The organism is Yoonia sp., assembly GCF_046292185.1.
Taxonomy (GTDB): Bacteria; Pseudomonadota; Alphaproteobacteria; order Rhodobacterales; family Rhodobacteraceae; genus Yoonia.
This window is the reverse complement of the sequence record NZ_JBKBQY010000004.1, coordinates 1-57,182: the sequence shown is the minus strand read 5'-3', so window position 1 is coordinate 57,182 and position 57,182 is coordinate 1. Positions and strand designations below refer to the sequence as shown.

The window sequence follows — 57,182 nt, the reverse complement described above, 5'->3', positions numbered from 1 at the left end:
CCACGCCGATCATGGGAATGCCGAACCGGCGTGTATAGCCGACAAGATCGGCCAGTTCCGGCGTTTCGCCTGAATTGGACAGAACCAGCACGACATCACCGCGAGTCATCATGCCAAGGTCGCCATGGCTCGCCTCGGCGGGATGGACGAAATGCGCGGGGGTTCCGGTACTGGCAAAGGTCGCGGCGATCTTGCGCGCGATATGACCCGATTTACCCATCCCTGAGACGATCACCCGCCCTTTGGCGTCCAGCAAAAGCGCGACTGCGTCAGCAAAGCTCTGGTTCAGGCTGGCGGATAGCGCATGAAGGGCGTCAGCCTCTTGCAGGATGACGCGGCGCGCGGTGGCTAGAAAGGGGACAGGATCACCCATCAATGTGCAAAAATGTCAATTTCGGGCCAGCCCTTCAGGTCCAGCTGCGCCCGAACAGGCAGAAAATCGAAACAGGCCTGCGCTATCTCTGTCCGGTCCTCGCGCGCCAGCAGCGTGTCGAAAGCGGATTTCAAACGGTGCAGATACAGCACGTCAGAGGCAGCGTAATCCAGTTGCGCCTCAGTCAGTTTCGGTGCGCCCCAGTCGCTTTGCTGTTGATGCTTGGAGATGTCGATGCCCAGCATGTCCTGCAACAACACCTTCAGCCCATGCCTGTCGGTATAGGTGCGCACCAGTTTCGACGCGATCTTGGTACAGTAAACCGGTGCGGTCACGACGCCAAAGGTATTCAGCAGGGCGGCGACATCAAAACGCCCGAAATGAAACAATTTCAGCACGTCCGGATTGGTGAGCATCGCGCAGAGATTTGGCGCGCCGGTCTGCCTCTTGCTGACCTGCACCAGATGGCAATTACCGTCGCCCCCCGACATCTGGATCAGGCACAATCTGTCGCGGTGCGGGTTCAGCCCCATCGTTTCGCAGTCGATAGCCACGACAGGTCCAAGGTCCAATCCGTCCGGCAGATCATTGTGATAAAGAATATTGGCCATCATGGCTCCCAGCGGTGGTTTTATCGTTCCCAAATAGGGGTTAAGCATGTCATGCTCAAGCCTGCTTGACCAATGGCATCGGGATATGGCCGGACAAGCCCGGGACGCTGGCATGCTTTCCGAGCCAAGCCTGAAATTCCTGCGCCGGCATCGGTCGTACGAAACCAAAACCTTGACCGATCTTGCATCCGGTTTGCACCAGATGGTTCGCTTGTTGAGCATCCTCAATCCCTTCGGCGACGACACGCAGTCCCAATTCTGCGGCCAGCGTCAAGATGGCGCGCACAATGCTGCCGGCCCCAGCCTCAGGTAACAGCGCCACCAGCGAGCGGTCCAGCTTGAGCCCCGTCAGGGGCAGCTGCGTCAGGCGACACAAAGAGGCATATCCGGTGCCGAAATCGTCCAGCTCTATCGCAATGCCGCATTCGGCCAGGCTGTCGATATTGAGGGTGACCATGTCACCCGCCCCGAAAATCACGGTGTTTTCAAGAACCTCCACGATGATCTGATCGGGGCTGAGACCGCATTTTCGCAAAACGATCAGGAACCGTTCAATCAAGTAAGGATCAGACAGGGTGTCTGGCCCTGCGTTGAGCGAGATGACAGGCCGCCAGAGCCCTAGGGACTGCCAGCTTTGTGCGTGGGTCATCGCGGATTTCCAGATCGCGTGGTCCATTTCGATCATCATGCCGGATCTTTCTGCCGCCAGCAGAAACACATCCGGGGTCAACACGCCGCGCGTCGGATGGTGCCAGCGCGCCAGAACCTCAACCCCGTGCAAGCTCCCGTCCGCCATTCGCAGCTGCGGCTGGAACCAAGGCTCCAGTTCGCCATTCCGGATCGCATCCGGCAATTCCAGTTGCAGTATCTGCTGCAGCCCGGCATTTTCGCGGAGTTCAGGGGTGAAAAGCTGCGCGCGATCCGCCCCTTTGCTCTTGGCGACCTGAAGAGCGATGCCCGCATCGCCAAGTATTCTAACAGGATCGATCCTGTTCCGATCCATAATCAGATAGCCGACGCTCGCATTGATCTTCAGCGTTCTGCCTTGCACTTTGAACGGTGTCTTGATCGCCGCGAACAGGCGCCGCAGCATGACATCGGCGGGTTCATTTGTTATGATGGCGAATTCATCACCACCCACGCGTGCGATGGTATCCTCATCATTAATGCACTTTTTCAGCGTGTCAGCGATGTCTATCAGAAGCGCGTCTGCTGTTTCATGCCCGATGGAATCGTTCAATGATTTGAACCTGTCCAGCCCAACGATCAGAAAGCTATGTTTGTCGGCGATCAGCTGGTTTACCTGATTTTTCATCAACGTGATGAGATGCCCCCGGTTGGGCAACCCGGTCAACCTGTCATGATTTGACAGATGCACCAGCCGGCAATTCATCTGCTGCAGCTGATGCTTTGCTTTGGTCAAGGATTTCGCCTGGTCACGTAGGGATTGCAGGTTGGATTGCACCACAAGATACGCAGGCAAAAAGATCAGCACCGCCTCTGCCAGCAGGACCGATACCGATAGCGCCAGTATCAACCATTGGATTTGCGCCAGATAGGCGATCATTGTCCCGTTTGGTTCGGATATGCTGTGCAGGATGATGCTGCGATTGATCGCATGTGTGGTAAAGATCAGACAAAGTGTGATCGCCAGTGCAAGGCAGTAATGCGCCCAAAGCCGGTCCGGACTGAGGCGCAGCAATCGCGCCCTGACGGCGTCTCGCATGGTTTGAAAAGCCATCTTTCGCTGATTCCCACAGGTTCGTCCTGCTACCATCAACGCTTTTGCTTAAGACTGCGTTTAGTCTGATCGCGATCAGAGCGAATTCATCAGTAAACGGCACTTTTCGGTGAAATCGTCACGGACATGCATCGGCGGGCGCAGCCGGATCGGCAGGCTGTCCAGCAGGGCCGGATCGTGTTTGCCAAAGAACTTATCCGCTTCTTGCCGCGTGAATCCCGCGATCTGAACGGCTTCCAGCCAGGCTGACAGCCTGTCCGCCTTCTTGATCTGCCGCTTGATCTGCACCGGCAATTGCGCGGGCAGACCGAACCGTAGGTGGATCGCGGCGGTCAGTCTTTCGTCCAACGCGCCATAGCTGGGGCCGACGGCCGATTTGACCGGGCTGATCATGTCGCCGATCACATACTCGGGCGCATCATGCAGCAAGGCGGCCAGATGCCATTTGACCGGGGCTCTGGGGTTCTGTTGAACGAAAATATCAGTCACCAGCAGCGAATGCTCGGCCACGGAATAGGCAAAATCTCCCTTCGTCTGCCCGTTCCACCGCGCCACAAAGGCCAGCCCGTGTGCGATATCGCTGATCTCGATATCCATCGGCGTGGGGTCAAGCAGGTCCAGCCTGCGCCCTGACAACATCCGCTGCCAGGCTCTTGGTTGCTTCATTGCTGTCTTGCCTTAACTGCTTGTTCAGGGTTCTGCATAATACGTGGCTTTGGATTGTGGCAAGCTGGTCGCGATGCTATGGACCGCCAACCTTTTGTTTAAGAGAGAAACCGCATGTCGCTGGATTACATCGTTAAGGATATCGCACTCGCCGCCTATGGCCGCAAGGAACTGGATATCGCCGAAACTGAAATGCCGGGCCTGATTGCCCTGCGCGAAGAATATGGTGCGTCCAAACCCTTGGCCGGTGCGCGGATCGTGGGATCGCTGCACATGACGATCCAGACGGCCGTGCTGATCGAAACGCTGAATGCGCTGGGCGCCGATGTGCGCTGGGCGTCGTGCAATATCTTCTCGACGCAGGACCATGCAGCTGCGGCGATTGCGGAAGGCGGCACGCCTGTGTTTGCGGTCAAGGGGCAAAGCCTTGAGGAACATTGGGATTATCTGGACCGGTCGTTCCAGTTCCCTGAAGGCGCGAACATGATCCTTGACGATGGCGGCGATGCCACACTTTACGTCCTGCTGGGCGCGCGGGCAGAGGCGGGCGAGGATATCATCCCGGTACCGGAATCCGAGGAAGAGGTCGTTATCAAGGCGCAGATCAAGAAACGCATGGCACAAAGCCCGGGCTGGTTCACCAAGACCCGTGACGCGATCAAGGGCGTATCCGAGGAAACGACGACCGGCGTGCATCGTCTGTATGACTTGCACAAAAAAGGCCTGCTGCCTTTCCCCGCGATCAACGTGAACGATTCTGTCACCAAGTCGAAGTTCGACAATAAATACGGCTGCAAGGAATCGCTGGTCGACGGTATCCGCCGAGCGACAGATACGATGATGGCCGGCAAGGTCGCCGTTGTCTGTGGCTATGGCGATGTGGGTAAAGGTTCGGCGGCGTCTCTGGCTGGGGCAGGTGCGCGTGTAAAAGTGACCGAGGTAGATCCGATCTGTGCGCTACAAGCCGCGATGGACGGGTTCGAGGTTGTGCTGCTGGAAGACGTGCTGGACAGCGCCGATATCTTCATCACCACCACCGGCAACCGCGACGTGATCCGGATCGAGCATATGCGCGAGATGAAGGATATGGCGATCGTGGGCAATATCGGCCATTTCGACAATGAAATTCAGGTCGCTGCGTTGAAAAATCACAAGTGGACCAACATCAAAGAACAGGTCGACATGATCGAGATGCCGTCCGGCAACCGCCTGATCCTGTTGTCCGAGGGCCGCCTGCTGAACCTTGGCAACGCCACTGGCCACCCGTCCTTTGTGATGTCGGCGTCCTTTACCAATCAGGTGCTGGCGCAGATCGAATTGTGGACCAAGGGCGAAGAATATCAACCCGGCGTCTATATCCTGCCCAAGGCGCTGGACGAAAAGGTCGCGCGTCTGCATCTGAAACGGATCGGCGTGAAACTGACCGAATTGCGCAAGGATCAGGCCGATTATATCGGTGTCACTGTGGATGGACCGTTCAAGCCGGAACATTACCGCTACTAGGTTGCGGGAATGGCGGAAGATGAGGTCAAGCGCGCGTTAGGAGGCGACAAGCGCCGCCGTCCGATCCTGCGTTGGGCGGTGGCACTGAGCTTTTTGGGCGCCTTGGGGTTGGGCGCGCATCAGGCGCTGCTGCATCCCCAAACCCCGCTGCCCGCCGCGTGGAACCCGACGCAGCCCCTGCGCGTGGCAGATTCCTTCACGCCGGTCACCGCGTGGAAACTGCGGCGCGCAGCATCGGATCTTGACGCATGTCTTGCCGCCCTTGATGGGGCGGCCGCATTCGCGCGGCGCGAAGATTTTGAACAAAGCGAGCAATGCCATATCCGGGGGCGGATCAATCTTTCGGGTGTGGGCGATGCCAGTATCGCGGCGCTGGATACGCGCTGCGCGATTGGCCTGCGGATGGCAATGTGGGAACGCCACAGCCTGCAACCTGCCGCCCGCGACCTGTTGGACGCAGATGTCAACCGGATTGCCCAGATCGGCAGCTACAATTGCCGCGCCTTGCGCACGACCGCAGGCAACACCAGCCGGATGAGCACGCACGCAACCGCCAACGCCATTGATATTGCAGGCTTTACCTTCTCTGACGGCCAACAGATCACGTTGCTGAACGACTGGGACACAGGCGGCGCAAAGGCGGAATTTCTGCGCAGGGCACGTGACGGGGCCTGTGACTGGTTCAATCTGACGCTGTCCCCGGATTACAACATATTGCACGCAGATCATTTCCACCTGCAATCAACCGGATGGGGTCTGTGCCGCTGAGGCGGAAAGACGAGAAACCCAGTGTTCGCCTTTCACCGATTGATCGGCGTCGTCATTCTTGTGCGTTTATTGCGAAATTTTGAATAGATTTCTTAGGGCTTTGTATTTGGTCCATGGCGTATTCTGCGGTATGAATAACCAAGGCTAGAATGGTCCGGACCTGTTATTTCGATTGCGTGTGGTGGCTTGGGGACACGCGGGGTGAAAGAGGGTTTGGCGCACGCCGGGCCCTCTTTTGCGATGCGCACCGTTTTTGTCGCCGGGTCTGAGTAGTTGATACCTCATGTTCTGGCTCGGACGATTGCGTCTGACCAGCAGGTCAGCTTTCCGTTGCGCCCAGATCGCAGATGATCTGCCATTCCTTGTCGGTCACTGGCTGCACCGACAGCCGCGCGCTTTTCACCAGCGCCATGTCTTTCAGCCGGGGATCATCCTTGATCTGCGACAAGGTCACCGGTTTCACAAAGGGGCGTACAGCCTTGACATCGACGCAATCCCAGCGGGGATCATCCGTGGTGCTGTCAGGGTGGCTTTCGGCGCAGACCTCGACAATGCCGACGATTTCCAGCCCGCTGCGCGAATGGTAAAAGAACCCCAGATCGCCCTTTTTCATCGCGCGCATATTATTGCGGGCCTGATAATTGCGCACGCCGTTCCATTCCTCGCCTGCGTCCCCTTTGGCGACCTGATCATCCCAGCCCCAGACATCGGGTTCGGATTTGAACACCCAACATGCCATCAGCCGATCACCTTTTTCCACGCACTCAGCGTCACATCGGCAAACAGGCCCGCCTTGGCATAGGGGTCGTTCGCGGCCCAGTCCTGCGCTGCGGCCAGATCGGGCAGTTCCAGCACGATCAGCGATCCGCACATCTGACCGTCCGCATTGATCAATGGCCCGGCAATTTCGACAACGCCGGTTTTGGCGACATAGGCCAGATGCGCCTCTCGGTTGTCCATGCGGATCTGCAGGGCACCGGGTTTGTCTTTGGCAAGCAGGGCAAAACGCATCTATTCTTCCTTTAATGGGCGCGACAACAGGGCGTGCAGCGCAGTTTTCACGTCACTTTGCCCTGTCGTAAGATCGGCCACAACCGTGCATATCGGCAAGTCTATGTCCAGATCCTGCCCGAGTTTCCGCAAGGCGCGCGCGGTCGCGGCACCTTCGACCGTGGTTGTCGTATCAAAAGGCTGATCCGCCCCCAAGGCAAAACCATACCGATAATTGCGTGACAGGTCCGAGGTGCAGGTCAGCACCAGATCGCCCAGACCGGACAATCCAGCCAGGGTATCCGCCCGCCCGCCAAGATGGGTGACCAGCCGCTGCATCTCAGTGAATCCGCGGGTGATCAGCGCGGCGCGTGCGCTGTCGCCCAAACCCGCGCCGATGGTCACACCAGCAGCAATCGCCATCACGTTCTTCAACGCGCCCCCCAGTTCCGCCCCGACGATGTCGGTCGTGCGATAGAGCCGCAGTGTCGGCGTGGAAAGGACCTGCTGCAGCGTCGCCCCGCAAAGGTCGTCAGCGCAGCCAAGGGTCAGCGCCGTGGGCAGGCCGCGCGCGATATCGGCGGCAAAGCTGGGTCCGGTCAGGATTGCCGCCTGCGCATTTGGCACCATCCTGTTGATCATGCTCGCCGGTCCGGTCATCTGATGCAGGTCGATCCCCTTGCAGCAGGCAACAAGCGCCTTGCCACCCAGCCGCGCATCGTGATCCGCCAGAAACGGCGCGAGTGCCTGCGCCGGGATGGTCAGCAGCAAAGTATCGCAGAGGAGCGCAGAGTTCATATCGGATGAAACCGCGATCTTCTCTGGCAGGGCGACCCCCGGCAGGCGCGGGTTTGTTCGCTTTTCACGCATCTGTTTCACCGCCGCCGGATCACGCGCCCAAAGCTGCACCTGCCTGCCATCCAGCGCCAATGCGACAGCCAAAGCCGTGCCGAAGGCGCCCCCGCCGATAATGCCGATTGTCATGCCTTGGCCCCTTTCTTGCCCGACCCCAGCATCGGTGCCGCTGATTTATCCAGTGGCCAGCGTGGGCGTGCCGACAGGGTTAGATCATCGCGCTGGCCGGCTGCCAGCAGTTCCGCACCCGCATAGGCGATCATCGCCGCGTTATCTGTGCAAAGCGCAAGCGGCGGCGCCACAAAATCTGTGTCCGACGCTGCGCAAAGCTGCATCAAACGTTCACGGATCACCCGGTTCGCCGCAACGCCGCCAGCGATGGCAAAGCAGGGTTTCGCCGGGTGCAGCGCCAGATAGATCGCCAAGGCGCGGCGGGTTTTCTCGACCAGCACGTCGGCGACGGCGGCCTGGAATGATGCGCTCAAATCCGCCTGATCCTGTCGGGTCAGTCCGCCGTTGGCCGCGACCACCGCATCGCGTGCCCGCAGCATCGCGGTTTTCAGCCCGGAAAACGACATGTCGCAGCCGGGTTGGTTCAACAAGGGGCGCGGCAAATCGAACGCTTTCGGATCCCCACCCGTTCCTGCAGTTTCAACCGCAGGTCCCCCTGGCTGCGGCAGACCCAGAATCCGGGCTGTCTTGTCAAAAGCTTCGCCGGGGGCGTCGTCGATCGTTCCGCCCAGTCGCTGATAATCATCCGGTCCCGCGACGATCAGAAACTGGCAGTGGCCGCCTGACACCAGCAGCATCAGATAGGGATAGGCGACCTGATCGGTCAACCGCGGCGTCAGCGCATGGCCTGCCAGATGGTTCACGCCGATCAGCGGCAGCCCCGTTGCGGCGGCCAGCCCCTTGGCGCACATGACGCCGGATAATACTCCGCCGATCAGACCCGGCCCGGCCGTGACGGCGATGGCATCAACATCGTTAAGGCGAAGTCTGGCAACCGCCAAAGCTTCCTCGATGCAATGATCCAGCTTTTCGGCATGGGCACGCGCCGCGACCTCTGGCACGACGCCGCCGAAATCGGCGTGCAATGCGGTCTGACCGTAGACAATTGAGGACAGCACGTCATGTCCGCGCACCACCGCGGCGGCGGTATCGTCACAACTGCTTTCGATGCCGAGGATGGTCAGTGCCATGCATTGATCCTGTTGCGTGTTTGTCAAACGCAGGTAACACTGCACCAGCCTGCAAACAATGGGATCCCGATGACACCAGTGCTGATCCTGACGCGCCCCGCCCCGCAGGCAGAGGCATTCGCCGCAGAGATCGCCGCGCGCTGGGCCGGTGCGGTGCGGATCATCCTCTCGCCGCTTTTGCGCATCATCCCCGAGCCGGTACTGGCTGACCTTGCGGGTGTGAGGGGCGTGATATTTACCTCTGGTCACGGTGTTGCGGCCTCTGGTACGACCAATCTGCCGCGCGGGTTGCCCGCCTGGTGCGTAGGCGAAAAGACCGCGCAACTGGCGTTGGAGGCCGGTTTTGACGCCATCGCAGGGCCGGGGGACGCGACCCGTCTGGCTGAGAAGATCATCAGCCGACGGCCTGAAGGACCACTTGCGCATCTGCGTGGCTACCATACTCGCGGCGGGATCGCCGAAAAACTGACGGCTGCCGCCATCCCATGCGTTGATGTCGTCGCCTATGATCAGGTCGCGCAAGCGTTGAGCGCTGAGGCCTTTGATGCCTTGCAGGGCAATGCCCCGGTCATCCTGCCCTTGTTTTCCCCGCGCACTGCGACCATCCTTGGCGAACAGGGTCCGTTCTCTGCGCCTGTCCATCTGATTGTGATCAGCACAGCGGTGCAAGGTGCTGCCGCTGCGATTGGCGTTAAAAGCCTGAGCGTCGCGGCGATGCCGGATGCCGATGCGATGATCGGCGCAACGTTAAAGCGGCTTGGCACCGTGGCGGAACGGCATATGTGAACACTGCCTGACTTGAGGGACAGGCGTGTGCAGGTTAACTTGACTGCAACCGATACGAACTAAGTGATTGGAAGGAAAGGGGCACAATTTGGCGAAACAACCTCCCAAACGGCCCCGTGCCACTGGCAAGAGCCCAAAAGCGGCGTCTGATCCTCGCCCTGCACCCGAATCGCGGGTGGCTTCTTCCGATGTAATCCCGCCGGAAGTGCATGCGAAAGCGGCTCCGCCAGCGGCCCCGCCGACCGATCCTGTCTCGCCGGACACCGTGGTGCAGGAGCCGGAACCCGCGCCGCCAAAGGCGCCACCGCCAGAACCCACACCTGCCAAATCGCTGGAGCCTCTACAGAAATCGGGACCGGGTTTTCTGCCTTTGTTGTTGGGCGGGGTTGTCGCTGGGGCCATCGGTTTTGCCGTGGCCAGCCTGACAATGCCGCCGGCGCAGGCCGATCTGGATGAAATCTTATCATCGCAGGATGCGCGCCTTACGTCCCTGCAGCAGCGGGTAGATGCGACGGAACCCGTAGATCTGACATCTGTGACAGAGGCGCAGGAAGATCTTGCCAGCCAACTTGCCGGTCTGCGCGATGACCTGAGCACCATGCGCGCGGAATTCGATGACAGGATCGCAGCGTTAGAGGATCAGCCCACTGGTGAGGGCGAGGCATTCGCGCCCAATACCGCGGCGTTTGAGGCTGAAATCGCCGCGCTGCGCGCCGAACTGACTGAACTGACCGACATCGCCCGGACAGAGCTTGATTCCGCCCGCGCGGAAGCCGCCGCGATCGAGGAAAACGCCGCCGCCGCCGCCCGCAATGCTGCTGGGCGAGCTGCCCTAGCGAGGGTGCAGACGGGTATCGAAAGCGGCGCGCCGATTACTGCAGCCCTGACGGATCTGGAACAGGTGCTTGGTGAACCCGTTTCTGACGCCTTGCTGGCTGTGCAGGACGGTGTGCCGACCTTGGCCGCGCTGCAAGACAGTTTCCCGGATTATGCCCGGGCCGCCCTGACCAGAGCCCGCACCCAAGGTGTTGCCGGCGAGGATACATCCGGGATCACGGCCTTTCTGCGCAACCAGTTCGAGGTTCGGTCCGTCGATCCGCGTGACGGCGACGATGTCGATGCAATCCTGTCGCGTGCGCAGGCGGCTTTGCGCAACGGCCGCTTGGGCGATACATTGAACGAAGTTAACAGCTTGCCAGAGGTTGCCCGGGCAGAATTGTCAGACTGGCTGGCCCTGGCAGAAGCGCGGGCCGATGCTGTCGCCGCTGCCGAAACCCTCGCGTCATCCCTGCGTGACAACTGAAAGCGATAAAAAATGATCTGGTCCCTGATTAAAATCACCGCTTTCATTCTGGGTGTCACCGCCCTGACCTATGGCGCCACGATGCTGTATGAGGTCGATGGCGGGGCGACGATTGCTGTGATGGGTATCGAATTTCGCCTGACCACGCTGGAAATGGTGTTCGGTCTGGTGGCCTTGGTCGCGGCCGTCTGGCTGGCCCTCAAACTGCTGGCGTTGCTGGTCGCCACTTACCATTTCCTGAACGGGGATGAGACGGCGATTTCGCGTTACTTTGACCGCAATCGCGAACGTAAAGGCTATCAGGCGCTGTCCGAAGGCATGATGGCGCTGGCGTCTGGCGAAGGGCATCTGGCCATGACCAAGGCGGCGCGGGCGGAAAAGTACCTGCGCCAGCCACAATTGACCAATCTGCTGACAGCGCAGGCGGCGGAAATGACCGGCGACCGGCGCAAGGCGGAAGAAACCTATAAAAAATTGCTGGCTGACGACCGTACCCGGTTTGTCGGTGTGCGCGGCATCCTGAAACAGAAACTGGCCGATGGGCAGACTGATCTGGCGCTGAAACTGGCGCAAAAGGCCTTTGCTTTGAAACCCAATCACGCGGAGACACAGGACGTCCTGCTGCAATTGCAGGCGGAAAAGGCGGATTGGAAAGGCGCGCGCAGCACATTGGGGGCCAAGCTGAAATCTGGCACCCTTCCGCGCGACGTGCACCGCCGCCGTGACGCAGTACTGGCCCTGTCCGAAGCACGCGATGTGCTGGATGAAGGTAAAACCATCGAGGCACGTGAGGCTGCGATAGAAGCCAACCGTCTGTCACCGGACCTGATCCCTGCCGCGATCATGGCGGCCCGGGGTTATATCGAGCAGGGTAGCGCCCGTTATGCGACCCGCGTGCTGACCAAGACTTGGACTGCGCAGCCGCATCCCGATCTGGCCACGGTTTTCGCCGAAATCGTCCCTGATGAAACATCAGAGGCGCGTCTGAAACGTTTCAAGACCCTGGTAAAGGCCACGCCGGACCATCCTGAAACCAAGATGCTGATGGCTGAATTGCATATCGCGGCAGAAGATTTTCCCGCCGCGAAACGCGACATCGCCGATCTGGTCGAAATTGACCCGACGGCGCGCAGTCTGACCCTGATGGCCGCCATAGAACGTGGGGCAGGGGAAGAGGATTCTATCGTCCGCGGCTGGCTGACACGGGCCGTGACAGCGCCGCGCGGCCCACAGTGGATTTGCGATAATTGCCAGCATATACACACACAGTGGGGCCCTACCTGTCAGAATTGCGGTGCGTTTGACACCTTGTCCTGGAAGCGCCCGCCCAGCGGCGAAACCCCGATGCCCGCGGGCACGGAGATGCTGCCGTTGATCGTCGGCCCGCAACCTGCTGACGAGGAACCCGACCTTGCAGAGGTCGAGGCCGAGGCAATCGCCAGCGATCTTGAAAAAAGCGCTTTTCGGTGACGCACCATGGTGATATCAGCCACGCCGGTAAGCCGCTGTAGCTCAGTCGGTAGAGCACGTCATTCGAAATTTGCGGGTCCCCCGCTAGATTGACTTGCGAAACCAGTAACTTCGCGGCACATGAGAAGAAATGGTAGGGCCATAGCAGGGTCCATAATGCCCCATTAGCTCAGCTGGTAGAGCAGGTCCTTCGTAAGGACAAGGTCGGCGGTTCGAGTCCGTCATGGGGCACCACTCTCTCTGAGCTAAATCTCTACTCAGCCCCCGTGCCGCGACCCCCTTTGATCCTGTTGACGAAAGGCCGATAACGAGACGCCTTGTCGACCTTGCCATCGATCGGACACGCCGGACGCGAAGGGCTCACTCCTGCGGGCGCACAGCCGTGACTTCGATCTCCACCAGCCAGGCGGGATTTGCGAGTCCTGCGACCTCAAAGACGGAGCGGACAGGAAGCTCGGGCTGTTCATCAGTGCCGAAAAACTGGGTATAGCCGTCCATGAACCCGGCAAAATCCATCCCACCCTCTTCCGGCGCAACAAGGAAGACCTGCATCTTGAAGACATCGGCCATGGTAAGATCCAGATCCGCCAGCGTGCCCTCAATCGCTTCCAGAACCGAGACGGTCTGCGCTTCGGTATCGCCATAAGCTCCGGCCGATCCTGGCTCTGCGGTGTCATCGATCACTGAAGGCACGGCGCCGCTCAGATAGACGACTGTCGCGTCGCCAGGAATTTCGACCGCGCGCGCAATCGGAAAGTTCGAGTTGGGAATCGGGTGCCGGATGACGTCCTGGGCCGAGGCCGGGGCCGCGAGCATGGCAACCGCAAGTGTCATGGGTGTCAGGATGGCCGTTTTCATGATGTTCACTTTCATTGCCGTGTCTGCGCTACTTCTTCTGCCGTTGCCTCACCCCATTCCTCGACAAAGTCATTGCCGAAATTTGAGCGAATATAATTGACCACATCCGCGACCTGCTGATCGTCGAGAATGCCACCGAATGGCGGCATTGCGCGCTGCCCTTCGAGGATCAGGTAGATCGGATAGGACGGGGCGGCCAGCAGCTCGTTATCTGCAAGCGCGGGGTAAATCCCGGCTCCCTCGGCACCTTCGCCAGCCGGCATGTGGCAGCCGCTGCAAACGGCGTTGTAAACGGCCTCACCGCCTTCATGCGTTATGGCACCGGGGGCGGCGAAAATCTGCAGTTCGCTTTCCACCGGCTCGAAGGTGCGGAACTCGGAGATATGCGAAGATTCCTGCAGGTCCTCCTCGCCGAGCGTGTCCTGCGCGTGAGACGCAAGAGCGATTAAAGTGAGCGTGGCACTTGCCAGCAGCCCCGCACGTCGTGCTGTGATTTTCGTGTTCATCTTACTCTCCTGATCTGTCGCTCGTGGCGCGTTCGTGCAGTTGCGTGATTGCATCCAGCGCCGAAAGTATTGCCCCCTCCATCCATGCAGGCAGATACGACAGGTGTTCGCCCGCGAGCACGATCCGGTCCTCGGGACCCATCACCACCGTCGGCTCGTAGTCGTTTTCCTTATCCTGCCAGATGCCATAGCAGCCCAGAACCCACGGGACCTTGTGCCAACTGACGCTGACGCCGCTGGAAAACTCCTCGGGATATTGCGGATGAATGCGTGCGCCATACTCAACGGCCCAGCGCAGGCTTTCTTCCGGCTGCATCGCATTGAACTGGTAGGCATTTGCGCCCCAGACATAGCCGCCTAGAAGAACGCCGCTGCCACCGGAAAGAAAGTCGTTCGACGGATAGCTGATAAGCGCGATAGGCAGATCAGTATAGGTAATGCCACCGTAGATATCCTCGTCTTCTTCCCAGAACCGGCGGTTGAACTCGAGTCCGAATTTGATCGCACCGGCGTAATACATCGTATCGATGGCCCGCGACTTTGCGGATGGAAGATTGTGTTCCATCTGACCAAGGATAGAGAACGGAATCGTGCAGATACACCAATCGGCAGTGACCTCGACAGGATCGCCGCCATTCTGGCGGTCTTCGTATTGGACGCTAACGCCGCCATCTTCCTGGATCATCGAAATGACCTTGGCATTATAGGTGATAAGATCACCCACTTCGCGCTCAAACGCCTGTGCGATCATATCCATGCCGCCGACCGGCTGGAAAATGGCACTTTGGTGGTTCACGCTTTCAGCGTCACTCAGCCAACGCCACAAGTCGGACTGGAGAATTTCGCTGAGTTCCATGGGTTCGGACGGCACCGGGGCACCATCTCTGCCGCCGCCTGCTTCGCGCGCGTAGCCACGAAAGCCGCTGGTCGCGTCGCTGCTGACATAGGCATCCTCGTCGTTCAGGTGGCCGAATCTACGCAAGGACTCGACCAGTTTCACGCGATCCTCTTCCGTCACTTCTGCATCAAGCATGCCTTGGTCGGTCGCCTTGGCGAGAAGTTCGGCAATATGGCCGCGATAATCCGTCGCAATGTGGCGGAACCGTTGCGGCTCGCCGCCAAAGGCATCGCTGCGGTGCAGATATGCGTTGTGGTTCTTCTGGATGAAAGGTTCGAGCCGCACCCCAAAGCGTTTGCAGTAATCAAGCACTGCATGATGATTGTAGGGAATGCGCCACGGGCCGGGATTGATGTAATTACCTTCTTCGAAATCCACAGTCTGAGTCGTCCCGCTGATGTCGGTATAAGTATCCCCACTGCGCAACGTCCAGCATCGGCCCCCGGCCTTTTCGCGGTATTCCAGCACCTGAACGTCGTAGCCTGCATTGCGCAGCTCAAGTGCTGCCGTCATGCCAGCCAGTCCGGCACCCAAGACAAGAACGCGGTTTCCCTCGCTGGGCGCGCCTTCGAGGTTAATCCGACCCTGATATGTTGATTCCTGTGCATGACCCAACGTGGCCATGGCGTGGTACATCGCTGCCGCCCCGGCGGTCGCGCCGACCGCCCCCAGCAGTTCGCGTCTTGTCATCGTCATTGTAAGCCCCTCGCTGCGGATCAGTGCATTTGTTCGAGGATCAATCGGGGGGCGCGGCGAAAGTTCCTGAAAAAGTGACCGTGTGCGTTGACGACCTGTTGATTTGCAGCGGCTTCAAACAGATTCAATCTCAAATCCTATTCGAATGCTAACTGCAGTTTGTCGGAGGTCGCGGTCGCAGTTATGGACCTACAAAAAAAATCCGTCCGTCGGTCGTCGCGTCTACTTTCACGATTTCGACGCTCCAGTCGTAACGCAGGTATAATCGGGGGATGGGCTCAAGCGACGACGCTCAGCGAACCATCAGTTTCAAGAACTACCAGCTTGACCGTTGAGATATTTTCCACGCCCTGTTGTCGCAGCGCGGCATAGATCTCATCCTGCGTGATCCGGGCCGTGCGCATGGCGTTGTCCAAGCATTTGCCGTCGCGGACCAGTAGACTCGGCTCACTCTTCACAAGGTCGCGCATGAAGGCTGACCGTACAGATCCCCAAGTGATCAGATATTGCAGAAAGACTAACAGCGCCAAGGCGCTCAGTCCTTCAACAAGTGGCACGGCATTGTCCAGAAGCACGGTTGCCAGGGTCGACCCGAGTGCAACAGTCACGATAAGATCGAACGCATTCATCTTGCTGAGCGTCCGCTTTCCGGTGATCCGAAGCAGGAAAATCAAGACGACATAGGCAGCGGTTCCGACAATCATAATGCGCAGCGGACCGGCCCAGCCGTTGAAAAGCATGGGGTCTGTCATATGACGATCCTGCTGTTCGCAACATCAGCCAATGTTCGCCAAACCATTATGGGGAAACCGCAAGTTCTGCCAGCTCGCTGCACAAAACCCACCATTGGTCCGGGGCCGCCACATCCCGCAAGCTGCTGATGAAATCGGCATCAGCTTGCGACAGGTCCAAAAGACACAGGTCCCGCCCGTCGCTTGTCAGTCTTGCAACGCTGATCAGGCGGCAATCATCGGGCATGATGCCGCCATCGCTTGACAACGCCTGCTCAATGCTTTGTTGGCTTTCGCATGCGACCAGCGTCGTCTCGGCGAAGGCCGGACCGGATATCAAAAAAATACCTGCCGCCAAGCTTGAAAAGGTGGTCCCACGAAAGGTGATCATGTCATCGCTCCCAATATTGTTCGAAGATTAACAATGACAGCCGCGGTTTGTTCCGCCTAGAGGAACGTCTCAGTGTCCCAGCACAGTGACTTTGAAAAGCATCCATACTGCCATTGCGATCATCATCAGGTTCTCGGTCAGTGAAACAAATCCCAGCGGCACGTTGCTATCGCCACCCACGCAGGCGCATTTCAATGCGCGCTTATCTATGTAAACGGCCTTGAACACCGACACGACGCCGATCGTGCCAATGAAAAGCGCGATTGGAATGGACAGCCACAACAGGGCACCAGCGATCATCAGGACTCCGGCAATCCCTTCTGCGAAAGGGTAGATATAGCCGTAGCGCACCCACCGCTGCGCCAAAAGGTCGTAATTCAGGAACATCGTCGAAAAGCTTTCGATATCCTTGAGCTTTTGCAAGGCCAGAAGGCACATGGCAAAGGCGATAAACCATTCGGCGGCAGCGATGGTGATAAGCTGCCCCATCGCGGCCCAGCTGGTAGCCAAAGCCATGGCTGCAGCCATTGCGAAAAGCGCCATCACCGGGACGTAGGTCGTTGCATCCTTATCTGGCACAGCTTTCCCGAAATGCACGAGAAGGTCATCGTAGCCGCCGATCCGCTGCCCATCTATGAAGGTTTGCGGGGTTGTTTTCACATCGTGCTCTTCCTTGAACGCGTCTGTTTGTGCGCGCGTCTTCAGATGATGATCCTCAACTGCGTAGTTATGCCGTTTCAACAGATCCAGCGACTTGAGCCCGTAAGGACAGGTATGCTCTGGCATGACCATCCGGTGAAGGGTAGCGGTCTTTTTGGGGGTCATTGCCATGGTAGCACCTCAATATGTTGCGAACTGCATTTCTGATCCAGTCCAGAGAACAACATCGTAGGAGTCAAGATGATCCCATTTTGAGAACCGGCGAGCCGAGGGTCATTACGGGAACAGCAAGAACCCGTGCAAGCATGCCACCGACAGATGTTAAGAGGAGGCGCCGATTGATCACAGCCCCGGTCCTTCTGTGGACGCATTTGGTTGATGCCACTTTTACGCACACCACATGGGGCCCTCAGCTGCCGGAAGGTCTATAGCGGCTCGACAAATTTATCCTTAAAGGCCTTGACCCTCCAGTAGCTGGAACACCCATGTCTAGCCCACGATGGGAGGTCCAACTGGAAGAAGCATGCCGTTCAAGGTTGAAAAATAGGTAGCGGCGGCTGTGCCAAGACGATCAACAAAGCGATCCAATCGATTGATCCGGCTGCGAAGGCTGACATCGATCTGGCCACGAAGCGGGTCGACGTGACCCAAACGGCTGATGTTGCGTGGGCGGTGCTGCCAATCCGGATTTCCACGCTATCCATAAAAACCAGGTGCAATAGAATGAAATACGCAAAGACAATTCTTACAGCCGCAGCCGCAACATTTGCGCTGTCCTTCGTAGCCGCAGCGCAGGATGCAGCCTTTGAGATGCCTGCAGAATGCAATGTTGAAACTGCCATGAATGCCATGGATCATTCTGCGATGGGTCACGGCGACATGCATGGCGAGCATGCGGGCATGATGGACATGATGCGGATGGACGACGTTGATCTGCGTACCATGCCCACACATGTGCAGGAAAACATGCGCCGGATGATGATCAGCATGCGTGCAATGCATGATGGGATGATGATTGAGGATGCCGATGTGGCTTTCGCCTGCGGCATGATTGCGCATCATCAAGGTGCCATCGACATGGCATCAGTGCTGATCGCGCATGGCCAGGACCCGCAGATGCTGGCGCTCGCACAGGAAATCATCGCAGCGCAGGCCGCAGAGATGGAACAGATGCGCGATTGGCTGGCTGAAAACGCCGACTGAAGCCGCACCCGCCGCGCGGTGCCATGCCGCGCGGCAAGCAAGGTGTCTTATGCGCCAACAAACAGAGATTGATCGAACCTTTCACGTCAGTCAGCTGATAGAAAGCTGCAACCTCGGTTCGTTTCTCTCACTGAAACTGACGACCGCCATGACGGACGCTGATTAAGATCGGCGTGATCGGTCACCCGGGACTACGTCAGGTAAAGGCGAGCGAGAAACCAAGAGCTTGTCGATCCGCCGTCCGTCCAGAGCGACAACTTCGATGGTCGCAGCTATCATGTTGCGAATTCTGCAAGCTGGGTCACAACTATGCTGAAAGCTTATCAACGCTCAGCGACAAAGTGACAATCAAGCCTTCGGGAGACCACTCATAACTTATCTCACCGCCGAACTGGGCTTCCATCGTCTGACGTATCAATTCACTTCCGTAGCCGTCACCTTTTGGCGGCGCGGCGACCTTCGGTCCGCCATGCTCTTTCCAGATGATGATGACCTCATCATTCTCCTGCGCACCCGATATGTCGAGCGTGCCTGCCTCGGCTGACAGCGCACCGTATTTCAGCGAATTTGTGGCGAGCTCATGAACGATCAGGGCCAGACCTGTGGCTCCTGCCTTGCCGATACCCATGCGCGGCACTGCCACCCTGATCCGGCCTGCGAAGGCACCATCATCGTCGTAAGGCGATAGCAACACTGTGAACAGATCACCCAGCAACGCCGCCGTGCCCTGATTGCCGGGCAAAGGGCGCACCAGATCATGCGCTCGTCCCAAGGCCATCAATCGGTTTGTCAGTTGCTTTGACATATCTTCTGTCGAGCTTGACGAGCGCGAGGTAATCTTTGTCAAAGCGGCTGCGATGGCCAGCAGGTTCTTCACCCGGTGGCTCATTTCACCCGCCATAAGCTCATGGCCTTCCTCGGCGTTTTTGCGACCGCTGATATCAATGAAGATCCCCGTCATCGCGCGTTCGACAATGCCAATTTCACCGCCATGGCCACGCGCGGATATCCAGCGCACGTCACCGTTCAGTTGTGTGCGAAAGTCGATTTCATAGGCGCCTTCGACAGATTTGGTAGCCTGGAAAGCTTCTCTGACGCGATCACGATCCGCCGGGTGGATCTTTTCCGACAGTAGCTCGAACGTCAGCGGCTGGTGCAGCGGCACATCCCATAGCGCATAGCCATGCGGATCCATGGCAAAATTGTTCGTGTCCAAATTCCATGACCACAGCGCCACGCCGGCCGCATCAACCGCTGCGCGAAGTTGTTTATGTCCCCACGCCGGGGTGCCGGATGCTTTGGATGTCATAGCGGTCCTCATCAGAGCGACTGCGCTCTCGGTCAATAAAATGTGGAGCAATCAGGCCGGGATCGAATCTGCCTTTATGGCCCTAAATGTGCGGGGTCGTCTGTCAGTCTTGGAAATACTGGAACTTTGAAACGACCAATATCACCTAGCTGCCAAGAAAGCCATTGATGACCTGCTTTCTTGAAAGCGTCTACGAAGACTGGCTGATGGCCGGGTTTCGCGCGCTGGCCAGTCACGGCCCGAGCGCGTTGCGGGCCGCAGCCTTGGCGCGCGATCTAGGCACGACCAAGGGATCGTTCTACTGGCATTTCAAGGATTTGCCCGACTATCTGTCCAACTGATCAAGCTTTGGGAAACGCGCGCTTTCACCGATATTCTGGCCGCGCTTGATCCTGACCTGCCGCCACGCGGGCGTCTGGAACAATTGTGCCTGCAGGCAGCGGGCTGTCGAGACCCTTCTTACGGCGGTGCCGGGCTGCAACCAGCCTTGCGCGCTTGGGCGCTTTCGGCACCTGACGTGGCCGATGCTTTGCATCGGATGGACGCACGAAGGCTTGATGCGCTGGCCGGTCTGTGCACGCAAGCCGGCGTCACCGATCCGGCCGCCCCCCGCGCGCTTTATGCGCTGGCGGTCGGGGTCGAAGCCTTGGGTGATGAGGATGGTGCCGAGGTGATGCGCCTTCTTTTGCGGGAGCTTGAGGATCGATAGTCCGCTCTGAGCGTTTAGACGGCTATCTCGCCGGTCTTCAGCGCCAGCCCAAGAGGCGACTTGCGGCGACGCAGCGAATTTTCATTGATGAAGCGTCGCCGGATGCACCCTGAAATGGCGCAACATCTCGGTGCGGTCGTTCCGGCTCACGCGGCACTGTCCCTTCAACCTTCGCTATTCAAAAGAGCTGCAAGTTGGATACGCGTGCTACCACGCGAGTGCCTGAGTTTCACTGTTTGAGGACACCGCCTCCGCGACAAGCCATCGGCTGGTTTCGTCAGATTCATCATAAGGGTGGTCAAGGCGGGCTTGGGCGCAGGTAGACGCGGCAGCGTTACAGCTCTCGCCGGACCCGGCCTGTCTTGGCTATCGCGCTGATAGGATCGTTTCGGCGCTGGTGCTTCTTAATGATGCTGCGCCGGAGTGCCGCTCGCTCCGGGCTGACATTGCTACTGGCTGGTCTGGGTGGATGCCGCGCTGCACGTGTCAGTAGCGTTTCTAGTTATCGCGGCATCGCTGCGCAATGCGCGCCCGCTGCCGCCTGACCCGATCCCAGCGCGAAAGCGGCGGGGGCCGCATAAGGGTTCAGCGTCGCTGTCGCCAGATCGAAGAACATCAGCCCTGCCAGCAGGACAATGGTCAGACCAAAGGTCAGTCTGCGGGTCATGACCGCGCCTCCAGCCCCAGCGCGGGGCGCAGGCGCACCCCGACCACGGCACCCAGAAAGGCCATCACGAACCAGGCCCAGCCATGCAGGCTGCCGGTGGAAATCCCCGAGAAGAACGCACCGACATTGCAGCCAAAGGCCAGCCGTGACGAATACCCCATCAGGAAACCCGCGACGATCACCGCTATCCACGCGCGCGCCGGCAGGCGCGGTAATTGCGCCGAAAGCCCTCCAACCCGCCAGACAGCAACCAGCCCGGCGCCCCCGATGATCCCGATATTGGTCAGCGATGTGACGTCGGTGAAAATGCTCTCACCCAATCGCAGGGCGTTGGCGTCGGCAGACCAGAAGCCAGACCCCGACAGGTCCGCACCGACTGCGACAGCACCTTTCGCCGCCCACAGACCCAGCCCGTAAACCACGCCCCAAGGCTGACCTGCGACAACCAGATTGCCGATCGCCAGCACCGCCACGGCAATCGCCGCCAGCCAAAGCCGCCCCGGCAGCCGCCGGCTGCCCGGTTCCGCGATGATCAGTAACACAACCGCCACTGCAGCCAACAGCGCCAAAGTCACGCCAAGCCCGCTTGTCCCGCTCAGCACGACAGGCGCCAGCGTACCTAGATCGGTCCACCAGAACAGATGAAAGGCACCGGCAAAACTGCCGATCGCAAAGAAGGGCAAGGCAAGCAACCCCACAGGATTACCAGATCCGGCGTTGACCAGCGTGCCCGACCCGCAGCCCAGAACCACCTGCATCGCAATACCAAAGACAAAGGCACCACCCAGCATCGCCCAGCCAACAGGCGCATGCGCCCCGATCAGAACCCCATCCTGCGCCGACAAAAGCGGGATCGCGACGAGCGCGACAATCCCGATGGCCAGCAATTGCGCCAGCACACCGGCCACCTCCCGACGCAGGATCAGTGCGCGCCATGGCCCAGCGAACCCGAACCGCAACCCTTCCAGCGCGATGCCAAAGCCAAGGCCGATCAACAGCAGCATGCCGAAACGCACGCCTGCCGCCACCGCCACGGCCATGACCAGTGCGGCGGCCAAGCCGACCAGCGCGGTGCGCCGCAGATAGGGTGTCTTTTCGACGGTCGGCTGCGCTTGGGCAAATGACATCTTGCTATCCTTGGTCAGGTTTAACGAAACTGGTTCAGCAGATTGCGGAACACACCGGGCACATTTGCCATCTGGTGACCGCCCTGCGAATAACCAACCATGGATTCAGGGTAAAGCTTCACATTCTCGACCCCGGCAAGCTCGGACAGGGCAAACCAGTTCGTTGCCGCCCAATGGCCGGTGTTGCAGAACGACACCAGCTCTTCCTGCCCGGTGAACCCCTGATCCGCCGCCAATTGACGGGCGGCGTCGGCGTTCACGATGCTTGGACCGCTGGAAAACCAGTTGGAATGCTCAAAATACTGCGATTGCGGCAAGGTGCCCGGACGCGCGGCAGAGGGGTGCGCATCCTCGCCTTCCCAGAAACTTTGCGGGCGCGCGTCAAGCAGCAGGGCGCTGCCGGAATCGACCAGCGCGACGACTTCATCCGTCGTCGCCAGCCATTGATCGGAAAAGTCCAGATCAAACGACGATGGCGTCGGTTCGGTCGCCACATCGGTGGTGGGAAGCTCGGCCAATGTCCACGCGCGCTGCCCGCCATTCAGAATGGCAAGATCGCTGACGCCGGACGATTTCAGCGTCCAGTATACCCGCGCAGCCGCGCCAAAATCGGTTTCGTCCGTGCCTTCGTGAACCACGACGATGGCTGTCTCGGTCGTGATCCCAAGGCTGCGCAAGGTTGCTTCCAGGTCGGCCACGGCCGGCAGCGCGCCGGGGTTGTCAGCCGGTCCGCGGAACAGCGCATAGGGGCCGCTGATCGCGCCGGGAATGTGCGCCTCGCCATAGGCATCGCCGCGAATGTCCAGAACGGTGACGTCACCCGCTTCGACGAGCGTGGAAAGAGCTTCTGCGCTCACCAGCGGGCCGAAATCGGTTTGCGCAATCGCTGGTGCTGCAAAAGCCAGCGTGGCAGTAAAGACAAGGGCGGAACGTATCATGGGACAATCCTTCAAGAATGATCATTGATCTCTCACATCGTCGCTCGGGCGTGTCGCTGCAAGGGCGGTTCCGCGTCCTGCCGATGGGAGCGAATTCCAGCATTCGTAAACCACAGGTGATAATGGCACATCTGTCTTGCAAAGTCCCGGGTTTAGAAACAGCGTTCCGCAAAACACCTACCGTTCACAATGGTCCGTTCTTATTTGTCTATGCGGTCGTTCGCATGGCTGCCGAAGTTCCATCCGCCCAGATAACCACCGTCGGCCTGAGCGGGAACGCCAAGTGCCCGCTCCGTGAAGGCATTGGCATGTCGGCCTGGTGGAAGAATTTATCATTGATATGGGTGGGCGCTTGGCGCGACGTTCGGCCGGTGTCGTGCCTATCGCGCGACCATACGCAGCTCAAAACCGCCTGCGCGGACAGTGATCAGCCGCAGCACGCCTTCACGGTAAAGCAGAGCCATATTCAGCCTCGTGAAGCGGAACGGCGACAGATGCCCAGGGCCGGCGATGACATGGTAATCCATGTCGCAAAGCGTACCTGCGGCGTCGGCGGATTGCGAAAGGGTGGCGATCTGCATCACTCGGCGCCCGTCGTACATGGTAAATGGCGCAGGACAGGTGTCAGCCATCGCAATTTTGGCAAAACCTTCATTTAAGACGATTGTTCCGGCCGGCACCGCCTCTGGCGCAGAGGCCGCCGTCGCTTCGTGCATCGGGGTGACATTGGTCGAAATCACCTGGCCCGCGCTGACGACAACTGAAATCTGCCGTTCGGCGCTTTGCGCGAGGTAATGCGTGACCGCATTTCCCTCGGCGGTGCGCGCGGGACGGGTTTGCGCCGTAAAATGTCCGTCCGCGACACCCAGCGGGGTATTGTCAAGATCCGACACCAGATCCAGCGTGACGGTATCAAAACCAAGGCCGCCAAGCTGCCGCTGCCCGAGCATAAGATCATAATGTTTGACCTCGGCCTTGATGGCGGAGCCAGCGAATACAAGAAAGAAAAGCGCAGGCAGAAAGCGAGTCATCATCCGACTCCATAAGGGCACATGGCGGCGGTCTAGGCCAAAGGTGAACCAAAAGCGATTCCCAAGATGCGCAGGTGGCGGTGCTGAGCCGTGTAGAGTTTCGAATTACGTCCGCGTCGTCTGACAAGGGGCTGGTTGCCAATCGTACGAAACGGCGGGCGAAGATGAGAAGCTGGCGGTCTGCGCATAACTGCAACCCATTTTCATGCGACACTCTCATAGTTGACCTTGCGTCACATAGGCAGAGGCAGGCATGATATTCAGGCCTGCTCAACTCCAGGAAGAATGTGGGCAAGACCGGGCGGTAGGGAACCAGTGAAAATGGCGGAACGATTGAAGTATCCAACACGGGCGCCGGAGTTTGACGATCTCGTCGATAAACTGGAGCATGTGATCAGCGGTGGCCTTGATATGGCCGATGTCGCGCGCACGATCCAAAGCCTGCCGTCTGCTGATGCGATTGTGCAAGACTATCCTGCACCGGACGCGCCCGTCGTGCTGGTCGTCAATTCCCAAGGCATCGTGGTCAGCCAGAATGCCGCCGCCGTGCGCCTGCTGCGTCTGGAGCCGGGCTGCTGCATTGCCGAAATCATGGAAACACCAGATTCCGCACGCCTGTTTCTGGCGCGCAGGGATTTTAGCAGCGATCCGGCCCCGATTGTCGTCGCCACACCCGACGGCGACACGATGTTGCTGCTGGGTGTGATGCATGAGGATGGCGGTCTGATCACCCTTTACGAAGTGCGCCGCGGACTTGATGATCGCGTGCAACAGCAGCTTGCCGAAACGATCGGTTTGTCTGCGGGGGAAAAGCGGGTCTATTTTCGCCTTCTGGAAGGCAAGACCGCCGATGTGATCGCGACCGAACTGACACGTACCGCAGGCACCGTGCGGCAGCAGATCAAGGCGATCTTGGCCAAGGCGGGCGTGCGTTCGCAGGTGCAGCTGGTGTCGCTGGCCTATGCATTGTCGCTGACGGCTGGCCGCACGACCCACGCGGAGGGCAGTGTGGCATGGCGTGGGTCGGCGACGACGGTACGCGTCAATGCCGTGGGTGAGGTGGGTTTCCACCGGCTGGGCCTGCCCGGTGCCATTCCCGTATTGTTGTTTCACGGGGCGCTGTTCGGTATCGCCGCCCTGCCGGAAATGCAGTCCGCAGCCCGTGCGTTGGGGCTTGATGTCATCGCGCTGGAACGGCCTGGTTATGGAAATACCCCCATGCCGGATGATGGCGACACCCTTGGGCGCGCGACAGAGCATGCGGTTCAGACACTGGATGCCTTGGGCATCACAAAAGTTGTCGTTGTGGCACATGATGTCGGCACGCGGTTCGCGGCCCGGTTTGCATTGACCCGGCCGGATATGGTCGCCGCGCTGATTGCCGCACCCGCGACCCCACCGATGCAGGATTGGGCGCAAACCGCAGAGATGCCGACGCGGCACCGCGTGAACGCCTGGGCCGCGCAAAACCTGCCGGGGCTGATGGACAGGATCGTCATGCTGGGCCTGACGCAGATTGCGCGCAAGGGGGTCGATCTGATCCCGCAATTCGTCTTTGGCGATTGCGCTTTTGACCGGGCTGTCATGTCACACCCCGAACGGGCGATTGCCCTGCAAGAGGTTTTCTCGTTGGTGTGGCGGCAACGGGGTGCCGGTTTCCGCCGCGATATGCTGATCACAAATGAAAACTGGCATGATGAACTGTCCCGGATCACCGTTCCGTTCATCGCGCTGCACGGCGCGAAAAGCCAGACAGTCGCGCAAAGCGCCGTCTTTGCGATGACGCAGACATTGCCCGACGGTCATTTTCGGCTGGTGGAGGATGCAGGTCACAGCCTGCCGTTCAGCCACGCTTCTTTGATCCTGCGATATGCGCTTGCGGCAGGCATGCGCGCCGGACTTGCAGGGTCTGAGCACGGTATCGTCTGAGCTTTGTGCAGGTTCGCTACCATCTGGTAGTTTTCTTTCGCTTAGGACACCGCGAAACAATCCTGCAAAACAAGCAGGAGTTTCCATGACCGATTTCAGCATTTCCCGTGCATTTGGCCTGATGGTGCGTACGGCCCCGTTTATTGTTTTTCGGATATTGGTCTATTTCGGCATCGCCTGCGCCTATGTGATCGTGACGGGCACCGGGGCGGGGATCGGCTGGGGCATAGGCGGTTTCGGCGATGATGAATTTCGCACCGGCGCGACCTTTTGGGGTGGCGCTGCCGGGTTCGGCCTGACAGCCGGTGTGATCTATTTCCTGCGTGAATATCTCCTTTATACCGTCAAGGCGGGGCATATCGCCGTGCTGGTCGAGCTGATCGATGGTCGCCCCCTGCCGCAAGGGCGTGGCCAGATCGCCCATGCGACCGCGGTGGTCAAGGAACGCTTTGTCGAAACCAGTGTGTTGTTTGGCATTGATCAACTGGTCAAAGGTGTGCTGCGCGCGATCACGGGGCTGGTACAGGGGATCGCCACTTTCCTGCCGATCCCCGGCGTGCAGCAGATCATGGGAATCGTCCGCGCCTTTCTGCGCATCGCCGTGGGGCTGGTGGATGAGGTGATCCTGGCGCATGCGATCCGCACCCGTAGCACGAACCCCTGGGCATCGGCCCGCACCGCGCTTGTGCTTTACGGCCAGAACGCGGGGCGGATGATGCGCAACGCCGCCGTGCTGACCGTGATCGTGTGGCTGTTGTCGCTGGTCGTCTTTCTGGTGATGCTCGCACCCGCCGCAGCGGTCGTCTATCTGATCCCCGGTGCATGGTCGGCAGGTGGCGTGGTATTCGCGCTGGTCTTTGCCTGGGCGGCCAAGGCCGCACTGATCGAACCCTTCGCCATCGCTTGTATGCTGCAGGCCTTTTTCAAGGTGACCGACGGGCAGCAGCCGGACCCCGTCTGGGAAAACAGGATCGAGGGCGCATCAGACAAATTTCGCAAGATGGGTGCACGCGCGGCGGCGTGGACCATGCCTATCTCCAAGGCGGCGCCCCCCGCACCACAGCAAGGCACCACCGCATGACGACCGCAGCGTCGTTCAGCCTTGTGCGCATGGTTGGGCGTTATTCTGCCTTCAGCCGCGGCATGCAGTTCGGTGAATCCTACCAGCAACGGCCTGTTGCGGCGGAGCTGCCGGATAATGATCTTGCCATGCTCAAGGCGCAGCTTGCACCGGTCATGGCAGGCCTTGACCGCGACCGCGCGGCGCATGTGACCCATGCGGATAACTTTCTTATCTACTGCGCGCTTCCGGGGGCGGCGCTGTTGGGGCTGGTGCTTGGTTGGGGGATCAGTGGCGATATCCGACTTGGCCTGTTTCTGGCAGCGCTCGGGGCCCTGGGCGCGCTGTTGTTTTTGTTCGGCAAGGCGGCCGAAGCGCCCCGCGCGGCCACCAGGAACGAGATTACCGATGCGCTGGCCCTCCATCTGATGGGCTTTCGCGTTGATCCTGATCCGGTGATCGGGCGCGAGGAAATCGACGCTCTCAAGCTGTTCAGCCGTGTGCGCAAGGTGACGGTGGATATGTGCCTGACCGGCCAGCGCGACGGTCGCATCGTCATTGTCAGCCGGATCGGCCTGACGTTCGGCAGCGACCGCAACTACAAGGAAGCGCAGGGCAAGGGCCTGACCTATGTGATGGTCGAGGTGGCAGTTCCCGAAACCGCCCAATCTGACAAGAAGACGACGATCATGGCGAAAGATGCGTCGAAAATCATCAAGGGTTCGCAAAAGCTAGCGCATCGGCAAAAAGCGATTCCGACCGGGGATGCGGATTTTGACGCCCGCTATACCGTCTTTGGCGATGTGTCTCGCATCACACCGGCCCTGCGCGCCGGTTTCACCCGGTTGGAGGCAGAGGCCCGCTGCGATGTGACCGGCCTGTCCGAAGTGTCCGCCGGCATGGGCTTGCGCCCATGGATGGTGATCGTGCCGGGCAAGCTGGTTGTCCTGACGCCTTTGTCCATGTTCGACGGCGCATTCGAACCGCCGCCTTACTGGAAACCGCTTGACCCTGACGTGTTGATCCCCGCCTTCGCCTCCGATCTTGCGATCCTGAACGGCTATATCAACGCGGCCCTTTCACTACCTCTTGGAGACATCACATGAAACGCCTCATCCCTGCCTTTGCCGCGCTGATGCTGTCTGCCGCCCCTGTCATGGCGGACCGCGTGGCCGTTCTTGTCTTCGATGCCTCAGGGTCAATGTGGAACCGGGTCGAGGGCGAAACGACCCGGATCGAGGTCGCGCGCGACGTGATGGCTGATTTTTTCGGCAGCCGCGACGCGGCGGTGCCATTGTCTGTCATCGCCTATGGTCACAACCGGCGCGGTGATTGCCGCGATATCGAGGTGATTAACTCCATGGGTCAGGGCGATGCCCAATCGCTGGAAAGCCGTTTGCGCGCGTTGATGCCGCGCGGGATGACGCCGCTGACCGACAGCCTCGCCATGGCGCGCGATCAGATTCCGCCATCGGCAGAGGCGGCGGATATCATTCTTGTCACCGATGGTCTGGAAAACTGCGAAGGCGACCCCTGCGCACTGGCCGCTAGCCTTGCCGCGGAAGGCATCGACATCCGCGCCCATGTCGTCGGCTTCGGGCTGAGTGCGGTCGAAGTCGAGGCTTTGTCCTGCATCACGGACCAGACCGGTGGCATGCTGTTCCAGACCAATTCTGGTGCGGAACTGGCTAATGCGTTGCAACAGGTCAGTGCGGTCATGCCGGAACCCGCGCCCGAACCTACGGCGGCCCCGGAAACCCCTGCCATGCTCGACCACCATTTCGTGTTTCGTGACACCGGCACTGGCACGCCGCGCGGCTTGATGGAATGGCGCGCGGAAGCGCCCGATGGCACGGTGATCCCGCTTGGAACGACGGAAGGTACGCAGCAAAGCCTTGAAGGGGTTTCACCCTCGCTGCCAGCGGGCGAATGGCTGATCGTGGCCGAAGGCTCCGAAGGTCGCGCAGAGCGGCAGATGAGCCTGACACAATGCTGTGGCAGTCATGGCATTCCCTTTGTCGGGTCAGAAATGGTTTCAGTCATTCCGCCGATCAGTCAGGTGCAGGCGGGTATGGCGGCGCGCCTTCCCTATGAAATCACCCACCCCGGCACCAGCCATCTGGGCGGCACACCGTACAAGATTATCGCAACCGGGCCCGAAGGGTCGCTGACCCGCGATCAGATCGTGCGGGATGACCTGATTACCAGCCGCGAACCGGGAATGCGCGGCGGTGCGACTGGTGAACTGGCGACCGGTACTTACCGCCTCGTTGTCGCGGTTGCCCGCAGCAATCGTTATGACATTATTGCAGAACAGAGCTTTGAAGTTGTGCGCGATCCGGCCGTCAACATTGTTGCCCCCGGCTATGCCCAGCCTTTTGAGGAAATACAGCTGTCAATGGATGGCGGCTATGCGACGAGCTATGTATTCAATCTGGTCGATGAAAATGACCGCGATCTGCTGGGCGGATATGCGCTTTATTATGGTCCCGGGGGGTCGCTGCACGCCAAGCTGAAAATGCCTGATGTGGAGGGCGTCCGTGATCTGGTAATCCGTCGCGCGGGCGAGATCATCGCCCGCAAGCCGATTACCATCGGCGATACGCCGCCCGCTCCTCTCGTACAGGATTCGTTGCCCACTGTCCCCGCCACCTTCCGCCTGCCGCCCGAGGTGCCGCAGTCGGATGTGAGATGGGACGCGGTGCCGCTGGATGCTGATATGTCGCCCGAGGCTTGGGCACCGATGGACACCGGTCCGGTCATTACCGGGACGTTCGAACCCGGCAACTGGCGTGTGACGGCCTATGCGCCGGGCGAAGTCACGTTATCCGCCGATGTTGCGATTTTTCCCGGGCAGGTGAATGATTTCACTGTCCAGATCAATGCGAGCGATGACGAGGATTCGGGTGCCTTTGGCCTTGAAGGCCAGTGGCGCGTGCTAGCCGTGCCGCCCCGTGATGCACCTGCCGGCACGCCGGAAGAGGCGATGACCATGCTCGATGTCACGCTGGAAACCAACAGCGCCGGCACCGCCTATACCGGTCGCTTTACCGCCTCTGCCATCATGACCGGTACGCAAGGCACCGAAAGCGCGCTTGACAGCGTGCAGGAGGAAGAAGGCACACTGATCATCCGCCTCACTGATCCGGGTGTGTCGCCAGAGCCTTTCGTGATCGCCGTGGCCCCTTATGGCGACGGCTTTTCCGGCAGGATGGCATCCGGCCCGAATGCTGTGCCGGTCATTTTCTGGCCAACTGCCATGCCGCTGCCCGATGTCGCGGATATGCAGGATCAGCTTTATGGCCCCGCGCCCGAAGATCACGGATCATTGCAGCCAGAAACTGTCTTTACCTGCGCTGAATTCATCTGTTCCTGGACCGATCCCGCCAGCGGTGTCACTGTTCCCTTGCCGCAAGGCTGGAGCGTGACCGCGCCAGAGTTCCAGACTGCCTCTGCCACGCCTGTGGAAATGGTCAACCCAAGCATGTCACTTTTCGGCCCGGACGGAGAGGCATTGTACCTCAACCCGCGTCAATGGCTGGAAAGCAACGGCAACTGCTATGACACCAATGATCTGGGCAGCCTGTGCCACTTTGCTGATGCGGATATCCCCACCGCGCTGACCGCCAGCATGATCGCGCCGCTGATGGAACGCGGCCAGCCGGTGACCGGGACGCAGGAACGCCCGGTCAGTCTGACGCTGCCGGGGGTGCCGGGTGATGCGGTTTATGAACTGGAAGTCACGCTGGTCAGCGGAGAAGATGAGCGCCACACCAGTGGTCAGCGTTTCCTGGGCGCGATGTCGATGGAAGATTATGCGCTGATCGTCGGCAATGTCTACGACATCCGCGCCACCATCAACGGTCGGGATTACCGCAACCGGAATGTCACGGTCACGCCCGGAAATATGGCGCAGACGGTGACGCTCGCCCCGGTCTATCAATGGGATGAGGTAACGATGGAATTGCCTGAGACACCGATTGTTGCAGGATCAGGCGGGTTTTTCCCTGTGACGATGACGGCACCTGACGGGTTTCAGGGCACGATCGCCGTGCATGGTGCCTATGACCGTGATGGTCCGGCGCTGTTTTCGGTCAGCGGAGCACGGTTGATGGGCGGGCAGGATCAGGTTCTGCCAGTGCCCGACCAGCCCGGTTTCTATGAAATCCGGTTTCTGGACATCAATGGTGATATGTTCGGCGGCACCGAATTCGAAGCGATCACCGCCGCCGCCGATGCCAATGTGATCGAAGTCATGCCCAGCGGCACCACGCAATTCGGGGCTGGCTGTTTTATCTCGGCATCTCTGACGGGGCCGGAGGGTGACAATTATACCATGATCGCCCCGGTCACAGCCAGCGCCAATGGCCGCGAATTGCGCAGCATTCTGGATGCAGATGCCCCCTTGGTCTTTGAAATCCATTCCTTTGGCAGCACGGGGCAAAGCATCGCCGATCTGATGCTCATGGCCCCCTGCGCCGATATCACGCTGGATTTTGAAACCCCAGAATGCCGTTTCAGCGTCGGAGACGGCATCCAGACCAGCGATTGCCCGGCAGAGGTCAATTTCCTGCCGATGACATTGGCAGAGGCCGGGTCTCATTTCACCGATGCCATCGTCGCCGAAGCGACCGAGGCCGCAAATGCCGAGGCAATTGAACCCGCCACGCCCGCCGACCCAACCTTCATCGAAATCACGCCAGGAGATATCAGCACAGACCAATTGCTGGATCTTCTGCTCGCCCCTGCACAGACGGAGTAACCCATGCGCCGATATCTGATTTCTGCAATCGCAGTGCTGCTTGCCGCGACATGCGGTGCGACGGCGCAGACTGGCCAGAAAATCCAGATCGCCAGTTGTACCGAGGGTGGCTGCAGCTGTCGCGTGAGCAAACTGACACTGGACGAAGTCGCTGCAACCGTGCCGGTCAATATTCCCGCTGGTGCCGAAGACATGGTGCTGGTGCGCACCCCGGACGGCAAGCTGGGGTGGAGCGCGATGGCCCCTGCGGATCTTGACCTGCTTTATGGCGGACAGGGCAGTTGCCCGCTGCAATTATTTGACGAACTGGCCCCGCAAGACGGTGTATGGCGGATAGCGGCCGGGGCGACAGATGCCTCCGCCTGTCCGCTTTTGGGCGGGGCGGGTGGCCCACCACCGATGAGCGGTGAGGCCCGCCAGATCAACTGGGGTGGCAGTTTTCACCCTGACAAGCTGATGTCAGAAGCCGCTGGCCTTGTGCGCTGGTCCAGCACCGGCGCGCGCACCTGGCGGGGTGTTCTGGCGGACGAGGCGATGAGCAGCAGCGATGGTGCGACCGCCGCCAGTGTGATCTGGACCCTGAGCCTTGTCAGCCCGACCGAAGTGCAGGGCAGCAGCGTCTTTGACTACAGCATTTCGTCCAATGCAGGCGACGCCATGGTCAATGCAATTCTTGGCGGCATGCAATGCAAGACACAGACGCCATTCGTTGCGCGACTGGTGCAATAGTCACGATGGCGGGCCGCCTGCTGGCCATGGCTGACACCAGCGATCCTGCGATCAGGGATGTCGTCGGGGCGGAAGGTTTCACCCCCGCCGATCCGGGTTACTTTCGGTCCGGACTGGCTGGTCAGGCGGCAAGGCGCCGGATTCTTTCCAGATATGACACCGCTGGGGTCAGCGCTGCGGCCTTTTCGTTTGCCGGGCTAGCAGGTCAAGCTTCTTGCTTAGTGGTTCAGTCTCGACGCAGGCGCGATCACGCGCTTAGCAGCGCCTTGCTCATGCGCAGGCTGACGCGCAAACCGTCATCGGTCCAATCGCGACTGATCGAGCCGTTTACCTACTGGATGATCCTTTCCATCATTTCACTGCCAAAGCCGTTGTATTCGGTCACTTCATTGGGTGGCGACGCGCTGTGTTCCTGCCAATCGACCTGCACTTGATCCTCGTTCTCCATGCAGGTCAGGACCAGTCGTCCGGTTTCCTGTGATAATGCGCCGTATTTTAGCGAATTTGTGGCCAATTCATGGATGAGCAAGGCAACAGATTTGATCGAGGTTTCCCCCACTGTCACCTTGGGTGCTGTGATGTGAACGGTCTTGCTGCTGGTATTCTTGTGCATATAGGACTTCAAAAGCGTCTCAAGTAGATCGTAGATGAAAACGGAATGTTTCTGATCATGAAAAGCTGGCAAAATAAGTTCGTGAGCAGCTGCAAGGCCACGCAGACGAAGCGTAAAATCCTTCAGCATTTCTTCTTTCGTATCCGAGCTTCTTGCCGCAATGGCCGCCAACGAGGATGACACACTGAACAGATTTTTAATCCGGTGAACCATCTCTCTTGAAATCAGATCACGCTCTTCTTCGGCCAACTTGCGGTATGACACGTCAAGGAACACGCCATACATGATCCCTTTCCGGATGCCCTCGTCGTCACCTCGGCCTCTTGCAGAGACCCAGCGAATTTTGTCGCCGTGCATAATTCGGAAATCAATCTCGTATTGCCCGGGACGTTCACGCGTGGCTTTGAAGGCAGCACCGACCTTTTCAAGGTCTACGGGGTGAATTCGTGTCGATAGTTCCTCAAAGGAAACGGCGCTTTTGGGTTGCATCCCCCAGATCTCAAATGCGCGCTCGTCCATCGTGAATTCATCTGTCTCGACGTGCCAGGACCATAGCGCTACACCTGCGGCCTCGGTGGCAAAGCGTAGACGTTGTTCTTCCCATATACCGTCATTAGTTGCCGCACCGGTATTATCTTTCATGGCTGTTTTCCGTTATCGCATTCTCTTGATGATTACCCGAACAGATGTTTGCCCGGGCGCATGTTTCCAACGCCCACGACCACAGCCATGTCCGCGTACCCAATGATACTGGGTGCGCCCTATGTGCATAGCGGACCAGCTTTCAATCTTTTGCGATCTTTGCATTTTATACGAGCATTAGAGCGAGGGAGTCAGTCCGCGTTGCGTGTAAACGTGGCACCGCTCAGGATGTTGCAGGACCCGTCGCCATCTTCAAAAGTAAATCCTTCGTCGTCAAACGTGACATCACAGGTGATGGGAAATTCGGTTTCACCCACGTCCCCCTCCACTTCGCTTAGCGTGATCATGCCCTCGGATAATGCGTAGGTGCCGGTGACGCTCTCGTCATTGAGCGTGTTGCGCATCTGGAATGTCCCGTCGGAACTGAACGTGGTGCTGGTTGATCGGTGTATGTACCGGGTATCCGGAATAATGCCAGCAGCGTCAGCACGAAGTTGTGCGCCTGTTTCTTCCTGTACGACGGTAATGCGTTGTTCGAGAATGGAGAGTTGTTCGCTGCGGTCCGAAAGCATCTGTGATAATTCGTTTGTCATCTCTTGCATCGCCCGGGTTTGCTGTTCAGCCGCAGATGCATCAGCGGCCAGCTCTTCGCGGCGCTGCGAAAGCGTGTCTACAGATCGCTGAAGCGCCTCGCGCGTTGCTTCGATGTCGTCCTGTTCCTGTCGCGCGGTCGCAAGGTTTTGTTCTGCGGACGCCTCTGCGTCGCGCGCGGCCTGAACACGCTCTTCGGCGTTTGCGGCTTGTTCTGCCAGTTGTGCAGCTTCGGAAGAAAGGTCAGCAATGCGTGATTGAAGATCGGCTTCTTGTTGCCGCGCTTCCTGCAGACGTTCACCGATATCGGAAAGTTCCTGTGTCGCCGTCGTGACGGCATCCTGTGTCTCGGTCAGGGTGGTTTCGATCTGGGCCGTTTCGTCGCGGCCTTGCACAAGTTCGGATTCCAGGGTTTCACGTTCTTGGCGCAGCGCCTGCAATTCATCATCAAGAGCCGCGACCTCGGACCGTGTTTCTTCCAGGCGCTGGGTCAGGGTTTCCAGTTCACCTGCGCTCGCGTCACGGGTCGTGGTGGCTTCGTCCGCTTCGGCACGCAGGGCAGCGATGCGCGTATCAAGCTCTGCGGCTGTGCCGTGCAGAGCGATCTGCCGTTCCAGATCATTCCGCGCTTCGGCAGATACAGACCAGAAATACAGGGCGAGGAGCCAGCCGAGAAGGGCGATACTTGCTACTGCGGTACCGATCCACCGATACCGCGTTTCTTTCCCAGCGTTCTGCGACATGCGTCACCCCCAAATAAAATGCTTGGCAGCAAAATGCACCTACCGCCGTTGTATGAACGTGAAGCATGACAAAAGGTTCCGTAGTGCGGGACATTTTTTGTCGGAAAATGGCCACGAAAATCTAGTGATCTGCCGCGGGCTTCTTTGGCTTGGGTGGCTTTGTGCCCGGCTTCATCACATCGAATTCATCGGGTGTATGCGCTGATCCTTCGTGATCTCCCTGATCATGTTCGCGGCGTTTGGTCGGGGGGCGCTTTTCGGCGGCGGGTTTGGGTTCGTTTGGCATTCGCTGCACCTTTTCCAGCTTTGATCGCGGTTTGATGCAACATCAACGGTCCGATCGCGTCAACGTTCCCAGCGCATACGAAAGAGGCCCTCTCATCGCTTTGAGCGCAGGTGGAACAATCGGTGGGGCGGGCAGTTGGCTCTGTGAGAGGAGTATGCAGAATGTCAGGTTTTCGCGCAAAAACACTCACCAAGCCCATCCATAAATGGGCGAAACGCGCATTGCCAAGTCTGTCACCGACAGAACGCGAGGCAACCGAAGCAGGGGAAGTCTGGTGGGAAGCAGAGCTGTTTTCCGGCAACCCCGACTGGACGAAACTGACCGACGTCAAAGCGCCGCTGCTGAGCGCGCGCGAACAGGCGTTTATCGACGGGCCCTGTCAGGAATTATGCGCGCTGATTGACGACTGGAAGATCAATCAGATCGACGCCGATCTGCCCGAAGAAGTCTGGACATTCCTGCGCGAGAACAGGTTTTTCGGCATCATCATATCGGAAAAATATGGTGGGCTTGGATTTTCAGCCTTAGCCCACTCCGAAATCGTGCGCTTCATCTCGACCCGGTCGGTGGCGGCCGCGGTGACTGTCATGGTGCCGAATTCCCTAGGCCCGGGCGAATTGCTGCATATGTTTGGCACCGATGCGCAACAAGATCACTGGATGCCACTTCTTGCCAGCGGCGAGGAATTGCCTGCCTTTGGCCTGACCAGCAACGAAGCCGGGTCCGACGCCAGCGCCATGATCGACGACGGTGTCGTCGAAGAAGGCATCTGGCAGGGCGAAAAGGTGCTCGGCATCCGCCTGAACTGGTCCAAGCGTTACATCACCCTTGCGCCTGTTTGCACGGTTCTGGGGCTTGCGTTCAAGCTGCGCGACCCGGACGGCCATCTCGGCAAGGGCGAAGATATCGGGATCACCTGCGCTTTGGTTCCCACCGACCTTCCCGGCGTGGAAACCGGTCGGCGTCATATTCCCTCAGCTACCATGTTCCTGAATGGCCCCACCACCGGCAAGGATGTGTTCATCCCGCTGGATCATATCATCGGCGGCACGGATTATGCTGGTCGCGGCTGGATGATGCTGATGAGCGCTTTGGCCGCCGGCCGGGGCATATCGCTGCCATCTATGGGCTGTGCTGCGACTGCGATGTCGGCGCACACGAGTGGCGCCTATGCGCGGATCCGCCAGCAATTCGGCCTGCCTATCGGGAAATTTGGCGGCATTCAGGAACCTTTGGGTCGTCTTGCCGCGAATGCCTATGCGATGGATGCCGCAAGGCGTCTGACCTGCGCCGGTCTTGATGAAGGACGGTCATTGTCAGTGATTTCCGCGATTATGAAGTGCCACGCGACCTATCGCATGCGTGACGCGGTCAATGACGCGCTGGACATCCATTCCGGCAAAGCCGTGATCGACGGCCCGTCTAATTATCTACAGGCCTGCTATCGCGCGGTGCCGATCGGCATCACCGTTGAAGGGGCCAATATCGTCACCCGGTCGCTGATCATCTTTGGTCAGGGGGCGATCCGGGCGCATCCGCATATCCTCGACGAAATGAAGGCGCTGACGCTGGAAGATGAGGCGGAAAGCCTTGACGCGTTTGACAAACATTTCTGGGCGCATGTGGGGCACAGCGTCAAAACCTTCTTCCGTGCTTTCGGGCGCGCATGGACGGGCGGGCGTATCGGCCCGGCCCCCGCTGCCGGGCCGGTTACTGACATCTATCGCCAGCTTGCGCGTTGGTCGGCTGCCTATGCCTTGACAGCGGACTTCGCCTTTCTGACCATCGGTGGCGCGCTGAAGCGTAAAGAGATGCTGTCAGCCCGCATGGGCGACGTGCTGTCCGAAATGTATATCCTCAGCGCCGTGCTCAAGCGGTGGGAAGATGAAGGGCGGCAAAAGGCCGACCTGCCCGTCGTTCGCTATAATGCGGAACGCGCTTTTCAGCGCATTCAGACCGCGATGGATGAAGTGTTGGTAAATTTCCCAAGCCGCTGGGCGGCAGGACTGTTGCGGCTGGTGACCCTGCCGGGTGGCAGCGCGCGCGCACCGGATGATGCGCTGACCGAAGCCTGTTCAGACCTGCTGTATGAACCATCCGCTTCACGCGACAGGATTGTGGGGCCGGTCTATGGCGGTTGCACCCGCGACGGGATCGCCACGTTGAATGCCTGTTTTGCCGCAGTGACCAAGGCAGCGCCCTTGATGAAAAAGCTGCGCAGCGCCGAACAATCCCCTGATGCCGCTTTGAAAGGGGGGATCATCACGCAAGTCGAGCATGACCAGATCAGCCATATGCAGGCGCTGACCGAACAGGTCGTCGCGGTGGATGATTTCAGTCCCGAGGAACTGGCGCAGCTTTATCCCGCTCTCAAAACCGGACGCATGCTGACGAAGGAGGCCGCAGAATGACCCGTCCCGTCTATCTTGTCGATGGTGCCCGGACACCGTTTTTAAAGGCTAGGTCCGGCCCTGGCCCGTTCACACCCGTCGATCTGGCGGTGCAATGCGGCCGACCGTTGCTTGCGCGCCAGAGATTCGACAGCCGTGCCCTTGATCTGGTGATACTTGGCTGTGTGAACGTGCTGCAGGATGAAATGAATCCGGCCCGCGTGGCTGCGCTGCGCCTTGGGCTGGGGGCGGACATGGTGGCGTTTACCACGCAGATCAATTGCGGTTCTGGAATGCAATCCATCGACACCGCCTATCGCTACATCCGCGAAGGATCACATGACATGATCCTCGCCGGCGGGGCAGAAGCGTTGAGCCATGCGCCGCTGGTGCTGCGTCGGTCTGCGGTGGAATGGTTCGGCCAGATGTCACAGGCCAAGGGACCTGCCGCGCGCGCAAAGGCAGTGGCAGGGCTACGGCCAGAATTCTTCAAACCAATCGTCGGGCTTGAACGTGGCCTGACAGACCCGATCACGACGCTGAACATGGGCCAGACCGCAGAAGTGCTTGCCCATCATTTCAACATCGACCGGGAGGCCGCGGATACCTATGCGATGCAAAGCCATCACCGGCTGGCGCGCGCGCAACAGGAAGGCTGGTTGGATGACGAGGTGATGCCAGCCTTCGACAGGGATGGCGGCGTGCACGATCATGACGACGGCGTGCGGCCCGACAGCGATCTGGCGGGGCTTTCCAAACCCAAACCGGCGTTTGAGCGGCCCTATGGCAAGGTCACTGCCGGAAATGCCAGCCAAATCACGGATGGTGCATCCTGGGTGATCGTCGCGTCCGAAGATGCCGTGGAAAAGCATGGTCTGACCCCGATGGCGCGGATCGTGGACAGCGCGTGGGCGGCGCTTGATCCGTCGGTTATGGGTCTTGGGCCGGTCCTGGCGTCAAATATGCTGACCCGCCGCCACGAACTCACGGTCGGCGATATCGACCTGTGGGAACTGAATGAGGCTTTCGCCGCCCAGGTGTTGTCCTGCGTCGCCGCATGGCAGGACCCGGATTTCTGTCGCGAGGTTCTGGGGCTTGATGATGCCTTTGGCCGTATCGAACGTGATCAGATGAACATCGACGGCGGCGCGATTTCGCTGGGCCATCCAGTCGGCACCAGCGGTAACCGTATCGTGCTGCACCTTGCCAATGCGCTGAAACGTCTGGGCAAGACACGCGGCATCGCGACCGAATGCATCGGCGGCGGTCTGGGCGGTGCAATGATGCTGGAGGCTGTATAATGTCACATTTATTGCATGGACGTGTGCTGCGCCATTTGGGTGAGACAAAACTGGAACTGGGACCGGTGGTTGCAGACGACAGCCCTTGGTCCCGCGGGGTGACCGAAGATGGCGTGGTCTGGCTGGTGCTGGATCACGGCAAAAGCTCTGTCAACACAGTGTCGCGCGAGGTGATCGAGGGGCTGTCTGCCGAACTGGACAAGCTGGAAAGCGAACGCCCGCGCGCTGTCGTCATCCGGTCTGGCAAGCCTGCAGGATTTGCTGCCGGGGCGGATATTTCCGGCTTTGACAAGATGGACGACGAAGGTGCGGTTGCACTGCTGCGGCAGGGTCATCATGTGCTTGACCGTCTTGCCGCACTGGATTGTCCAACGATTTGTGTCGTGCATGGGGCCGCGTTGGGGGCAGGGTTCGAGATCGCCTTGGCCTGTGATTGGCGCATCGCTGTCGATGGCGCGTCCTTTGGCTTTCCAGAGGTGCAGTTGGGGCTGCACCCGGGCCTTGGCGGCACGTTCCGCCTGCCTACGCTGATCGACCCAACCGAAGCAATGGCCCTGATGCTGGCCGGAAAGACCGCGCACACCAGCAAAGCCAAGAAGCTTGGCATCGCCGATATCGTGACCGAAGAACGCCATGTCGGCGCGGCTGTGATGGCCGTCGTGGATGGCAAGATCGACCGCGACGGTCCGGGGCTGAAGGCCCGCGCCTTTAATTTTGAAACCGCACGCAATCTGGCGGCGCGGCAGATGCGGGCGCAGACGGAAAAGAAAGCCCCGAAGGCCCACTATCCCGCGCCCCATGCCCTGATTGATCTTTGGGAGGCGCATGGCCATGACCCAAGGGCCATGCAGAAAGCCGAGATCGAAAGTTTCGCGCGATTGCTGGGCACTGAGACCAGCAAGAACCTACGCCGCGTGTTTTTTCTGCGGCAATCGCTGAAAGATGACGCGCGCGGCGATGACGGCATTTCGCATCTTCACGTCATCGGCGCGGGCGCGATGGGTGCCGAGATTGCAGCCTGGGCCGCATTAAAGGGCAAGATGGTCACGTTGGGTGATCTGGACCTTGACCCTTTGGGCAAGGCGGTCAGGCAGGCGCAGGACATCTGCAAGGACAAGCATCTGAGTGACCATGAAACCCGCGATGTGCTGGACCGGCTGATGCCCGACCCCAGAGGATACGGCATCGCGCGCGCAGATCTGGTGATCGAAGCGGGACCAGAAACGCCTGAGGTGAAATCCAAGATCTATGCCGGACTGAAAGGGCGGATGAAAGCCGGTGCGATCCTTGCTTCCAACACATCCAGTTTGAAATTGGCCGCACTGCGCGATGCCGCCCCAAATCCAGCGTATTTCGCCGGGCTGCATTTTTTCAACCCGGTCAGCAAAATGCAACTGGTGGAAGTGATCCATCACGACACGACTGACGATGCGGTGATCCGCCGTCTGGCTGCGTTCTGCGGCAGCCTTGACCGCTTGCCGGTGCGTATCGGTGATTATCCCGGTTTTCTGGTCAACCGCGCCCTGACCCCCTATCTGATGGAGGCGATGGTCCTGATGGACGAAGGTGTCCCGAAAGAGGTGATTGACAGCGCGGCAAGTGCCTTTGGCATGCCGCTGGGCCCTGTCGCGCTCAGCGATCAGGTCGGTCTGGATATCTGCCTGCATGTGGCCGAAAGCCTGAAAGACAATCTGGAAAAACCCATGCCCGAAATCAGCGCCCGCCTGCGCGACAAGGTCGAGGCAGGTGAAACCGGCAAGAAGACGGGGCAAGGTTTTTACAACTGGTCGCACGGCACCCCGCGCCCCGATGCCGAGGGTGGACCAGAAGACCTGACCGACCGCCTGATCCTGCCGATGCTGGACGCTTGCGTGGAATGTCTGCGCGAAGGTGTCGTGCGCGACTCCGACGCGGTTGACGGCGCGATGATCTTTGGCACCGGCTTTGCCCCGTTCAGGGGCGGTCCGATGCATTACGCCCGCGCGCGTGGCCCTGGCGCGATCCGTGACCGGCTGCAGCAACTGCAGGCAGACCATGGCCCGCGATTCCAACCCGATCCCGGGTGGAAGGACCTGTAACCGATGTTGCGCGAACAGAACGCAGACGCGATTGTCAGCGCCATCGTGGAAAGGACAGGCGGCGATATCCGGTTGGCGCTGCCGCTTGGGCTGGGCAAACCTGTCACACTCGTCAATGCGCTGGTGCAGAAAGCCTGCGATGACCGCGATATCCGCCTGACGATTTTTACCGCGCTGACATTGGAACGGCCGGAGCTTGACTCCGATGTGCGGCGGCGGTTTCTGGAACCCGCGATGGACCGGCTGTTCGGGGCGTACCCCGAGTTGCGTTATGCAAGGCTTCTGCGCGACGGGGCCTTGCCGCCCAACATTAAGGTGAATGAATTCTTTCTAATGGCCGGTCGCTGGCTGGATGTGAAAACTGTTCAGCAATCCTACATCTCGGCCAATTACACTCATGCCCGCGACGTACTGGTCGCGCAGCGCCCCAATGTGGTGATGCAGTTGGTGGCCGAACAGGACGATCGTTTCAGCCTGTCGTCGAACACGGATATTTCGACTGATCTGTTCCGCCTGCGCAAGCGGGGCGATCTGGATGCCATCGTGGTCTTTGAAACAAATCCGCAGATGCCATTCATGGACGGAGATGATGCCATTCTGCGGTCCGAGGATGTCGATATGGTGCTGGAACCCACAGAACCGTTCGAGCTGTTTTCCGCCCCACGCCGCCCTTTGAGCGAGGCTGATCACGCGATGGGTTTGCATATCTCTCGTCTGGTGCCGGACGGGGGCACATTGCAGATCGGGATCGGGGCCTTGGGCGATACGGTGGCGCATGCCCTGTTGCTGCGGGATCGCGGCGATGCGGGCCCGGTGCAGCGCGATTGCCCCTTTCCCATCAGCGCCGCGCCCATGGGCAAGTTTGATACAGGGCTTTACGCCGTCACCGAAATGCTGGTGAACGGCGTTCTGGCGCTGTTTGAGCAAGGCGTGATCCGGCGAGAGATTGACGGCATCGCGATCCATGCCGGTTTTTTCGTTGAAACGCGCGACTTCTATGCCCGCCTGCGGGATATGGACAGCAGCCAGCGCGCAAAGATCGCGATGATGCCCGTCAGCTTTACCAATGCGCTTTACGGGGACGAGGCGGAAAAGCGCGCCGCGCGTATCGGGGCGCGGTTCATCAACGGGGCGATGCAGGTTTCCGCCTTGGGCGACGTGATGTCCGACAGCCTGGATGACGGAAAGGTCGTCAGCGGTGTCGGTGGGCAGTTCAATTTCGTAGAACAGGCTTTTGCGTTGGAGGGCGCGCGCGCGATCATCGCGCTTTCCGCCACGCGGATGAGCGGCGGAAAGCTGCAAAGCAATATCCGCTGGAGCCTGCCAGAAACCACTGTGCCGCGCCACATGCGCGACATCGTGGTGACGGAATATGGCATTGCCGATCTGCGCGGTCTGTCCGATGCAGATGTCATCGCGGCGTTGTTGCAGATCACCGACAGTCGGTTTCAGGATGATCTGATGGCGCAGGCCAAGACGGCGGGCAAGCTGCCGGATGATTACAAGATTGCACCGCAATACTGCCGCAATCTGCCAGAGACGATTTCTGGGTGGCTGCGCCCGCATCGCGCGGTTTTGCCGGATTTTCCCTTCGGCTCGGACTTCGACGACATTGAACGCGTGCTTCTTCCTGCCTTGGCGGAATTGAAAAACCTGTCCCCGACTGTTGCGGGTAAGATGCGCCTGTTGGCGTCATCTGTTACTGGCGCGCCGCATCCGCAGGAAAAGGCGGCCATGGCGCGGATGGGGTATGACGACGAGAACAGCCTGACGGCGCGGGCGTTGCGCGGCGCACTTCGGCGGGTCGCGGACTAAGCGATCCCATCGGGCTTGCGGGGTATCATCAGTCGTCCTTCTTGTCCGGCAGATCGTCATGGTCGGTTGCGGCATAGTCTTCCAGCTCTTTCTCGGTCATTGAATCATACATGTCGCGTGATGCGCCTTGCAGGTCGCTGACCTTGGTGTCGCCCCGTTTAGCGGAAAGGGCCGCACCGGCGGCGCGTTGTTGTGCTTTGGATTTGGCAGGCATTGGTTTTCCTTTCGTTCAGAGTTTCAGTTTAGCCGCCGATCAGGTCGCCACCGTTGGGGTGAAGAACCTGACCCGTCATGTAAGAAGAATCCTCACAGGCCAGAAAAAGCATTGATGGCGCGACCTCATTTGGCTGGCCGCGACGTCCCAAGGGGGCAGAGTCTCCGAAGCTGTCCAGCTTTTCAGGGGGAAAGGACGCAGGGATCAGCGGGGTCCAGATCGGCCCCGGCGCGACCCCGTTCACCCGGATTCCGTCGCTGGCCAGTTTGCTGGACAAAGCGCGCACGAACGACACGATGGCACCTTTTGTGGATGAATAATCGATCAAAAGATCCTGCCCGCGATAGGCCGTCACCGATGTGGTGCAGATGACGGACGCGCCATGCGACAAATGCGGCATGGCCGCCTGCGTCATGAAGAAGTAGCCGCCGATATTGGTGCGAAAGGTGCGAAATAGCTGATCTTCTGAAATATCGGTGAAACTGTCCTGTGCGTGCTGTTCGGCCGCATTGTTGACTAAGACATCAAGCCGCCCGAACTCCTGCAAAGTACGCGCCACCGCATCTTCGCAAAAGCTTTTCTTGCCGACATCGCCACACAATAGCAGAGCCTGTCCGCCCTCTGCCTCGACCAGGTCGCGTGTCTCTTCGGCGTCGCTCGTTTCATCCAGATAGACGAGGGCAACTTTCGCGCCTTCGCGGGCAAACAGGATGGCCGTGGACCGCCCGATGCCTGAATCGCCGCCGGTGATAATCGCGACCTTGCCGGTCAACCGGCCTGATCCGGGAAAACGCGGCATGTGGTCCGCTGGCGGGTCCAGCCTGCTTTCCAGCCCGGGCTGGCGATCTTTCGTCTCCATCGTGTCAAGGTCGTTGGGTTTCATGGTCCGGCCCTTTCTTTCGCATAAGCCCGCTAACTGCCTGATGACAGCTTGACTAACCTGCGACTGCAGCAACCGTTCCAATCATAGCGGGCATCGGCCGGATCAGGGCCGGAAGGGATGATCGTGTTTGACGTTCGCTATCGTACACGGACAGGGAGGTAGAAAATGGCGTGGAACAAGCCACTTGATGACTTCAGGTAAAACCAGACGGTCATTCCACCTGCGCACTGCGCATGGCGAACAGCTGGTGCAGTAATCGCGTTTGCTGATCAAGCGGCAACGGCCTTGTCATACTGGACTGCAAAATGCGCGCGAAAAGATAGAAACTATCGGATACCAGCATCAGCGACCGGATTTTGTCGTGCCGCCATGCGACGCCGTCGTGATGCAGTTTGCTGATGACAGAATCGGACATCAGATCGGCGACGCCTTTGGCCGTCTCGGTGTCGTGTCGCAGGATTGAAGTATCCGTGACCTCGTTAAAGTTGCGGTCCAGCCAATAGGCCAGATCAATCGCATCGTCGGAATGATTAGGCTTTCCGCGCGCAACCTTGACGAGAAAGCTCTCGATCGATCCAAGCGCGTAATGATTGATCTGCGCCAGCCCGTAGCGTTGTTTCTGATGCAGGTTCACCGTGCCTCGCACCATATGCGCCGTTTCGCCGTTGTCATCCACCCAGCCAGGGTTCGCGCCTTCGGGGTGTTTCGGGCGATGTATCCCCAAAGTGACACCTGCGTCAGTGTTGCGGAACAGGGATTTGAACTGCACGGCGCGCCATGGCCACAACAACCTGTCGGGGGCGGCCGCGGTGAATTGCCGGGTGACAAGATCGTCGCGAAACTGAACCTGTCCGTTGGCGCCGAACATGCGCCAGGTGATCATGAACCCGTCAGCATCCGGCCTTGCGGCAAACAGATCGTCCAGCCGCCCGTCGCCTGCGTGTATGTTCAGAAATTCATCGACATCGGTCACGAAAACCCATTCGGCCCTTTTGACGGCAGGATGGTTTGCGGCCCGTTTCAGTGCTGTCCATTGCACAGGCTTTTTGCCGCGGCGTGGATTGGGCACATGATGCACAAACCCCATATCCTGCAATCTGTCCAGCATCAGGTCGGTGCCGTCTTCGCAATCGTTGGAATAGATAACAAAATCGGTGAACCCGATTGCACGGTGATACGAAAGCCATTCCAGAACAAAGGGTGCTTCGTTGCGCATTGTGGTCACGATGGTTCGCATGAATGTCCTGTGGCCTTTGGTCGGGTCGTGTCTGACGCAAATATCACGGCGCGGCAAGAAGGGCGACGGCTGGGCGAACAACCCTGTCCAGCCCCGGCTCTACACGTTATAGAGGCAATGGCCTGTGAGTAGATATTGTTATGACGCGTCTTCCATCCATTCTTTGCCGAACACTGCACGCCGTTCCCTGTGCGGTCGGGGCGGGTAGTGTCGATGTTCTTGCCGTACTGCCTTTGGGCGTGGATGGACAAATGGCGCGGGTCTATCTGGGCGACGTTCCCGCAGGTATCGCGCTTGCCGCCGAAGGGACGGGCGGTGTTGTCTGGTCGCGCGTCGTGAGCGATGCAGCGATAGTTGACGTGCTTTGCGCTCCCGATGGGCGCGTGCCGGTCCCGTTGCAGGGGGTAGATATCCGTCTGCCTGTGATCAGGGATGACACCGCGCTGTTTGCCGGGCGGGATGTGATCCTTGGCCACTGTAACATCGAAACTGCCGAAACCCTGCGCGATTGGGTGCTGTGGCACCGGCGCAAACACGGGGCGACCGGCGCGCTGATCGTGATGCGCGGCAAAGCCGAGACAGCGGTTCACACCGCCGCTGCGCTGTCGGACCTGCTGCAGGACGATGCCGAAGCTGCGGCAGAACTCGCCGATTGCCAGATCGTCATCGTCGATTGCGATATCCCGCTTGGCGATGCCGCCAAGGGCCATGAGGCGCATCCGATGAACGCGCCCGACGCCCCCGGCAAGGACAGGATGGACCCGCCACCGCCTGATCCATGGCACGCGCCCTTGGGCTACAAACTGCTGTTCGACATGATCAGGCACCGCTTTCTTGCCCGCGCCACTACCGTCGCCAATCTGGAGGTGATCGATCTTGTCGCCCCCGACCCGGCGGGGGAAACGATGTTTCACCAAGCGGCGCAGGCACCGATGGGCATCGTCGCCTTGCGCGGCACCAGAGTTTACCCGTGGAGCCTGCGCAAGAATACCAAAGCGGGTTTCGCCGACCATATCTGCAAAAGGTTCGACGCTGGATCATCCCCCTGGCGGTGGTGCGTGGCGTTGGACAGGTTGCCTGACGGCGCGATCTGGATGCGCGAACGTGTTCTGGGGGCCAAATCTGCGGCGCAGGCAATGGGTTTTGACCGTTTCATGGCGTTACGCTACGGGCGGCTGGACGACAGCAATATCGGGCAGATTGTGCCGAAAACCAGCCTGGTCGAGGATCCGGCCCTGCTGGCGCGCGCGCAGGCAACAGGTGCGGACCCGATGCGTCCGCCCAAAGACCTGCCCGCCGAGGCGCGGATTGATGATAGCGGCGCGCCCTTGGGCGACCGGGTCACGGTTGTCACGACGATGAAGAACGAGGGGCCGTACATTCTTGAATGGATCGCCTATCACCGCGCCATCGGGATCAGGGATTTCCTGATCTATACCAATGATTGCACCGACGGGACCGACACGTTCCTGCAATTGCTGGACCGCAAGGGCCTGTGCCAATGGCGCGAAAACCCCTATCGCGGTGTTGATATGAAACCGCAGCATGCCGCCCTTGATGCCGCCAATAGCGAAGAAATGGTCAAGACAGCGGATTGGGCAATATGCATGGATGTGGACGAATATATCGCGATCCACACCGGCGACGGCACGATGCGTGCCTTGTTCGATGCGATCGGGAGTGCCAATCTGATTTCGCTGACTTGGCGGTTGTTCGGCAACAACGATATCGACGCCTATCGTGACGGGTTCATCACGCAGGCTTTCACCCGCTGCGCGCGCGAATTCGCCAACAAGCCGCATCAGGCCTGGGGGTTCAAGACGCTTTACCGCAATATCGGCTTGTTCCGCAAAATGGGGGTGCACCGGCCTAAAGGGTTGCTGCCGACCGCCGTGGATCGGATCAATTGGGTGAATGGGTCAGGCGAGCCAATGCCAAGAAAAGAATGGCGCACCGCCTGGCGGTCGCATTCTGGGACCTATGGTTACGATCTTGTGTCGTTGAACCATTATGCCGTGCGGTCGGCCGAAAGCTTTCTTGTCAAGCGTGACCGCGGCAGGGTGAATCATGTCGACCGGGATCAGGGCATGGCCTATTGGTTCCGGATGAACCACAATGTCGTCCAAGACCGGCGGATGGAACGGATGCTGCCCGCTCTGCAGGCAGAGTATGACAGCCTTATGTCCGATCCCGAAATTCGCGCCGCGCATGATGCCTGTGTGCTGGCCCACAAGGCCAAGATCGCAGAGCTGAAGCAACAGCCCAAATATCAGGAATTCCATGCGGAACTGACCAGCGCGCGTTTGCGCAAACTATCGACGTTGCACGGGCATTTCGGGTCGAATGTCTATCTTGCCGGACCGCAAGTAATCCCAGACGATGTGGTGGATCAGGCCCCTGATGACGAATTTTTCTTTACCGTGGATACTGTCGATGAAACACAACACTGATGTATGGTTAGCAAATTATGGTGGTTAAAGTGAAGATTACAGTTGTCGGGCTGGGCTATGTCGGCCTGTCCAATGCGGTGTTGCTGTCGCAACATCATCAGGTCCGCGCGTTGGAGCTGGATGCGCAGCGCGCCGATCTGGTCAACAACGGTCAGTCGCCGATTGAAGACGCGGATATCAGCGATTTCCTGACCAATCAGGCGCTGGACCTGCAGGTAACGACGCATCCCGCCACCGCCCTGACCGGGGCAGAGTTTGTCATCATCGCGACCCCGACCAATTACGACAGCCAGACCAACCGCTTTGACACATCCAGCGTGGAACAGGTGATCGGGCAGGCGCGCGATCTGGCTCCTGAGGCCACTATCGTGGTGAAATCGACCGTGCCGGTGGGCTTTGTGACGCGGATGCGCGCGGAACATTCCACCGATAAGATCTTGTTCTCGCCGGAATTCCTGCGCGAGGGCCGCGCGCTGCATGACAACCTGCATCCATCCCGCATCGTCGTCGGGGATCACAGTGACGCCGCCCACCGTTTTGCCGCTTTGCTGGTCGAAGGGGCACAGACCAAGGACGCGCCGGTCCTTTTCACCAGTCCGGTCGAGGCCGAGGCGATCAAGCTGTTTTCCAACACTTTCCTTGCCATGCGGGTCGCGTTCTTCAACGAGTTGGACAGTTATGCCATCGGCCATGGCCTGAACACGCGCGAGATTATCGAAGGGGTCAGCCTCGACCCGCGCGTCGGCGGGCATTACAACAATCCCAGCTTCGGCTATGGCGGTTATTGTCTGCCCAAGGATACCAAGCAATTGCTGGCCAATTACGATCAGGTGCCGCAGAACCTGATCGCCGCCATCGTGCAATCCAATCGGACGCGCAAGGATTTCATCTCGGACCTGATCATCGACCGCAAGCCGCGGGTCGTTGGCATCCATCGGCTAGTGATGAAATCAGGCTCGGATAATTTTCGCGACAGTTCCGTGCAGGGGATCATGAAGCGGATCAAGGCCAAGGGGATCGAATGTATCGTCTATGAACCCGTCCTGACCGACACGCATTTCTTCAACAGCCGTGTTGTGAGCGATCTGGGCGCCTTCAAGGCCGAGGCAGATCTGATTGTCGCCAACCGACAAAGCCCAGATTTGGCCGATGTCTGCGACAAGGTCTTTACCCGCGACCTGTTTGGAATCGATTGATGCAAAACGTGCTGATCACTGGTAGCACACGAGTCGTCGGTTTTCACCGATTGGAATTTCTGTTGGGCCTGAGATTGAAAGCTGACCGTGAGGCGAAGCGCGTCACCCGTCCGGATTATGCTGCATGGTATCGTGAATATTGCGCTTCTGTTTAGGGGTGACATAGATGAGCAGGCTCCGCGAAGTCGGAACGTTGTGGATCGGAGGGCGGTTCAGCTGGATGGAACAGCTTTGCCTGAAGTCCTTTGTCGATGCCGGTCAGAAAATCACGCTTTTCCATTATGAAGACATCCCTAACGTGCCCAAAGGCGTGATCTGCCGCGACGGGCGTGAAGTGCTGGATACCGACGATTTCATCAAATACGAAAAAAAGAACAGCTATGCGCTGTTCGCCGATCTGTTCCGTCTGCATATGCTCCGGCGCAATCCCGGCATGATCTGGATCGACACCGATGTCTATTGCTACAGGCCGTTGGATTACACCGATGATTATGTCTTTGGCTATGAATTGCCCGATAGCAACCGCCTGAACAATGCGGTTCTCGGGCTTCCTGCGGACAGCCCGGTTTTGCTGGAAATGCTGAAATTCACCGCCGACCGCTATTCCATCGCTCCGTTCCTGCCGCGTAATGACCAGGAAAAATATGCCGCGGCGCGTGATGCAGGCGATCCGGTCCATGTCAGCCAGCAGCCTTGGGGCGTCTGGGGGCCGATGATGTTGACTCATTATGTCCACAAATTCGGGCTGTCCCAACATGCGCAGCCGTTGCCCGCTTTCTATCCGGTCACCTTCCGTGAAAGAACTCTGTTCAACAGATCATTGAAAAAGGTGAATATGCGGATCACCGACCAGACGACGGGTCTGCATGTCTGGGCATCCAACAAGCGCGAGCTGGGTAATAACAAGATGGGTCTGCCGCCGGAAAATTCCTGGTGGGCGGCGGCGCTGAGCAAGCATGGCATCAACCCGGCACTTGCCCCGATCACCGGGCGTAATTCGACGGCCTATGATACCGCGCTGCTGGATCAGATTCCACGGGTCGAAGGCACGCTGATGGACATTGGCGGTTGCGCTGCTGCTTTGGTTGTGTCGCTGCACGCACGTGATGACTGTCCGGTGCATGTCATCGACATCGATGGAGAGGGAAAGTTTGGCAACCAGCCGACCAAGATGCAGGAATACTGCGTCAAGCTGGTCGCACATGGCGTCGATCCGGAAGCGATCCGCGTGGTCAAGCGTGCCAACGAGATAACGCCTGTCGATGTCCTGCTGAACCTTGGGAACTTCGGCTTTTCGGCCAAGATCAAGCACCTTGCCTCCGTATTGGACCGGGCGCTTCATGCGGATAGTCTGCTATATCTCGATATCCGCAAAGGGTCCGGCAGTTTCCCGTTTCTGCGTACATATGGCACCCCCGAGATATTACATGACGGCACCGAAGGCGGGCCGATCCGCGTGGTGATGCGGCCCAATCCGCCCGACCCTGCCAGAGCGGATAATGAAAAAGATAGCTGGCCCACGATTGCCCGGGCGCTGGCAGGCACGCAGGGGTTCTTTTCACAAGGACCGCAGGGGCATAGTTTCCTGTTCATGCCGCGCGATCCCAAGGTGCTGGTCGTGACATTCGACAACCTTGATATTGCGATGAACAAGCGCGCAGATCGCAGGCCCTGGGGCTATGATTTCATCGAAAAGCAAGGCTGGTCCATGCTTGGCGTGCTGGCCGGTGGCTGGACGTGGTACCGCGAACCCTGGGTGTCGCAGCAGTTTGACAAACTGCGCGATGAGGGTTTTTTTGATCAATTCGAAAGGGTCGTGTTCTATGGCGCGTCGATGGGCGGCTATGCGGCCGCCGCTTTCAGCGCGGCTTGTCCGGGGGCCGATGTGGTGATCATCAGCCCACAATCCACCTTGGACCGCGGGCTGGTCCCGTTCGAGACACGCTATCACACCGCCTGGGGTTATGATTATTCCGGCCCTTACGGCGATGCGGCAGAGGTGAGCAAAAGCGCGCGACGTGTGACGATCCTCTTCGATCCATACGAGCCGCTGGACGCGGGCCATGTCGCGCGCTTCACGGGCGAAAACGTTGTCAAACTCCGCTGTCCTTTGATGGGTCACCGGCTTGGGTCGTCCTTGTCGCAGATGGGTCTGCTGTCCAGAACCATCCTGCGGGCCTTGTCGTCACAACTCGACCCGGTCGCATTCTATGCCGATCTGCGCGCGCGCCATGCTTTTCCGCGCTATCAAAAGGAATTGTTCCGCAAGACGTTGCAACGCAACCGCCCTGGACTGGCGCGGCGGGTGGGTGCCTGGGTGCTGGCGCGCGGCGATAACCGCGCCATCCGGCTGGGCATGAAAGAGCTTGATCAGGGCGAGGGCGAGGATTGAGTTAACGCGCCGCAGCTTTCAATGAACGGGCGCTGGGCTTCGCACCCATTTTTCGGTCACGCGAGGGTGAGAAGTCACGCCTTGGATGGCATGGTCTTTAATTCTTTACGCAGGCGGGTCACGCACAATCCATTTGTGGTGCCGGTGATGCCGGTCGGCTGAAATCCGTGTCGTTCCCAAAACCGGCGACCGGCCTGATTGACGTCAAGTACCGCCAGATACAGGGCCTGCGCATCCGCCTGTTGCGCAAGATAAACGACGTGCGCCAGAAACCCGGCGCCAAGACCTGCATTGCGCGCCCAAGGGCCGATCATCATGAAACCCAGATAAGCATCCGATTTGGCTGGAAAACCGAAGGATAATTCGGCAAGCCCCGACAGACGGTCATTCGCAAACAGCCCTAAGCGGCGTGATTGCCGGGGGTCACATTGCGGCGGGCAGTCCTGAAAAAAGGCGTGGGCCTTTTGCAGGCCGGGTGCCACGCCTTCTGCCATGATCCAGTAATCCGGTGCGTCGCGGTAAAATTCATGCACCGCCGTCAGATCGGTTTCGGGATGAAGGTCACGAATGTTCACGATCAGCGCTTTCGTCCCCCCGCCACAAGTGACGGGGGGCGTCTCATTCTGCCGTCAGCAAAGGCGGTTTGTTGCTGCCGGTGATGCGGCCTTGCTGTGGCGCCTCGAACGTGAGGTCGAGATCGGCTCCCTTGACGCCGACCTTGACGATGCCGCCTTTGACGAGCTTGCCGAAAAGCAATTCCTCGGCCAAGGGTTTCTTGATGTGTTCCTGAATAACGCGGCCCAGCGGACGCGCGCCCATCTTCTCATCATAGCCCTTGTCGGCCAGCCATTCCGCTGCAGCCGGAGTCAGTTCGATATGCACGTTGCGGTCAATCAATTGCGCCTCAAGCTGTAGGACGAATTTTTCGACGACCCGCATGATCACCTCTTTCGGCAAGGCACCGAAGCTGATGATCGCGTCCAGACGGTTGCGGAATTCTGGCGTGAATATCCGTTCAATTGCGGCAGTATCTTCGCCCGTGCGCGAGTCACGTCCGAAACCCAGCGCGTTTTTCGACATTTCCGATGCACCGGCATTGGAGGTCATGATCAGGATGACATTGCGGAAATCTGTTGTCCTGCCGTTATGGTCGGTCAGCTTGCCGTGATCCATCACCTGCAACAGGATATTATAGACATCTGGATGCGCCTTTTCCATTTCATCTAGCAACAAGACGCAATGCGGATTCTGATCGACGCCGTCTGTCAGCATCCCCCCCTGATCGAAACCGACATATCCGGGAGGAGCACCAATCAGCCGCGAAACCGCATGTTTCTCCATATATTCGGACATATCGAAGCGCAGCAGTTCCACACCCAGCGAATCCGCCAGTTGTTTTGCCACTTCTGTCTTGCCCACACCGGTCGGCCCTGCGAACAGATAATTGCCAATCGGCTTTTCCGGTTCGCGCAGACCCGCGCGCGCCAATTTAATCGCCGATGACAGCGCCACGATAGCCTGATCCTGCCCGAACACGACGCGCTTGAGCGTTTTTTCCAGATCTTTCAGCACTTCGGCGTCATCTTTGGACACATTCTTGGGTGGGATGCGGGCGATTTTGGCGACCACAGCCTCAATCTCCTTGGTGCCGATGGTCTTGCGCCGCTTGCTTTCCGCAACCAGATGCTGGGCTGCACCGGCCTCGTCGATGACGTCAATCGCCTTGTCGGGCAATTTGCGGTCATTGATATAACGCGCTGAAAGTTCCACCGCGGTCTTGATCGCCTCGGCGGTGTATTTGATGTTGTGGTGTTCTTCAAAATACGGCTTGAGCCCTTGCAGGATCTTGATCGAATCCGGCACCGAAGGTTCGTTGACATCGATTTTCTGGAACCGGCGTGACAACGCGCGGTCCTTTTCGAAATGCTGGCGGAATTCCTTGTAGGTCGTCGACCCCATGCAGCGCAGCTTGCCGCCTTGCAAGGCAGGCTTCAGCAGGTTGGAGGCATCCATCGCCCCACCTGATGTGGCACCTGCACCGATCACGGTGTGAATTTCGTCGATGAAAAGGACGGCGTCCTTGTGGTTTTCCATCTCGGTCATCACGGCCTTCAGGCGTTCTTCGAAATCGCCGCGATAGCGTGTGCCAGCCAGCAATGCACCCATGTCGAGCGAATAGATCGTCGCACCTGCCAGCACCTCTGGTACTTCTTTGTTGACGATCTTGTAGGCCAGACCTTCGGCAATCGCGGTTTTGCCCACGCCCGGATCACCCACCAGCAGCGGGTTATTCTTGCGTCGGCGGCATAGGACCTGAATGCAGCGTTCAACCTCATGCGCGCGCCCGATCAGGGGGTCAACGTCACCCTTTTTCGATTTCGCGTTCAGATCGACGCAATATTTCGCCAGAGCGCTTTCTTTTTCGGGGTCCGCACCTGTGGTCTGTTCGGTTTCTTCGGCAGCGCCTGTCACGGGGCGGGTTTCGCCAAAGGCAGGGTCCTTGGCCACGCCATGCGCGATGAAATTCACCGCATCATAGCGGGTCATGTCCTGTTCCTGCAGAAAGTAGGCGGCATTGCTTTCGCGTTCCGCAAAGATCGCGACCAGCACATTGGCGCCAGTCACTTCAGACCGGCCAGAGGATTGAACATGGATCGCCGCGCGCTGGATGACGCGCTGGAACGCGGCCGTCGGCACGGCTTCGGACCCTTCGACATCGGTGACAAGGGTGGACAGATCATCGTCGATGAAATCTTCCAGATCCTTGCGCAGATCGTCCAGATTGACCGAGCAGGCCCGCATCACACGGGCCGCGTCCGGTTCATCGATCAGGGCCAGCAAAAGATGTTCCAATGTGGCCAGTTCATGCTTGCGTTCATTGGCCAGCGCCAAGGCACCGTGAATGGACTGCTCGAGTGTCGTTGAAAATGATGGCACGTCTGTGCTCCTTCACATCGGGGGTCGGCCAGCAATTCAAGCTGGACCCACCGTGGCCTCTATCTCTTAAAGTTTGGTTTTCTTTTCCAACCTTCAAGGACTTTTTTGGTTCTGTTCTTCACAAATGATGTGAAGATCGAAATATCATCTGCTTTTGCCCAGGGTGCCGCGTGATAGTGGTTAAAACTTGTCCTTGTTTGCGCGGATCTGCGCAAACACCTGTTCGTCGGGCAATTCCTGCAATCCCAGATGCGCCTTGAGGCCCGCATCATCGGCACGCAGAAAAGGGTTGGTGTCGCGTTCTTCATCCAGACCGGATGGCACTGTCGGTTTCCCTGCCGCACGTGCCGCGTCAATTGCCCTGATGCGTAACTTAAGCGCTGAATTGTCAGGGTCAAGGGAGGCGGCGAAACGGGCGTTCGATTCTGTGTATTCGTGACCGGAACAGATCTGCGTTTCCCCGGGCAGGGCGCGCAGTTTCCGCAGGCTTTCCCACATCTGCGCAGGCGTCCCCTCGAACAGGCGTCCGCAGCCCAGCGCCATCAGACTGTCGCCGGTAAAGGCCAGCGCAGCATCAGGCATATGAAACGCGATATGCCCGACCGTATGGCCCGGTACATCGATGACGTGGGTTGTCTGCCCGCAGATATGCAGCAGATCGCCCTCGGCGACGGCCAGGTCCAGCACGGGCAGGCGGTGCGCGTCAGCGCTTGCGCCGATAACGCGTGCGCCGTCGCGCAGGGTTGCCAGACCGCCGACATGGTCGTCATGGTGGTGAGTGAGCAGAATATCGGTCAGCCGCCAGTTGCGCCGCGCGAGTTCGGCTGCGATTGGTGATGCCTCTGGCGCGTCGACCAGGGCGGTATCGCCGGTGGCGTGGTTATGCACCAGAAAGGCATAATTGTCGCGCAAACATGGCACGGTGACCAGTTCGACGGGAGATGATGCGTTTGTCATGGCAAACTGACCTTTCCTTGATATGGTTTGCAAAGTGTCGTCCAAGGAGGTCTGAACCGCAATGCACCTTGATGTGCTGGACCTGCGAAATTTCTATTACCGCAGCGCGCTGGGCCGTGCTGCGCAAAAGGTGATCCGCGACGAATTAACTACGATCTGGCCAGAGGCGAAGGGGCAGGTCCTTGCCGGTTTTGGCTTTGCCGTACCGTTGTTGCGTCCTTATCTGAAAGACGCGCGCCGGGTAATCGGCCTGATGCCCGGCCCCCAGGGCGTGATGCCCTGGCCGCCGGAGGGGCGCAATGTCAGCGTCTTATGCGAGGATACGCAATGGCCGCTGGAAACCGGGCATCTGGATAAACTGGTGGTGATGCATGGGCTGGAAACATCCGATCATCCCGCGGCCCTACTGGATGAAATGTGGCGCGTGCTTGGCCCAGGTGGGCGGGCGGTCTTTGTGGTGCCCAACCGTGCTGGGCTTTGGTCTCGCAGTGATTCCACGCCTTTCGGCTTTGGGCGCCCCTATTCGTTGACCCAGCTTGACGCACAACTGCGCAAACACCGCTTTGTGACTGAACGCACGCTGTCGACGCTGTTCCAGCCGCCCTCGCGCAGCAGGTTCTGGCGCAAATCGGCCGGCATGTTCGAACGAGTCGGGCATAAGATCCCGGTGATTGCCGCAGGTGGTGTCCTGATGGTCGAGGTCAGCAAGCAAACCGTCAGCCCCACGCGCCCCGGCCTGAAAGAGGCGGTGCGCCGTCCGCTGCGGGTGCTGGAAGGGATCACCAAGCCGCAGCCCAAGCCTGAAACTGCCCGGATCGCGCAGAAACGCTAGTTTGTCGTTTGCAAGCGGGTGCCAAAGCCCCTTATGCAGACGCGATGACAGAACAATTTGAAATATTCCTGACCGCGACCCCCGGATTCGAACCCGCATTGCTGGCAGAGGCGCAATCCTGCGGGTTTTCGGGCGCGACCGTCACACAAGGCGGCGTGCAGATGACGGGCGGCTGGCCTGATGTCTGGCGTGCCAATCTGATGCTGCGCGGTGCGACGCGTGTGCTGGTGCGGATCGGCAGCTTTATGGCGTTTCATCTGGCACAGCTGGACAAGCGCGCACACAAGTTTCCCTGGGCCGATACCCTGCGCCCTGATGTTCCCGTGCGGGTGGAGGTGACGACCAACCGCAAATCCAAGATCTATCACGCGGGTGCTGCGGCCCAGCGAGTCGAAACCGCGCTGAAGGAGAATGGCTATCAGGTCAGCGCCGAGGCCGATCTTGTGCTGAAGCTACGCATTGACGACAACCGCGTGACGATCAGTATCGATACATCCGGCGAAAGCCTGCACAAACGCGGCCATAAACAAGGCATCGGCAAGGCGCCGATGCGCGAGACGTTAGCATCATTGTTCCTGCGCAATTGTGGCTATCAGGGCAAGGAGCCCGTGCTGGACCCGATGTGCGGATCGGGCACTTTCGTCATCGAAGCGGCGGAAATGGCGGTGGGGCTCTACCCAGGGCGCAGCCGCAGTTTTGCCTTTGAGCGTCTTGCCAGTTTCGACCAAACGGCATGGGACACCCTGCGCCAGCACCAGCCTCCGCCCACAGACCTGCGGTTTTACGGCAGCGACCGTGACGCAGGCGCGATCCGCATGAGCCGCGACAATGCCGCGCGCGCCGGGGTGGCTGAGCTGACCACATTAGACACGTTCCCCGTCGATGCCCTGACCCGCCCTGACGGCGCACCCGGTCTGGTGATCTGCAATCCGCCCTATGGCGACCGCATCGGCAATCCAAAGCTGTTGTTCGGGCTTTACGCATCACTGGGTCAGACGCTGAAAACGCAGTTTCAGGGCTGGCGCGTCGGCATCGTGACCAGTGACGCTGCGCTTGCAAATGCCACCGGGCTGCCTTTCAAACCCAAGGGCGCACCAGTCCCGCATGGCGGGCTTAAGGTCTGGCTGTTCCAGACCGGCAAGCTTTGACAATT

At 59.2% G+C, this 57,182-nt stretch carries 51 protein-coding genes and 1 tRNA gene (1 of these 52 running past the window's edge); 24 read left to right on the top strand and 28 right to left on the bottom strand.

Annotated elements, in window-relative coordinates; all coding sequences use genetic code 11:
* From ACK4TM_RS01720 to ACK4TM_RS01705, 4 genes are all read right to left on the bottom strand, one after another.
* Window positions 1-373 carry the 5' portion of an SIS domain-containing protein gene (locus tag ACK4TM_RS01720; RefSeq protein WP_409695763.1) on the bottom strand. Its footprint begins 596 nt before the window's first position, so the window shows 373 of its 969 coding nt (coding positions 1-373); its start codon is at window positions 371-373; its stop codon lies beyond the left edge, outside the window.
* Window positions 373-984 carry a ribonuclease D gene (locus tag ACK4TM_RS01715; protein WP_409695808.1) on the bottom strand — a complete coding sequence of 204 codons (612 nt, stop codon included), beginning with the start codon at window positions 982-984 and terminating at the stop codon, window positions 373-375. Before ACK4TM_RS01715 ends, ACK4TM_RS01720 begins: the two co-directional genes overlap by 1 nt.
* Before the next feature lie 55 nt (window positions 985-1,039).
* Window positions 1,040-2,710: a putative bifunctional diguanylate cyclase/phosphodiesterase gene (locus tag ACK4TM_RS01710; protein WP_409695760.1), complete on the bottom strand. Its 1,671-nt coding sequence runs from the start codon at window positions 2,708-2,710 to the stop codon at window positions 1,040-1,042.
* 90 nt (window positions 2,711-2,800) lie between these two features.
* Window positions 2,801-3,391, bottom strand: coding sequence for a hypothetical protein (locus ACK4TM_RS01705; protein WP_409695757.1), 591 nt, complete (start codon window positions 3,389-3,391; stop codon window positions 2,801-2,803).
* Window positions 3,392-3,505: 114 nt separating this feature from the next.
* Between ACK4TM_RS01705 and ahcY the strand changes: the two genes are divergently transcribed.
* Together ahcY and ACK4TM_RS01695 are read left to right on the top strand one after the other, a co-directional pair.
* A complete protein-coding gene (gene ahcY, locus ACK4TM_RS01700) occupies window positions 3,506-4,894 on the top strand; it encodes an adenosylhomocysteinase (RefSeq protein WP_409695754.1) in 1,389 nt (462 codons plus the stop codon).
* A gap of 9 nt (window positions 4,895-4,903) precedes the next feature.
* A complete protein-coding gene (locus ACK4TM_RS01695) occupies window positions 4,904-5,662 on the top strand; it encodes an extensin family protein (protein WP_409695751.1) in 759 nt (252 codons plus the stop codon).
* A 319-nt stretch (window positions 5,663-5,981) separates the two neighbouring features.
* On the opposite strand, the gene ACK4TM_RS01690 is transcribed toward ACK4TM_RS01695, so the two are convergent.
* Genes ACK4TM_RS01690 through tsaD form a run of 4 tightly spaced genes read right to left on the bottom strand, consistent with a single transcriptional unit; the run spans window position 5,982 to window position 8,709 of the window.
* Window positions 5,982-6,401, bottom strand: coding sequence for an EVE domain-containing protein (locus tag ACK4TM_RS01690; RefSeq protein ID WP_409695748.1), 420 nt, complete (start codon window positions 6,399-6,401; stop codon window positions 5,982-5,984).
* Window positions 6,401-6,673, bottom strand: a complete 273-nt coding sequence (locus tag ACK4TM_RS01685) for a YciI family protein (RefSeq protein ID WP_409695745.1) — start codon at window positions 6,671-6,673, stop codon at window positions 6,401-6,403. Before ACK4TM_RS01685 ends, ACK4TM_RS01690 begins: the two co-directional genes overlap by 1 nt.
* Window positions 6,674-7,636 (bottom strand): NAD(P)H-dependent glycerol-3-phosphate dehydrogenase, encoded by a 963-nt coding sequence (locus tag ACK4TM_RS01680; protein ID WP_409695742.1) that lies wholly within the window; start codon window positions 7,634-7,636, stop codon window positions 6,674-6,676.
* Window positions 7,633-8,709 (bottom strand): tRNA (adenosine(37)-N6)-threonylcarbamoyltransferase complex transferase subunit TsaD, encoded by a 1,077-nt coding sequence (tsaD, locus tag ACK4TM_RS01675; protein ID WP_409695739.1) that lies wholly within the window; start codon window positions 8,707-8,709, stop codon window positions 7,633-7,635. Before tsaD ends, ACK4TM_RS01680 begins: the two co-directional genes overlap by 4 nt.
* A gap of 69 nt (window positions 8,710-8,778) precedes the next feature.
* On the opposite strand from tsaD, the gene ACK4TM_RS01670 reads away from it, so the two are divergent.
* The 4 genes from ACK4TM_RS01670 to ACK4TM_RS01655 all read left to right on the top strand — a co-directional run bounded on the left by ACK4TM_RS01670 (window position 8,779) and on the right by ACK4TM_RS01655 (window position 12,502).
* Window positions 8,779-9,495 carry a uroporphyrinogen-III synthase gene (locus ACK4TM_RS01670; protein WP_409695736.1) on the top strand — a complete coding sequence of 239 codons (717 nt, stop codon included), beginning with the start codon at window positions 8,779-8,781 and terminating at the stop codon, window positions 9,493-9,495.
* An 88-nt stretch (window positions 9,496-9,583) separates the two neighbouring features.
* Complete coding sequence (locus ACK4TM_RS01665; protein ID WP_409695733.1) at window positions 9,584-10,798, top strand: COG4223 family protein; 1,215 nt, start codon at window positions 9,584-9,586, stop codon at window positions 10,796-10,798.
* 12 nt (window positions 10,799-10,810) lie between these two features.
* Window positions 10,811-12,268, top strand: a complete 1,458-nt coding sequence (locus tag ACK4TM_RS01660; RefSeq protein WP_409695730.1) for a heme biosynthesis protein HemY — start codon at window positions 10,811-10,813, stop codon at window positions 12,266-12,268.
* Window positions 12,269-12,426: 158 nt separating this feature from the next.
* Window positions 12,427-12,502 (top strand) — tRNA-Thr (locus ACK4TM_RS01655).
* A 126-nt stretch (window positions 12,503-12,628) separates the two neighbouring features.
* Here ACK4TM_RS01655 and ACK4TM_RS01650 read toward each other — a convergent pair.
* From ACK4TM_RS01650 to ACK4TM_RS01625, 6 genes are all read right to left on the bottom strand, one after another.
* Window positions 12,629-13,126, bottom strand: a complete 498-nt coding sequence (locus tag ACK4TM_RS01650; RefSeq protein WP_409695727.1) for a RidA family protein — start codon at window positions 13,124-13,126, stop codon at window positions 12,629-12,631.
* 11 nt (window positions 13,127-13,137) lie between these two features.
* The gene (locus ACK4TM_RS01645) at window positions 13,138-13,632 is read right to left on the bottom strand and encodes a c-type cytochrome (RefSeq protein ID WP_409695724.1); all 495 of its coding nucleotides are present in this window, start codon (window positions 13,630-13,632) and stop codon (window positions 13,138-13,140) included.
* A gap of 1 nt (window position 13,633) precedes the next feature.
* On the bottom strand, window positions 13,634-15,220 hold the full coding sequence (locus tag ACK4TM_RS01640) for a flavin monoamine oxidase family protein (RefSeq protein WP_409695721.1): 1,587 nt from the start codon (window positions 15,218-15,220) through the stop codon (window positions 13,634-13,636).
* Window positions 15,221-15,504: 284 nt separating this feature from the next.
* On the bottom strand, window positions 15,505-15,978 hold the full coding sequence (locus ACK4TM_RS01635) for a DUF421 domain-containing protein (protein WP_409695719.1): 474 nt from the start codon (window positions 15,976-15,978) through the stop codon (window positions 15,505-15,507).
* A 439-nt stretch (window positions 15,979-16,417) separates the two neighbouring features.
* Complete coding sequence (locus ACK4TM_RS01630; protein ID WP_409695805.1) at window positions 16,418-17,173, bottom strand: MauE/DoxX family redox-associated membrane protein; 756 nt, start codon at window positions 17,171-17,173, stop codon at window positions 16,418-16,420.
* 365 nt (window positions 17,174-17,538) lie between these two features.
* Window positions 17,539-17,859: a hypothetical protein gene (locus ACK4TM_RS01625; protein ID WP_409695716.1), complete on the bottom strand. Its 321-nt coding sequence runs from the start codon at window positions 17,857-17,859 to the stop codon at window positions 17,539-17,541.
* On the opposite strand from ACK4TM_RS01625, the gene ACK4TM_RS01620 reads away from it, so the two are divergent.
* Window positions 17,849-18,211 carry a DUF305 domain-containing protein gene (locus tag ACK4TM_RS01620; RefSeq protein WP_409695711.1) on the top strand — a complete coding sequence of 121 codons (363 nt, stop codon included), beginning with the start codon at window positions 17,849-17,851 and terminating at the stop codon, window positions 18,209-18,211. The two genes, ACK4TM_RS01625 and ACK4TM_RS01620, sit on opposite strands and share 11 nt — an antisense overlap.
* Before the next feature lie 307 nt (window positions 18,212-18,518).
* Here the strand turns inward: ACK4TM_RS01620 and ACK4TM_RS01615 are convergent, their stop codons facing one another.
* Window positions 18,519-19,520 (bottom strand): sensor histidine kinase, encoded by a 1,002-nt coding sequence (locus ACK4TM_RS01615; protein ID WP_409695708.1) that lies wholly within the window; start codon window positions 19,518-19,520, stop codon window positions 18,519-18,521.
* 167 nt (window positions 19,521-19,687) lie between these two features.
* Here ACK4TM_RS01615 and ACK4TM_RS01610 point away from each other — a divergent pair, with 167 nt between their 5' ends.
* Both ACK4TM_RS01610 and ACK4TM_RS01605 read left to right on the top strand, forming a co-directional pair.
* Window positions 19,688-19,861 (top strand): TetR family transcriptional regulator, encoded by a 174-nt coding sequence (locus tag ACK4TM_RS01610; protein ID WP_409695705.1) that lies wholly within the window; start codon window positions 19,688-19,690, stop codon window positions 19,859-19,861.
* 197 nt (window positions 19,862-20,058) lie between these two features.
* Window positions 20,059-20,229, top strand: a complete 171-nt coding sequence (locus ACK4TM_RS01605) for a hypothetical protein (protein ID WP_409695702.1) — start codon at window positions 20,059-20,061, stop codon at window positions 20,227-20,229.
* A gap of 502 nt (window positions 20,230-20,731) precedes the next feature.
* Here the strand turns inward: ACK4TM_RS01605 and ACK4TM_RS01600 are convergent.
* From ACK4TM_RS01600 to ACK4TM_RS01585, 4 genes are all read right to left on the bottom strand, one after another.
* The gene (locus tag ACK4TM_RS01600; protein WP_409695699.1) at window positions 20,732-20,896 is read right to left on the bottom strand and encodes a hypothetical protein; all 165 of its coding nucleotides are present in this window, start codon (window positions 20,894-20,896) and stop codon (window positions 20,732-20,734) included.
* Window positions 20,893-22,023: a YeeE/YedE family protein gene (locus tag ACK4TM_RS01595; RefSeq protein ID WP_409695696.1), complete on the bottom strand. Its 1,131-nt coding sequence runs from the start codon at window positions 22,021-22,023 to the stop codon at window positions 20,893-20,895. The genes ACK4TM_RS01600 and ACK4TM_RS01595 overlap by 4 nt, the downstream gene beginning before the upstream one ends.
* A 20-nt stretch (window positions 22,024-22,043) precedes the next feature.
* Window positions 22,044-22,961 carry a sulfurtransferase gene (locus tag ACK4TM_RS01590; RefSeq protein ID WP_409695693.1) on the bottom strand — a complete coding sequence of 306 codons (918 nt, stop codon included), beginning with the start codon at window positions 22,959-22,961 and terminating at the stop codon, window positions 22,044-22,046.
* A gap of 380 nt (window positions 22,962-23,341) precedes the next feature.
* Complete coding sequence (locus ACK4TM_RS01585) at window positions 23,342-23,992, bottom strand: hypothetical protein (RefSeq protein ID WP_409695690.1); 651 nt, start codon at window positions 23,990-23,992, stop codon at window positions 23,342-23,344.
* A gap of 333 nt (window positions 23,993-24,325) precedes the next feature.
* Here ACK4TM_RS01585 and ACK4TM_RS01580 point away from each other — a divergent pair, with 333 nt between their 5' ends.
* The 5 genes from ACK4TM_RS01580 (at window position 24,326) to ACK4TM_RS01560 (ending at window position 32,472) form a co-directional block, all read left to right on the top strand.
* Window positions 24,326-25,921 carry an alpha/beta fold hydrolase gene (locus tag ACK4TM_RS01580; RefSeq protein WP_409695687.1) on the top strand — a complete coding sequence of 532 codons (1,596 nt, stop codon included), beginning with the start codon at window positions 24,326-24,328 and terminating at the stop codon, window positions 25,919-25,921.
* An 85-nt stretch (window positions 25,922-26,006) separates the two neighbouring features.
* The gene (locus tag ACK4TM_RS01575) at window positions 26,007-27,002 is read left to right on the top strand and encodes a hypothetical protein (protein WP_409695684.1); all 996 of its coding nucleotides are present in this window, start codon (window positions 26,007-26,009) and stop codon (window positions 27,000-27,002) included.
* Complete coding sequence (locus ACK4TM_RS01570; RefSeq protein WP_409695681.1) at window positions 26,999-28,087, top strand: hypothetical protein; 1,089 nt, start codon at window positions 26,999-27,001, stop codon at window positions 28,085-28,087. Before ACK4TM_RS01575 ends, ACK4TM_RS01570 begins: the two co-directional genes overlap by 4 nt.
* A complete protein-coding gene (locus ACK4TM_RS01565; protein ID WP_409695678.1) occupies window positions 28,084-31,743 on the top strand; it encodes a vWA domain-containing protein in 3,660 nt (1,219 codons plus the stop codon). The genes ACK4TM_RS01570 and ACK4TM_RS01565 overlap by 4 nt, the downstream gene beginning before the upstream one ends.
* 3 nt (window positions 31,744-31,746) lie before the next feature.
* Complete coding sequence (locus ACK4TM_RS01560; RefSeq protein ID WP_409695675.1) at window positions 31,747-32,472, top strand: hypothetical protein; 726 nt, start codon at window positions 31,747-31,749, stop codon at window positions 32,470-32,472.
* A gap of 331 nt (window positions 32,473-32,803) precedes the next feature.
* On the opposite strand, the gene ACK4TM_RS01555 is transcribed toward ACK4TM_RS01560, so the two are convergent.
* Together ACK4TM_RS01555 and ACK4TM_RS01550 are read right to left on the bottom strand one after the other, a co-directional pair.
* Window positions 32,804-33,727, bottom strand: coding sequence for a sensor histidine kinase (locus tag ACK4TM_RS01555; RefSeq protein WP_409695672.1), 924 nt, complete (start codon window positions 33,725-33,727; stop codon window positions 32,804-32,806).
* Window positions 33,728-33,918: 191 nt separating this feature from the next.
* Window positions 33,919-34,758 carry a hypothetical protein gene (locus ACK4TM_RS01550; protein ID WP_409695669.1) on the bottom strand — a complete coding sequence of 280 codons (840 nt, stop codon included), beginning with the start codon at window positions 34,756-34,758 and terminating at the stop codon, window positions 33,919-33,921.
* Here ACK4TM_RS01550 and ACK4TM_RS01545 point away from each other — a divergent pair.
* Window positions 34,741-35,130 carry a hypothetical protein gene (locus ACK4TM_RS01545; RefSeq protein WP_409695666.1) on the top strand — a complete coding sequence of 130 codons (390 nt, stop codon included), beginning with the start codon at window positions 34,741-34,743 and terminating at the stop codon, window positions 35,128-35,130. The genes ACK4TM_RS01550 and ACK4TM_RS01545 overlap by 18 nt on opposite strands.
* Before the next feature lie 52 nt (window positions 35,131-35,182).
* On the opposite strand, the gene ACK4TM_RS01540 is transcribed toward ACK4TM_RS01545, so the two are convergent.
* The gene (locus ACK4TM_RS01540) at window positions 35,183-35,347 is read right to left on the bottom strand and encodes a hypothetical protein (protein WP_409695663.1); all 165 of its coding nucleotides are present in this window, start codon (window positions 35,345-35,347) and stop codon (window positions 35,183-35,185) included.
* A gap of 161 nt (window positions 35,348-35,508) precedes the next feature.
* On the opposite strand from ACK4TM_RS01540, the gene ACK4TM_RS01535 reads away from it, so the two are divergent.
* Genes ACK4TM_RS01535 through ACK4TM_RS01520 form a run of 4 tightly spaced genes read left to right on the top strand, consistent with a single transcriptional unit; the run spans window position 35,509 to window position 42,931 of the window.
* Window positions 35,509-37,758, top strand: coding sequence for an acyl-CoA dehydrogenase (locus ACK4TM_RS01535; protein WP_409695660.1), 2,250 nt, complete (start codon window positions 35,509-35,511; stop codon window positions 37,756-37,758).
* Window positions 37,755-39,038: an acetyl-CoA C-acetyltransferase gene (locus tag ACK4TM_RS01530; protein WP_409695657.1), complete on the top strand. Its 1,284-nt coding sequence runs from the start codon at window positions 37,755-37,757 to the stop codon at window positions 39,036-39,038. The genes ACK4TM_RS01535 and ACK4TM_RS01530 overlap by 4 nt, the downstream gene beginning before the upstream one ends.
* A complete protein-coding gene (locus ACK4TM_RS01525) occupies window positions 39,038-41,116 on the top strand; it encodes a 3-hydroxyacyl-CoA dehydrogenase NAD-binding domain-containing protein (protein ID WP_409695654.1) in 2,079 nt (692 codons plus the stop codon). Before ACK4TM_RS01530 ends, ACK4TM_RS01525 begins: the two co-directional genes overlap by 1 nt.
* A gap of 3 nt (window positions 41,117-41,119) precedes the next feature.
* Window positions 41,120-42,931 (top strand): acetyl-CoA hydrolase/transferase C-terminal domain-containing protein, encoded by a 1,812-nt coding sequence (locus ACK4TM_RS01520; protein ID WP_409695651.1) that lies wholly within the window; start codon window positions 41,120-41,122, stop codon window positions 42,929-42,931.
* 28 nt (window positions 42,932-42,959) lie between these two features.
* On the opposite strand, the gene ACK4TM_RS01515 is transcribed toward ACK4TM_RS01520, so the two are convergent.
* The 3 genes from ACK4TM_RS01515 to ACK4TM_RS01505 form a co-directional block, all read right to left on the bottom strand.
* Window positions 42,960-43,145: a DUF3008 family protein gene (locus ACK4TM_RS01515; RefSeq protein WP_409695648.1), complete on the bottom strand. Its 186-nt coding sequence runs from the start codon at window positions 43,143-43,145 to the stop codon at window positions 42,960-42,962.
* Between the two features lie 28 nt (window positions 43,146-43,173).
* Entirely contained in the window at window positions 43,174-44,028 is an 855-nt protein-coding gene (locus ACK4TM_RS01510) for an SDR family oxidoreductase (protein ID WP_409695645.1), read from the bottom strand.
* 211 nt (window positions 44,029-44,239) lie between these two features.
* Window positions 44,240-45,265: a glycosyltransferase family 2 protein gene (locus ACK4TM_RS01505; RefSeq protein ID WP_409695642.1), complete on the bottom strand. Its 1,026-nt coding sequence runs from the start codon at window positions 45,263-45,265 to the stop codon at window positions 44,240-44,242.
* A gap of 140 nt (window positions 45,266-45,405) precedes the next feature.
* Here ACK4TM_RS01505 and ACK4TM_RS01500 point away from each other — a divergent pair, with 140 nt between their 5' ends.
* The 3 genes from ACK4TM_RS01500 (at window position 45,406) to ACK4TM_RS01490 (ending at window position 51,303) form a co-directional block, all read left to right on the top strand.
* A complete protein-coding gene (locus tag ACK4TM_RS01500) occupies window positions 45,406-47,715 on the top strand; it encodes a glycosyltransferase family 2 protein (protein WP_409695639.1) in 2,310 nt (769 codons plus the stop codon).
* Window positions 47,716-47,744: 29 nt separating this feature from the next.
* The gene (locus ACK4TM_RS01495; protein ID WP_409695636.1) at window positions 47,745-48,911 is read left to right on the top strand and encodes a nucleotide sugar dehydrogenase; all 1,167 of its coding nucleotides are present in this window, start codon (window positions 47,745-47,747) and stop codon (window positions 48,909-48,911) included.
* Window positions 48,912-49,077: 166 nt separating this feature from the next.
* The gene (locus tag ACK4TM_RS01490; protein WP_409695633.1) at window positions 49,078-51,303 is read left to right on the top strand and encodes a hypothetical protein; all 2,226 of its coding nucleotides are present in this window, start codon (window positions 49,078-49,080) and stop codon (window positions 51,301-51,303) included.
* 74 nt (window positions 51,304-51,377) lie between these two features.
* Here the strand turns inward: ACK4TM_RS01490 and ACK4TM_RS01485 are convergent, their stop codons facing one another.
* The 3 genes from ACK4TM_RS01485 to gloB form a co-directional block, all read right to left on the bottom strand.
* Entirely contained in the window at window positions 51,378-51,878 is a 501-nt protein-coding gene (locus tag ACK4TM_RS01485; protein WP_409695630.1) for an N-acetyltransferase family protein, read from the bottom strand.
* A gap of 43 nt (window positions 51,879-51,921) precedes the next feature.
* A complete protein-coding gene (gene clpA / locus ACK4TM_RS01480; RefSeq protein WP_409695627.1) occupies window positions 51,922-54,240 on the bottom strand; it encodes an ATP-dependent Clp protease ATP-binding subunit ClpA in 2,319 nt (772 codons plus the stop codon).
* Between the two features lie 180 nt (window positions 54,241-54,420).
* Window positions 54,421-55,197: a hydroxyacylglutathione hydrolase gene (gene gloB / locus ACK4TM_RS01475; protein ID WP_409695625.1), complete on the bottom strand. Its 777-nt coding sequence runs from the start codon at window positions 55,195-55,197 to the stop codon at window positions 54,421-54,423.
* A 61-nt stretch (window positions 55,198-55,258) separates the two neighbouring features.
* On the opposite strand from gloB, the gene ACK4TM_RS01470 reads away from it, so the two are divergent.
* Both ACK4TM_RS01470 and ACK4TM_RS01465 read left to right on the top strand, forming a co-directional pair.
* Window positions 55,259-56,029, top strand: a complete 771-nt coding sequence (locus tag ACK4TM_RS01470; protein ID WP_409695622.1) for a class I SAM-dependent methyltransferase — start codon at window positions 55,259-55,261, stop codon at window positions 56,027-56,029.
* Between the two features lie 44 nt (window positions 56,030-56,073).
* The gene (locus ACK4TM_RS01465) at window positions 56,074-57,177 is read left to right on the top strand and encodes a class I SAM-dependent RNA methyltransferase (protein WP_409695619.1); all 1,104 of its coding nucleotides are present in this window, start codon (window positions 56,074-56,076) and stop codon (window positions 57,175-57,177) included.
* Window positions 57,178-57,182: the final 5 nt, after the last annotated feature.

Bases quoted from the DNA above. Each gene is read 5' to 3' on its own strand.
- ACK4TM_RS01470 (WP_409695622.1), top strand. From the start codon at position 55,259: ATGCACCTTGATGTGCTGGACCTGCGAAATTTCTATTACCGCAGCGCG.
- ACK4TM_RS01560 (WP_409695675.1), top strand. From the start codon at position 31,747: ATGCGCCGATATCTGATTTCTGCAATCGCAGTGCTGCTTGCCGCGACA.
- ahcY (WP_409695754.1), top strand. From the start codon at position 3,506: ATGTCGCTGGATTACATCGTTAAGGATATCGCACTCGCCGCCTATGGC.
- ACK4TM_RS01595 (WP_409695696.1), bottom strand. From the start codon at position 22,023: ATGTCATTTGCCCAAGCGCAGCCGACCGTCGAAAAGACACCCTATCTG.
- ACK4TM_RS01695 (WP_409695751.1), top strand. From the start codon at position 4,904: ATGGCGGAAGATGAGGTCAAGCGCGCGTTAGGAGGCGACAAGCGCCGC.
- gloB (WP_409695625.1), bottom strand. From the start codon at position 55,197: ATGACAAACGCATCATCTCCCGTCGAACTGGTCACCGTGCCATGTTTG.
- ACK4TM_RS01490 (WP_409695633.1), top strand. From the start codon at position 49,078: ATGAGCAGGCTCCGCGAAGTCGGAACGTTGTGGATCGGAGGGCGGTTC.
- ACK4TM_RS01520 (WP_409695651.1), top strand. From the start codon at position 41,120: ATGTTGCGCGAACAGAACGCAGACGCGATTGTCAGCGCCATCGTGGAA.
- ACK4TM_RS01500 (WP_409695639.1), top strand. From the start codon at position 45,406: ATGACGCGTCTTCCATCCATTCTTTGCCGAACACTGCACGCCGTTCCC.
- ACK4TM_RS01680 (WP_409695742.1), bottom strand. From the start codon at position 7,636: ATGACAATCGGCATTATCGGCGGGGGCGCCTTCGGCACGGCTTTGGCT.
- ACK4TM_RS01660 (WP_409695730.1), top strand. From the start codon at position 10,811: ATGATCTGGTCCCTGATTAAAATCACCGCTTTCATTCTGGGTGTCACC.
- ACK4TM_RS01670 (WP_409695736.1), top strand. From the start codon at position 8,779: ATGACACCAGTGCTGATCCTGACGCGCCCCGCCCCGCAGGCAGAGGCA.
- ACK4TM_RS01635 (WP_409695719.1), bottom strand. From the start codon at position 15,978: ATGACAGACCCCATGCTTTTCAACGGCTGGGCCGGTCCGCTGCGCATT.
- ACK4TM_RS01625 (WP_409695716.1), bottom strand. From the start codon at position 17,859: ATGGCATTCATGGCAGTTTCAACATTGCATTCTGCAGGCATCTCAAAG.
- ACK4TM_RS01515 (WP_409695648.1), bottom strand. From the start codon at position 43,145: ATGCCTGCCAAATCCAAAGCACAACAACGCGCCGCCGGTGCGGCCCTT.
- ACK4TM_RS01715 (WP_409695808.1), bottom strand. From the start codon at position 984: ATGGCCAATATTCTTTATCACAATGATCTGCCGGACGGATTGGACCTT.
- ACK4TM_RS01540 (WP_409695663.1), bottom strand. From the start codon at position 35,347: ATGCCAAACGAACCCAAACCCGCCGCCGAAAAGCGCCCCCCGACCAAA.
- ACK4TM_RS01585 (WP_409695690.1), bottom strand. From the start codon at position 23,992: ATGACTCGCTTTCTGCCTGCGCTTTTCTTTCTTGTATTCGCTGGCTCC.
- ACK4TM_RS01605 (WP_409695702.1), top strand. From the start codon at position 20,059: ATGGACGCACGAAGGCTTGATGCGCTGGCCGGTCTGTGCACGCAAGCC.
- ACK4TM_RS01640 (WP_409695721.1), bottom strand. From the start codon at position 15,220: ATGACAAGACGCGAACTGCTGGGGGCGGTCGGCGCGACCGCCGGGGCG.
- ACK4TM_RS01510 (WP_409695645.1), bottom strand. From the start codon at position 44,028: ATGAAACCCAACGACCTTGACACGATGGAGACGAAAGATCGCCAGCCC.
- ACK4TM_RS01690 (WP_409695748.1), bottom strand. From the start codon at position 6,401: ATGGCATGTTGGGTGTTCAAATCCGAACCCGATGTCTGGGGCTGGGAT.
- ACK4TM_RS01620 (WP_409695711.1), top strand. From the start codon at position 17,849: ATGAATGCCATGGATCATTCTGCGATGGGTCACGGCGACATGCATGGC.
- ACK4TM_RS01570 (WP_409695681.1), top strand. From the start codon at position 26,999: ATGACGACCGCAGCGTCGTTCAGCCTTGTGCGCATGGTTGGGCGTTAT.
- ACK4TM_RS01525 (WP_409695654.1), top strand. From the start codon at position 39,038: ATGTCACATTTATTGCATGGACGTGTGCTGCGCCATTTGGGTGAGACA.
- ACK4TM_RS01645 (WP_409695724.1), bottom strand. From the start codon at position 13,632: ATGAACACGAAAATCACAGCACGACGTGCGGGGCTGCTGGCAAGTGCC.
- ACK4TM_RS01710 (WP_409695760.1), bottom strand. From the start codon at position 2,710: ATGCGAGACGCCGTCAGGGCGCGATTGCTGCGCCTCAGTCCGGACCGG.
- ACK4TM_RS01565 (WP_409695678.1), top strand. From the start codon at position 28,084: ATGAAACGCCTCATCCCTGCCTTTGCCGCGCTGATGCTGTCTGCCGCC.
- ACK4TM_RS01615 (WP_409695708.1), bottom strand. From the start codon at position 19,520: ATGACATCCAAAGCATCCGGCACCCCGGCGTGGGGACATAAACAACTT.
- ACK4TM_RS01555 (WP_409695672.1), bottom strand. From the start codon at position 33,727: ATGAAAGATAATACCGGTGCGGCAACTAATGACGGTATATGGGAAGAA.
- ACK4TM_RS01530 (WP_409695657.1), top strand. From the start codon at position 37,755: ATGACCCGTCCCGTCTATCTTGTCGATGGTGCCCGGACACCGTTTTTA.
- tsaD (WP_409695739.1), bottom strand. From the start codon at position 8,709: ATGGCACTGACCATCCTCGGCATCGAAAGCAGTTGTGACGATACCGCC.
- ACK4TM_RS01465 (WP_409695619.1), top strand. From the start codon at position 56,074: ATGACAGAACAATTTGAAATATTCCTGACCGCGACCCCCGGATTCGAA.
- ACK4TM_RS01535 (WP_409695660.1), top strand. From the start codon at position 35,509: ATGTCAGGTTTTCGCGCAAAAACACTCACCAAGCCCATCCATAAATGG.
- ACK4TM_RS01650 (WP_409695727.1), bottom strand. From the start codon at position 13,126: ATGAAAACGGCCATCCTGACACCCATGACACTTGCGGTTGCCATGCTC.
- ACK4TM_RS01685 (WP_409695745.1), bottom strand. From the start codon at position 6,673: ATGCGTTTTGCCCTGCTTGCCAAAGACAAACCCGGTGCCCTGCAGATC.
- ACK4TM_RS01600 (WP_409695699.1), bottom strand. From the start codon at position 20,896: ATGACCCGCAGACTGACCTTTGGTCTGACCATTGTCCTGCTGGCAGGG.
- ACK4TM_RS01575 (WP_409695684.1), top strand. From the start codon at position 26,007: ATGACCGATTTCAGCATTTCCCGTGCATTTGGCCTGATGGTGCGTACG.
- ACK4TM_RS01590 (WP_409695693.1), bottom strand. From the start codon at position 22,961: ATGATACGTTCCGCCCTTGTCTTTACTGCCACGCTGGCTTTTGCAGCA.
- ACK4TM_RS01610 (WP_409695705.1), top strand. From the start codon at position 19,688: ATGACCTGCTTTCTTGAAAGCGTCTACGAAGACTGGCTGATGGCCGGG.
- ACK4TM_RS01505 (WP_409695642.1), bottom strand. From the start codon at position 45,265: ATGCGAACCATCGTGACCACAATGCGCAACGAAGCACCCTTTGTTCTG.
- ACK4TM_RS01630 (WP_409695805.1), bottom strand. From the start codon at position 17,173: ATGACCCCCAAAAAGACCGCTACCCTTCACCGGATGGTCATGCCAGAG.
- ACK4TM_RS01705 (WP_409695757.1), bottom strand. From the start codon at position 3,391: ATGAAGCAACCAAGAGCCTGGCAGCGGATGTTGTCAGGGCGCAGGCTG.